At 72.8% G+C, this 56979-nt stretch carries 52 protein-coding genes (1 of these 52 only partly in view); 38 read left to right on the plus strand and 14 right to left on the minus strand.

Annotated elements, in window-relative coordinates; genetic code table 11:
- Positions 1 to 88: 88 nt before the first annotated feature.
- Positions 89 to 778 (minus strand): TIGR03089 family protein, encoded by a 690-nt coding sequence (locus ACIBTV_RS15755; protein WP_396705374.1) that lies wholly within the window; start codon positions 776 to 778, stop codon positions 89 to 91.
- A 155-nt stretch (positions 779 to 933) separates the two neighbouring features.
- On the opposite strand from ACIBTV_RS15755, the gene ACIBTV_RS15760 reads away from it, so the two are divergent.
- A complete protein-coding gene (locus ACIBTV_RS15760) occupies positions 934 to 2079 on the plus strand; it encodes a glycosyltransferase family 4 protein (RefSeq protein WP_396705376.1) in 1146 nt (381 codons plus the stop codon).
- 61 nt (positions 2080 to 2140) lie between these two features.
- A complete protein-coding gene (locus ACIBTV_RS15765; RefSeq protein WP_396705378.1) occupies positions 2141 to 3229 on the plus strand; it encodes a mannose-1-phosphate guanylyltransferase in 1089 nt (362 codons plus the stop codon).
- On the opposite strand, the gene ACIBTV_RS15770 is transcribed toward ACIBTV_RS15765, so the two are convergent.
- Positions 3198 to 3800 (minus strand): NUDIX hydrolase, encoded by a 603-nt coding sequence (locus tag ACIBTV_RS15770; RefSeq protein WP_396705380.1) that lies wholly within the window; start codon positions 3798 to 3800, stop codon positions 3198 to 3200. The genes ACIBTV_RS15765 and ACIBTV_RS15770 overlap by 32 nt on opposite strands.
- Before the next feature lie 39 nt (positions 3801 to 3839).
- On the opposite strand from ACIBTV_RS15770, the gene ACIBTV_RS15775 reads away from it, so the two are divergent.
- Entirely contained in the window at positions 3840 to 4886 is a 1047-nt protein-coding gene (locus tag ACIBTV_RS15775; RefSeq protein ID WP_396705382.1) for a hypothetical protein, read from the plus strand.
- 346 nt (positions 4887 to 5232) lie between these two features.
- Positions 5233 to 6237: an ArsR/SmtB family transcription factor gene (locus ACIBTV_RS15780; protein ID WP_396705384.1), complete on the plus strand. Its 1005-nt coding sequence runs from the start codon at positions 5233 to 5235 to the stop codon at positions 6235 to 6237.
- Between the two features lie 12 nt (positions 6238 to 6249).
- On the opposite strand, the gene ACIBTV_RS15785 is transcribed toward ACIBTV_RS15780, so the two are convergent.
- Together ACIBTV_RS15785 and cofD are read right to left on the minus strand one after the other, a co-directional pair.
- Positions 6250 to 7344 carry a coenzyme F420-0:L-glutamate ligase gene (locus ACIBTV_RS15785; RefSeq protein ID WP_396705386.1) on the minus strand — a complete coding sequence of 365 codons (1095 nt, stop codon included), beginning with the start codon at positions 7342 to 7344 and terminating at the stop codon, positions 6250 to 6252.
- Positions 7341 to 8288 carry a 2-phospho-L-lactate transferase gene (cofD, locus tag ACIBTV_RS15790; protein ID WP_396705388.1) on the minus strand — a complete coding sequence of 316 codons (948 nt, stop codon included), beginning with the start codon at positions 8286 to 8288 and terminating at the stop codon, positions 7341 to 7343. The genes ACIBTV_RS15785 and cofD overlap by 4 nt, the downstream gene beginning before the upstream one ends.
- 99 nt (positions 8289 to 8387) lie before the next feature.
- Between cofD and ACIBTV_RS15795 the strand changes: the two genes are divergently transcribed.
- From ACIBTV_RS15795 to ACIBTV_RS15805, 3 genes are all read left to right on the plus strand, one after another.
- Positions 8388 to 9371 carry a hypothetical protein gene (locus ACIBTV_RS15795; protein WP_396705390.1) on the plus strand — a complete coding sequence of 328 codons (984 nt, stop codon included), beginning with the start codon at positions 8388 to 8390 and terminating at the stop codon, positions 9369 to 9371.
- Between the two features lie 158 nt (positions 9372 to 9529).
- Complete coding sequence (locus tag ACIBTV_RS15800; protein ID WP_396705392.1) at positions 9530 to 12037, plus strand: bifunctional FO biosynthesis protein CofGH; 2508 nt, start codon at positions 9530 to 9532, stop codon at positions 12035 to 12037.
- A 697-nt stretch (positions 12038 to 12734) separates the two neighbouring features.
- Positions 12735 to 12992, plus strand: coding sequence for a WhiB family transcriptional regulator (locus ACIBTV_RS15805; RefSeq protein ID WP_007455784.1), 258 nt, complete (start codon positions 12735 to 12737; stop codon positions 12990 to 12992).
- A 138-nt stretch (positions 12993 to 13130) separates the two neighbouring features.
- Here ACIBTV_RS15805 and ACIBTV_RS15810 read toward each other — a convergent pair whose 3' ends face one another.
- Positions 13131 to 13580, minus strand: a complete 450-nt coding sequence (locus tag ACIBTV_RS15810) for a metallopeptidase family protein (RefSeq protein WP_074316962.1) — start codon at positions 13578 to 13580, stop codon at positions 13131 to 13133.
- 165 nt (positions 13581 to 13745) lie between these two features.
- On the opposite strand from ACIBTV_RS15810, the gene ACIBTV_RS15815 reads away from it, so the two are divergent.
- A complete protein-coding gene (locus ACIBTV_RS15815) occupies positions 13746 to 14108 on the plus strand; it encodes a DUF3499 domain-containing protein (protein ID WP_396705395.1) in 363 nt (120 codons plus the stop codon).
- A gap of 13 nt (positions 14109 to 14121) precedes the next feature.
- Here the strand turns inward: ACIBTV_RS15815 and ACIBTV_RS15820 are convergent, their stop codons facing one another.
- The 4 genes from ACIBTV_RS15820 to ACIBTV_RS15835 all read right to left on the minus strand — a co-directional run bounded on the left by ACIBTV_RS15820 (position 14122) and on the right by ACIBTV_RS15835 (position 18035).
- On the minus strand, positions 14122 to 14478 hold the full coding sequence (locus ACIBTV_RS15820; RefSeq protein ID WP_396705398.1) for a nitroreductase/quinone reductase family protein: 357 nt from the start codon (positions 14476 to 14478) through the stop codon (positions 14122 to 14124).
- Positions 14479 to 14590: 112 nt separating this feature from the next.
- Positions 14591 to 15967 carry an NAD(P)/FAD-dependent oxidoreductase gene (locus tag ACIBTV_RS15825; protein WP_396705774.1) on the minus strand — a complete coding sequence of 459 codons (1377 nt, stop codon included), beginning with the start codon at positions 15965 to 15967 and terminating at the stop codon, positions 14591 to 14593.
- Positions 15968 to 15972: 5 nt separating this feature from the next.
- Positions 15973 to 17319 (minus strand): aspartate aminotransferase family protein, encoded by a 1347-nt coding sequence (locus tag ACIBTV_RS15830; protein WP_396705400.1) that lies wholly within the window; start codon positions 17317 to 17319, stop codon positions 15973 to 15975.
- A gap of 203 nt (positions 17320 to 17522) precedes the next feature.
- Entirely contained in the window at positions 17523 to 18035 is a 513-nt protein-coding gene (locus ACIBTV_RS15835) for an Lrp/AsnC family transcriptional regulator (protein WP_396705403.1), read from the minus strand.
- A gap of 209 nt (positions 18036 to 18244) precedes the next feature.
- On the opposite strand from ACIBTV_RS15835, the gene ACIBTV_RS15840 reads away from it, so the two are divergent.
- From ACIBTV_RS15840 to ACIBTV_RS15870, 7 genes are all read left to right on the plus strand, one after another.
- Positions 18245 to 19429, plus strand: coding sequence for an extracellular solute-binding protein (locus tag ACIBTV_RS15840; protein WP_396705404.1), 1185 nt, complete (start codon positions 18245 to 18247; stop codon positions 19427 to 19429).
- A gap of 21 nt (positions 19430 to 19450) precedes the next feature.
- The gene (locus tag ACIBTV_RS15845; RefSeq protein WP_396705406.1) at positions 19451 to 20602 is read left to right on the plus strand and encodes an ABC transporter ATP-binding protein; all 1152 of its coding nucleotides are present in this window, start codon (positions 19451 to 19453) and stop codon (positions 20600 to 20602) included.
- Positions 20599 to 21510 carry an ABC transporter permease gene (locus ACIBTV_RS15850; RefSeq protein ID WP_396705408.1) on the plus strand — a complete coding sequence of 304 codons (912 nt, stop codon included), beginning with the start codon at positions 20599 to 20601 and terminating at the stop codon, positions 21508 to 21510. Before ACIBTV_RS15845 ends, ACIBTV_RS15850 begins: the two co-directional genes overlap by 4 nt.
- Positions 21507 to 22376: an ABC transporter permease gene (locus ACIBTV_RS15855; protein ID WP_396705410.1), complete on the plus strand. Its 870-nt coding sequence runs from the start codon at positions 21507 to 21509 to the stop codon at positions 22374 to 22376. Before ACIBTV_RS15850 ends, ACIBTV_RS15855 begins: the two co-directional genes overlap by 4 nt.
- An 85-nt stretch (positions 22377 to 22461) precedes the next feature.
- Positions 22462 to 23883: an NAD(P)/FAD-dependent oxidoreductase gene (locus tag ACIBTV_RS15860; RefSeq protein WP_396705412.1), complete on the plus strand. Its 1422-nt coding sequence runs from the start codon at positions 22462 to 22464 to the stop codon at positions 23881 to 23883.
- Positions 23883 to 25085, plus strand: a complete 1203-nt coding sequence (locus ACIBTV_RS15865) for a saccharopine dehydrogenase family protein (RefSeq protein ID WP_396705414.1) — start codon at positions 23883 to 23885, stop codon at positions 25083 to 25085. The genes ACIBTV_RS15860 and ACIBTV_RS15865 overlap by 1 nt, the downstream gene beginning before the upstream one ends.
- Positions 25082 to 25633 carry a hypothetical protein gene (locus ACIBTV_RS15870; protein WP_396705416.1) on the plus strand — a complete coding sequence of 184 codons (552 nt, stop codon included), beginning with the start codon at positions 25082 to 25084 and terminating at the stop codon, positions 25631 to 25633. Before ACIBTV_RS15865 ends, ACIBTV_RS15870 begins: the two co-directional genes overlap by 4 nt.
- A gap of 142 nt (positions 25634 to 25775) precedes the next feature.
- Here the strand turns inward: ACIBTV_RS15870 and ACIBTV_RS15875 are convergent, their stop codons facing one another.
- On the minus strand, positions 25776 to 26624 hold the full coding sequence (locus ACIBTV_RS15875; protein ID WP_396705418.1) for an endonuclease domain-containing protein: 849 nt from the start codon (positions 26622 to 26624) through the stop codon (positions 25776 to 25778).
- A gap of 387 nt (positions 26625 to 27011) precedes the next feature.
- On the opposite strand from ACIBTV_RS15875, the gene ACIBTV_RS15880 reads away from it, so the two are divergent.
- The 6 genes from ACIBTV_RS15880 (at position 27012) to ACIBTV_RS15905 (ending at position 32446) form a co-directional block, all read left to right on the plus strand.
- Entirely contained in the window at positions 27012 to 27677 is a 666-nt protein-coding gene (locus tag ACIBTV_RS15880) for a response regulator transcription factor (protein WP_396705420.1), read from the plus strand.
- On the plus strand, positions 27674 to 28732 hold the full coding sequence (locus tag ACIBTV_RS15885) for a sensor histidine kinase (RefSeq protein ID WP_396705422.1): 1059 nt from the start codon (positions 27674 to 27676) through the stop codon (positions 28730 to 28732). Before ACIBTV_RS15880 ends, ACIBTV_RS15885 begins: the two co-directional genes overlap by 4 nt.
- A gap of 120 nt (positions 28733 to 28852) precedes the next feature.
- A complete protein-coding gene (locus ACIBTV_RS15890; RefSeq protein ID WP_396705424.1) occupies positions 28853 to 29926 on the plus strand; it encodes a threonine/serine dehydratase in 1074 nt (357 codons plus the stop codon).
- Positions 29923 to 31056, plus strand: coding sequence for a D-alanine--D-alanine ligase family protein (locus tag ACIBTV_RS15895; protein WP_396705425.1), 1134 nt, complete (start codon positions 29923 to 29925; stop codon positions 31054 to 31056). Before ACIBTV_RS15890 ends, ACIBTV_RS15895 begins: the two co-directional genes overlap by 4 nt.
- Positions 31053 to 31688, plus strand: coding sequence for a M15 family metallopeptidase (locus tag ACIBTV_RS15900; protein WP_396705427.1), 636 nt, complete (start codon positions 31053 to 31055; stop codon positions 31686 to 31688). The genes ACIBTV_RS15895 and ACIBTV_RS15900 overlap by 4 nt, the downstream gene beginning before the upstream one ends.
- An 80-nt stretch (positions 31689 to 31768) precedes the next feature.
- A complete protein-coding gene (locus ACIBTV_RS15905; protein WP_396705428.1) occupies positions 31769 to 32446 on the plus strand; it encodes a hypothetical protein in 678 nt (225 codons plus the stop codon).
- 58 nt (positions 32447 to 32504) lie between these two features.
- Here ACIBTV_RS15905 and gabT read toward each other — a convergent pair whose 3' ends face one another.
- Positions 32505 to 33776, minus strand: coding sequence for a 4-aminobutyrate--2-oxoglutarate transaminase (gene gabT, locus ACIBTV_RS15910; RefSeq protein ID WP_396705430.1), 1272 nt, complete (start codon positions 33774 to 33776; stop codon positions 32505 to 32507).
- 3 nt (positions 33777 to 33779) lie between these two features.
- Positions 33780 to 35216, minus strand: coding sequence for a gamma-aminobutyraldehyde dehydrogenase (locus ACIBTV_RS15915; protein WP_396705432.1), 1437 nt, complete (start codon positions 35214 to 35216; stop codon positions 33780 to 33782).
- A 141-nt stretch (positions 35217 to 35357) separates the two neighbouring features.
- On the opposite strand from ACIBTV_RS15915, the gene ACIBTV_RS15920 reads away from it, so the two are divergent.
- The gene (locus ACIBTV_RS15920; RefSeq protein ID WP_396705434.1) at positions 35358 to 36797 is read left to right on the plus strand and encodes an aldehyde dehydrogenase family protein; all 1440 of its coding nucleotides are present in this window, start codon (positions 35358 to 35360) and stop codon (positions 36795 to 36797) included.
- 118 nt (positions 36798 to 36915) lie between these two features.
- Here the strand turns inward: ACIBTV_RS15920 and ACIBTV_RS15925 are convergent, their stop codons facing one another.
- Positions 36916 to 38148: an SUKH-3 domain-containing protein gene (locus tag ACIBTV_RS15925; RefSeq protein ID WP_396705436.1), complete on the minus strand. Its 1233-nt coding sequence runs from the start codon at positions 38146 to 38148 to the stop codon at positions 36916 to 36918.
- Between the two features lie 80 nt (positions 38149 to 38228).
- Here ACIBTV_RS15925 and ACIBTV_RS15930 point away from each other — a divergent pair, with 80 nt between their 5' ends.
- The 13 genes from ACIBTV_RS15930 (at position 38229) to ahcY (ending at position 54063) form a co-directional block, all read left to right on the plus strand.
- Positions 38229 to 38636, plus strand: a complete 408-nt coding sequence (locus tag ACIBTV_RS15930) for a YbaB/EbfC family nucleoid-associated protein (protein WP_396705438.1) — start codon at positions 38229 to 38231, stop codon at positions 38634 to 38636.
- Positions 38633 to 39004, plus strand: a complete 372-nt coding sequence (locus tag ACIBTV_RS15935) for a hypothetical protein (protein ID WP_396705440.1) — start codon at positions 38633 to 38635, stop codon at positions 39002 to 39004. The genes ACIBTV_RS15930 and ACIBTV_RS15935 overlap by 4 nt, the downstream gene beginning before the upstream one ends.
- Before the next feature lie 15 nt (positions 39005 to 39019).
- On the plus strand, positions 39020 to 43396 hold the full coding sequence (locus ACIBTV_RS15940) for a toxin glutamine deamidase domain-containing protein (RefSeq protein ID WP_396705442.1): 4377 nt from the start codon (positions 39020 to 39022) through the stop codon (positions 43394 to 43396).
- The gene (locus tag ACIBTV_RS15945) at positions 43396 to 43830 is read left to right on the plus strand and encodes a hypothetical protein (RefSeq protein WP_396705444.1); all 435 of its coding nucleotides are present in this window, start codon (positions 43396 to 43398) and stop codon (positions 43828 to 43830) included. Before ACIBTV_RS15940 ends, ACIBTV_RS15945 begins: the two co-directional genes overlap by 1 nt.
- A 92-nt stretch (positions 43831 to 43922) precedes the next feature.
- Entirely contained in the window at positions 43923 to 44525 is a 603-nt protein-coding gene (locus tag ACIBTV_RS15950; RefSeq protein WP_396705446.1) for a DinB family protein, read from the plus strand.
- A gap of 349 nt (positions 44526 to 44874) precedes the next feature.
- On the plus strand, positions 44875 to 45585 hold the full coding sequence (gene nfi / locus ACIBTV_RS15955; RefSeq protein ID WP_396705448.1) for a deoxyribonuclease V: 711 nt from the start codon (positions 44875 to 44877) through the stop codon (positions 45583 to 45585).
- 334 nt (positions 45586 to 45919) lie between these two features.
- Positions 45920 to 47047 carry a hypothetical protein gene (locus tag ACIBTV_RS15960; protein WP_396705450.1) on the plus strand — a complete coding sequence of 376 codons (1128 nt, stop codon included), beginning with the start codon at positions 45920 to 45922 and terminating at the stop codon, positions 47045 to 47047.
- A gap of 69 nt (positions 47048 to 47116) precedes the next feature.
- The gene (locus ACIBTV_RS15965; protein WP_396705452.1) at positions 47117 to 48502 is read left to right on the plus strand and encodes a phosphomannomutase/phosphoglucomutase; all 1386 of its coding nucleotides are present in this window, start codon (positions 47117 to 47119) and stop codon (positions 48500 to 48502) included.
- Positions 48503 to 48565: 63 nt separating this feature from the next.
- Positions 48566 to 48751 (plus strand): Trm112 family protein, encoded by a 186-nt coding sequence (locus ACIBTV_RS15970; protein ID WP_396705454.1) that lies wholly within the window; start codon positions 48566 to 48568, stop codon positions 48749 to 48751.
- Positions 48748 to 49944 (plus strand): SIS domain-containing protein, encoded by a 1197-nt coding sequence (locus tag ACIBTV_RS15975; protein WP_396705456.1) that lies wholly within the window; start codon positions 48748 to 48750, stop codon positions 49942 to 49944. Before ACIBTV_RS15970 ends, ACIBTV_RS15975 begins: the two co-directional genes overlap by 4 nt.
- 67 nt (positions 49945 to 50011) lie before the next feature.
- The gene (locus ACIBTV_RS15980; protein ID WP_396705458.1) at positions 50012 to 51010 is read left to right on the plus strand and encodes a cation diffusion facilitator family transporter; all 999 of its coding nucleotides are present in this window, start codon (positions 50012 to 50014) and stop codon (positions 51008 to 51010) included.
- Between the two features lie 3 nt (positions 51011 to 51013).
- A complete protein-coding gene (gene manA, locus ACIBTV_RS15985) occupies positions 51014 to 52177 on the plus strand; it encodes a mannose-6-phosphate isomerase, class I (RefSeq protein WP_396705460.1) in 1164 nt (387 codons plus the stop codon).
- Between the two features lie 389 nt (positions 52178 to 52566).
- Positions 52567 to 54063, plus strand: a complete 1497-nt coding sequence (ahcY, locus tag ACIBTV_RS15990) for an adenosylhomocysteinase (protein ID WP_396705461.1) — start codon at positions 52567 to 52569, stop codon at positions 54061 to 54063.
- A 131-nt stretch (positions 54064 to 54194) separates the two neighbouring features.
- On the opposite strand, the gene ACIBTV_RS15995 is transcribed toward ahcY, so the two are convergent.
- Complete coding sequence (locus ACIBTV_RS15995) at positions 54195 to 54347, minus strand: hypothetical protein (RefSeq protein ID WP_396705463.1); 153 nt, start codon at positions 54345 to 54347, stop codon at positions 54195 to 54197.
- A 222-nt stretch (positions 54348 to 54569) separates the two neighbouring features.
- Here ACIBTV_RS15995 and efeU point away from each other — a divergent pair, with 222 nt between their 5' ends.
- The 3 genes in view from efeU to efeB are tightly spaced (at most 22 nt apart) and all read left to right on the plus strand, a layout consistent with a single transcriptional unit that may run on beyond the window.
- Positions 54570 to 55466, plus strand: a complete 897-nt coding sequence (efeU, locus tag ACIBTV_RS16000) for an iron uptake transporter permease EfeU (RefSeq protein ID WP_396705465.1) — start codon at positions 54570 to 54572, stop codon at positions 55464 to 55466.
- 22 nt (positions 55467 to 55488) lie between these two features.
- Positions 55489 to 56622, plus strand: a complete 1134-nt coding sequence (gene efeO, locus ACIBTV_RS16005; RefSeq protein ID WP_396705467.1) for an iron uptake system protein EfeO — start codon at positions 55489 to 55491, stop codon at positions 56620 to 56622.
- A gap of 19 nt (positions 56623 to 56641) precedes the next feature.
- Positions 56642 to 56979, plus strand: partial view of an iron uptake transporter deferrochelatase/peroxidase subunit gene (gene efeB, locus ACIBTV_RS16010; RefSeq protein ID WP_396705469.1) — the start only. It continues 940 nt past the right edge of the window; only the first 338 of its 1278 coding nucleotides appear in the window; the start codon lies at positions 56642 to 56644; its stop codon lies beyond the right edge, outside the window.

The following is a 56979-nucleotide window of genomic DNA, read 5'->3' on the forward strand; positions in this document are numbered from 1 at the left end:
GGACTCACCGGTCCAAGGGGTGGGAGTGCTCACTCGCCCGCAGCTACCGGACATCGAGTCTGCCTCCCGACTGACCCGACACCTCCCATTAGGGGAGGGTCTTGGTGGTTTTTTCGGATTGTTGGCGGTTCTCGAGGCGGGACTCGTCGAGGTTGCCGCAGAGGACGACGGTGGCGTTGGCGGTCAGGGGAGCGAGCAGCCAGTCCACCGGGTCGGCGTAGCGGGCCGCATCGACCAGCACCCGGTCGCCGGCGTCGAGGCCGAACTCCGCCGCCCGCGTCCGGGCCCGCGTCAGCAGTTCCCGTTCGGCCGGCCCGCCGGTCGGGACCGGCGTGAAGTGGTCACCGTGGGTGCGTACCTCCACCACGTAGTCCACGAAGCCCGGCGGCACCTCCCGCAGCGGCATGGCGAACGGGGCCAGCGCGAGCGCGTACCGCTCGTTCGCCGGCCACGCGGGCGCCTCGTCGACGCGGTCCGCGGCGGCGAAGAGCACCTCGACCGGACCGGGGGCTTCGGCCACGGTGAGCCCGGCCGACCAGCAGCCCAGCAGCACCGCGGCGGTTTGCCAGTGCGGCGGCAGGAGCACCCCGGCGCGGTCGTCGGGCCCCACGGCCAGCTCGTCGACGAGCAGGTTGGCGGTTTTCGCCACCCAGTTCGCGAGAGTCGCGCCGGACAGTTCCGTGCGTTCGCCGGTGGCGTCGTCGTACCAGGTGAGCAGCGGTCGGGTCGGGTCGGTCGCCACCGCGTCGGCGAACACCCGGGCAATGTTCTCGGCCATCGGGGCGAACGATACGCCCCCGTGGCACGTACTCGATGACGATGACAAGTCGGCGTACGGTCGGGTCGCAGTCAACGTCCGGGGTCGGCTCCGGCGTAGGCTTACCCCCCGACGTGTTGTTCCCCACAGATCCATCAGCTTCAAGGAGTCGCCCCGTGACCGCCGGTCGCCCGCCCCGCGTGCTCATCGACGCCACGAGTGTCCCCGCCGACCGTGGCGGCGTCGGTAGATACGTCGACGGCCTGCTCGGCGCCCTCGGCAAGGTGTGCGGCACAGCCGTGGAGCTCGCGGTGGTGAGCCTGCGGACGGACCTGGAGCGTTACACGCGGATGCTGCCCGGGGCCGAGATCATTCCCGCGCCCGCCGCCGTCGCGCACCGACCCGCCCGGCTCGCCTGGGAGCAGACCGGGTTGCCGCTGCTGGCCCAGCAGGTCGGGGCCGAGGTGCTGCACTCGCCCTTCTACACCTGCCCGCTGCGGGCGGGTTGTCCGGTCACGGTGACGGTGCACGACGCGACCTTCTTCACCGAGCCGGAGCACTACGACAAGTCCCGCCGCACCTTCTTCCGCAGCGCCATCAAGACCTCGCTGCGCCGCGCCGACCGGGTGATCGTGCCGAGCAAGGCCACCCGTGACGAGCTGATCCGGCTGCTGGACGCCGACCCGACCCGGATCGACGTGGCCTACCACGGTGTCGACCACGCGGCCTTCCACGCCCCGACCGAGGAGGAGAAGGCCCGGGTGCGGGCGCGGCTCGGGCTGGGCAGCAGCAGCTACATCGCGTTCCTGGGCGCCAAGGAGCCGCGCAAGAACGTCCCCAATCTGATCCGCGGCTGGGCGCGGGCCGTGGCCGACCGGCCCAACCCGCCCGCGCTGGTCGTGGCCGGTGGCCAGGGGCACGACGACGACATCGACCGGGCGGTCGCCGAGGTGCCCTCGCACCTGCGCCTGCTGCGCCCGGGCTACCTCCGCTACGCGGACCTGCCCGGTTTTCTCGGTGGCGCGCTGGTCGCGGCCTACCCGTCCTACGGGGAGGGTTTCGGCCTGCCGATCCTGGAGGCGATGGCGTGCGCCGCGCCGGTGCTCACCACCCCGCGGCTCTCGCTGCCCGAGGTCGGCGGTGACGCGGTGGCGTACACGAGCGAGGACCCAGACCAGATCGCCACCGACCTGACCGTCCTGCTGGACGACGAGCCGCGCCGGTTGGCCCTGGCCAAGGCCGGTTTCGATCGGGCCAAGGAGTTCACCTGGGAGTCCAGCGCCGAGGTCCACATCGCGGCATGGAGCCGGGCGCGCGCCTGATGCCCCGGATGGGCCCGCTATCCGCCCATCCGGCCGTGCGCCGGTCGGGCATGATGTGCTGATGCTTTACGCGGTCATCCCGGCTGGCGGCAGCGGCACACGACTGTGGCCGTTGTCCCGGGCCGGGCACCCCAAGTTCCTGCACCCGCTCACCGGGTCCGCCGCCTCCCTGCTCCAAGCCACGGTGGAGCGGCTGGCGCCGCTGACCACACCGGAGCGGACGCTGGTGGTCACCGGGGCCGCGCACGTGGCGGCGGTGGCACGGCAGCTCACCGGCCTGCCCGAGGAGAACATCCTGGTGGAGCCGTCGCCGCGCGACTCCTGCGCGGCGATCGCGCTGGCCGCCGCGGTGATCGCGTTGCGTGACCCGGACGCGGTGATGGGTTCGTTCGCCGCCGACCACCTCATCGGTGACCCGCTGCGCTGGGCGGAGACGGTCCGCGAGGCGATGCGGGGCGCCGAGCGTGGGCTGCTCATGACGGTGGGCATCACCCCCACCCGACCGGAGACCGGTTACGGCTACCTCGAGTGCGGTGAGCTGCTCGGCGACGGTCAGCTGCGCATGGTCGCCGAGTTCAAGGAGAAGCCGGCGGCGGAGGTGGCCGAGGCGTACGTGCGCTCCGGCCGGCATCTCTGGAACGCCAGTATGTTCGTGTGGCGGGTGGATGTCTTCCTCGCCGAGCTGGCGCGCCAGCAGCCGGCCCTGCACGCCGGTGTCACCGCGATCGCGTCCGCCTGGGGCACCACCGAGCAGGACGACGTCCTCGGCGCGGTCTGGCCGACCCTGCCGAAGATCTCCGTCGACTACGCGGTGATGGAGGGCGCGGCGACAGCCGGCCGGGTGGCCACCGTGCCGGGCGACTTCGGCTGGAACGACGTCGGCGACTTCCACACCCTCGGCGACGTGCTGCCGGCCGACCCGGCCGGCAACGTGGTGCTCGGCGGGGCGAAGCCGGGTGTGCTGCTGCGGGACAGCAGCGGCCTGGTGGTGTTGCCGCACTCGGGCCGGCTGGTGGCGGCCATCGGGCTGCGCGACCTCATCGTGGTGGACACACCGGACGCGGTGCTGGTCTGCCCCCGCGACCGGGCCCAGGACGTGAAGGCCGTCGTCGACGAGCTCAAGGAGCGGGGCGAAGAGGACTACGTCTGAGGGCCGCGCGGGCCGGCGCGACGAGCCGTGCCGTCCCGCCCGCCAGCGGCTCGGGCAGGTGGTCCGGCGGGAACCAGCCGAGCGCGGCCGACTCGTCGCTGACCCGCTCCACCGCCCCGACCGGGGCGAGCACCGCGAACCGGACGTCGTAGTGCAGTGAGCCGCCCTGACAGCTGACCGGGTGGATGTCCACGTCGATCGGCACCGGGTCGATCAGCAGGCCGGGGATGCCGGACTCCTCGGTCGCCTCGCGTAGGGCGGCGTCAGCGAGCGTACGGTCGCCGGGCTCGCAGTGCCCGCCGAGCTGCACCCAGCGTCGCAGCTTGCCGTGCAGACAGAGCAGCACCCGGCTGCCGCCGGCGTCGAACACCAGCACGCTGGCGGTGACGTGCCCGGGGCGGTGGGCGCGGCTCATCGCCACCGGCCCGGCGTCGAGCAGCGCGCGGGTGCGGTCTGCGGCGACGCCGGCGCTGCGACTGGTCGGGGTCCACCGGTCGAGCAGCGCGATCGCGTCGGCGTGCAGGTCCGCGTACGTGTCGGCCGGTGCGGTCGCGGTCGAGGCGTCGGGCATGGCGACACTCTACGAGCCGGCCCCGCCTACGCTGGCCGGGTGACCCTGCGACTCGTGGAGTTCGTCGTCGGCGGCAACGAGGCGAGCGACCTGCTGCCCGTACGGTCGGCGGCGCTGCTGCGCGCCCACGACGCGCGCCGTGGCTTCTGGACGGTGTTGGACGAGGGGCCGGTCGAGCGGTGCCTCGCCCTGCTGCTGGAGCGCGCGGACGGCGTCTGGATGTCGCACCTCGTCGCCGCCGACGCCGGCGCGGAGAACGGCCGCACCGAGGACGGTGAGGCGCTCGCCCACCACGACGGCTGGGTTTATGTCTTCGGGTCGCACTTCGGCTCCAAGTCCGGACCGTTGCGGCCCCGCCGGGCGTTCGTCGCCCGCTTCCGGGAGGACGACGCCGCGACGGGCCCGGTGCCACTGCAGGTGGTGCGGAACCGGTTCCGCGTGCACCGGGCGGTCAACGACGCGCTCGCCGGCGCGGCGCTCACCCCGCTGCCGCCGGGCGAGCGGGTGCGTGCCCGCTTCATCGTGGAGACGCTGGCCCGGGGCACCGCCCGGGCGAAGAGTTGGGTGAGCCGGCTGACCCCGGACGACCTGCCGCTGAACGTGGAGGCGGCGGCGTTCACCCCGACCGGGACGGTGCTGCTCGGGCTGCGCTTCCCGGTCACCACGGACGGCGAGCCGATCCTGGTGGAGTTGGCCGGTGTGCCGGCCATGTTCGAGGGGCGGCCCGCGTGGCCGCGGGCGCTGCGGGCGTACGCCCTGACCGGGGTGACACCGCCCGGCGCGCTGACCGGCTTCCGGGCGATCGCGCCGACCGACGACGGCGGCTACGCGGCGGTGATCGGCTCGATCGACGCGCTGGGCAAGGGCTCGGTGCTGCTCGACGACCACCCCAAGGGCGGTGACGTCACGTCCCGGCACGTCCGCTTCCGGCTGCCCGCCGACCCGGCGGCGCAGGGGCACCTGCTGCCCGGGGAGGTGGTGGCCGACCTCGCGCCGTTCCACCACGTGGAGGGTCTGGCCGAGTTGTCCGGACAGTGCTTCTACGTCACGGACGAGGATCACCGGGTGGCGCTCTGGGTGGCCTGAGCGGGTCTCGCCCGGCGTGGCGACGGCGGCCGGTCGGGCGGTGCGCCGCCGGGCGTGCGATCGGTGGGTGGCCGATGTGCCGGCGGTGCGGCCGGGCGGCACCCCTGCGGAGCAAGGGCCGCAGACCCTCGTGGTGCCGCCCGGTCGCCGGCCCTCCCCGGCCCCGGTGCCCGGTGTCGATGCGCGTTGGACGCGCCCGACACCATTCGTGGGCAGTCGAAGCATGCCCAACCGGGCCCGGGGGCGTCGAGGTTTTTCAGCCCACGCTTAAAGATGGAGATAACTGCCGGCCGGTAGAGTGCGAAAGGTCGCCCGGTAGCCCTCGCCGGGTGAGCGGGAGCGCACCATGCTGAAGATCTACTTTTCTGGGGAGGACATCCTCCGGACCAGGGTGGCGCCGGCCGCCGACCCGGTCTGGGAGCTGGTCCTGAGCCTGCACCTGTTGCAGGGCCGGAGCCGGGATCCGCTCATGGCGACCTGGCGCCGGACGGTGGCCCGTGGGCTGCGCCAGGACGGCGCCTCGGACCAGCTGCGCCTCCTGTTCGCGCTGAACCCGCCGCGCGGCTACTTCCCCGACTTCCTCACCCCGTACGCGAGCGTCGGCGGCTTCGAGGCGGGGCTGGAGGCCGTCCGCAGGACACCCGTTCCGCTGCTGCATCGGGACCTGACCGTGCTCGCCGGGGAGAACCCGCTTCCGTCGTCGGCGGGAGCGCTGGCCCGGGGCGAGCCGGACGTGCTGCGGATGCTGACCGACTCGATGGAGCAGTACCGGTCGCTGGCGATCAGCCCGTACTGGACGCGGATCCAGGCGGCCGTCGAGGCGGACCGGAGCCGTCGGGCCCGCGCCCTGCTCGACGGCGGCGTGGAGGGGCTGCTCAACAGCCTGCGGCCCGCGATGCGCTGGGACGCCGGCCTGCTGGAGGTCCGCGACTATCCGCACAGTCGTGAGCTGCACCTCGACGGTCGAGGGCTGCTGCTGGTGCCGTCGTTCTTCTGCGCGCGTACGCCGGTGGCGCTGCTCGATCCGGCGTTGCCGCCGGTCCTGGTCTACCCGGTCGACCGGCTGGGTGGGCTGGTGCCCGCCGGGGGTGACGGCGGCGGGTCGACCGGGGCGATGCCGGGCCACGAGGCACTGGCGGCGCTGCTGGGTCGTACGCGGGCGGCGGTGCTGGAGGTCAGCGACGACGGCTGCACCACCGGCGAGATGGCCCGGCGGCTGAACATCTCGGCGGCGGCGGCGAGTCAGCACGCGACGGTGCTGCGCAACGCGGGGCTGCTGGTCAGCCACCGGGACCGCAACACCGTCCTGCACACCCTGACCCCCCTGGGCCGAGCCGTTCTCAAGGCCTGACCCCGTGGGGTGTCAGAGGGCCAGGGCGGCGCTCGCGGTGCTGCCGGCGGGCGGGGGCAGCAGGAGGGAAGGGACGCCCTCCACCGCCAGGGCGACGCGCAGCCGGTGCACGTCGGCGCCGAAGCGGACCAGGTCGGTCGTGTCCACCGGGGTCGGCGGCGAGCCGAGGACCAGGGTGGTGGCCCGGGCCGGCCAGCCGGGCACCGCGGCGACCAGACCCGCGCGTACGTCGTCGTCGTCGGCGACCAGGGTGAACACCGTGCCGGGCGCGACGACGGCGGCCACCGCGTCGATCGCCCGACGCACCGCGGCCGGGTCGGCGGGCGTGTCGCCGAGGCCGTCCGGCAGGGTCACGGCGGCGACGAGGCCGGCGGTCCGCGCCTCGGCCGTGCCGAGCGAGAACAGGTCCTGCGCGGCGTCCCGGACCAGGACGGCGGCGCCGGCCTCGTCCTCGTCGGGCCGGGTGCCGGTCAGGTAACCGCGCACCACGGCCACCGGCACCTGGTCGATCTTGCCCTTGATCAGCTCACCGGCGGCGGCCAGCTCGTCGACCACCGCCATCTGGGTCAGCTGGAGCTCGTTGCCGTACGGGTCGACCTCGCCCCGGTGATCGCGGAGGGCGGAGATGCCGGCCACGCCGAGCGCCACGTCGGTCAGCCCGTTGCGCCAGGGCCGACCCATGGTGTCGCTGATGACCACGGCGACGTCGAGGTCGTAGCGCTCGCGCAACGCCGCGCGCAACGCCCGGGCAGAGGCGTCCGGATCCTTCGGCAGCAGCACCAACCGGGTCTTGTCGACGTTCGACGCGTCGATCCCCGCCGAGGCCATCACGAAGCCGTGGTGGGTCTGCACGATCCGCGTCGCGCCCCGGGTGGCGACCACCCGGGCGGTCTCCGCCGCCAGCACCTCGTCCCGGACGGTCTGCCGCTCCGGCCCGTCCGCCGGGACGTCGACGAGCTGCCCCTCCGCCTTCGAGACGATCTTGCTGGTGACCACCAGCACGTCGCCGTCCCGCAGCCAGGGCGCGGCGGTGGCGATCAGCGCCGCCAGGTCGTCGCCCTCCGACACGTGGCCGATGCCCAGCACCGGCAGGATCTCCAGCCTCACCGCAACTCCACCGCGGCGCGGACCATCGCCGCCGTCGCCGCCTCGTCGGTCATCCGCAGCGGGACCGCGCGGACCGTCACCTCGGGCACCAGCGTGCCCTCGTCCTCCTCGGCGACCAGCCAGCCGTCCAGCAGGCCACCCGCCGACCGGGCGCCGTAGAGGCCGCCCACCCCGGCGGCGCTGCACTCGACGCCCAGCACCGCCAGGCAGCGGTCGGCCATCCCCCGCACCGGGGCCCCGCCGATGATCGGCGAGACGCCCACCACCGGTGCCGGACCGTCGATCACCGCCTCCCGCAGGCCGGGCACGGCCAGGATCGGCGCGATGCTCACCACCGGGTTGCTCGGTGCCACCAGCACCACGTCGGCCGAGGCGACGGCGTCCAGCACACCGGGCGCCGGCTTGGCGGTCTCCGCGCCGACGAAGACGAACCGGTGCGTCGGAACGTCCGCCCGGTACCGCACCCACCACTCCTGGAAGTGGATCGCCCGCTGGCCGCCGTCGAGGTCCACCACCGCGTGCGTCTCCAGGCGCTCGTCCGTCGCGGGCAGCAGGCGTACGCCGGGCTGCCAGCGGGTCGTCAGCGCCTCGGTCACGGCGGAGAGCGGGTAACCGCCGTTGAGCATGGTCGTGCGCACCAGGTGAGTGGCGATGTCCTTGTCGCCCAGCCCGAACCAGGACGGCTCCGCCCCGTACGCGGCCAGCTCCGACTTGACCGTCCAGCTCTCCCCGACGCGCCCCCAACCGCGCTCCGGGTCGGCGCCCCCGCCCAGGGTGTACATGACACTGTCCAGGTCCGGGCAGATCTTCAGGCCGTGCAGCCAGAGGTCGTCGCCGACGTTGACGACGGCGGTCACCTCGGCGCCCACCTGCCGGGCGTACGCCCGCACCCCGACCAGGAACCGGGCGCCTCCGATGCCGCCCGCGAGAACCACGATGCGCATACCGACCATCCTCGCGCACGCGACGCCTGCGGTCCGCCGCTGGTCGGGGAGACTAGGCTCACGTCGGCAACTGTCCGCTTTCGCCCCCAGGGAGAGCACGTGACCAGCCCCGCCGAGCCCGCGTCCAGGGACGCGTCGCAGGCCCGCCAGCTGACCAAGCCGCTACGCGAACTGGCCGCGCTCGTGCTGCTCGGCGCGAACGCCGTGCTGCTCTTCGTCGGCCTTCTCCGCCTGCTGACCCCGACCGACTACGGCACCTTCACCGGGCGGGCGGGGGACGCGTACTTCGCGTTCGTCGGCCTCCAGGCGGTGGCGCTGCCGGTGCTGGCCGTGCTGCTCGCCACCCACCTCCAGCCGGTGGTGCCGAAGGCGAAACTGATCACCCAGGTGGCGCTCGTCGAGTACGCGGCCAGCGCCGTGTTCGGCGCCCTCACGTTCCTGATCTGGATGGTCGGCCGGCTCGCCGAGGGTGAGCTGCTCGACGTCCTGTTCGGCCTGCTCACCCGGCTGGCGTGGTTCGCGATCTTCGCCGTCGCCGCGTACGTGGTCGTCACGATCTGGCGGGCCTGGTACTACGTGCCGAAGCCCAAGTCGGAGCCCGGCGTGTACGGGTCGCCGCAGCCCGGCTGGCCGCAGCAGCCCGGCGGCTGGCCCGGCGTCGGCCAGCCCGGGGGTCCCGTTCCGGGCCAGCCCGGTGCCGGCCAGCCCCACGGGTACCCGGCCCCGAACCAGCCCGGCGGTTGGGCGGCGCCGAGCCAGCCCGGCGGCTACCCGGTGACGCCGCACACCGGCCAGCCCGGGGCGTACGGCCAGCCGGTCCCGCCGTTCGGCGCGACCCCGCAGTCGGCGCCGCCGTTCAATCCCACGCCGCAGTCGGCGCCGCCGGCCAACCCGGCGCCGCCGTTCGGGCAGCCGCCGTCGGCCGACCCGACCCAGGCCATCCCGCGCCAGCCGGCCGAGCCCACCCAGGCCATCCCGCGCGAGCCGGCCGAGCCCACCCAGGCCATTCCGCGTCCCACGGACGGCGAGAGCGACCGCACCCAGCGCATCAACCCGGGCGACGACCCCGAGACCCCACGCTGACGCGCGCCCGCTGACCCGCGAAGAGTGGCCGCACCGGGTCCGGCCACTCTTCGCGGACACGGGCCCTCGACAGCGACGGGCGGCCCTCGTACCTGTGAACGGGGCCGCTCAACGTGGGGGCGGCGCGTGCCGCTCCGATCAACGCCTAGGCTGAGCGGATGGTTGATCGCACCGATTCCGGCCCGACCGAGGCGACTGTCCGCCGGGCATTGCGCCGGGCCGAGACCGGTCGGGCACTGGACGTCGACGAGGCGACCGCGCTGCTCGGCGCCCGCGGCGAGAGCCTGGACGAACTCCTCGCCGTCGCCGGCGGGATCCGCGACGCCGGGCTGCGCGAGGCCGGGCGGCCGGGCGTCGTCACGTACTCCAAGAAGGTCTTCATCCCGCTGACCCGGCTGTGCCGGGATCGCTGCCACTACTGCACCTTCGCCACCGTGCCGCACCGGCTGCCGGCTGCCTACCTGGAGAAGGACGAGGTCCTGGCGATCGCCCGGGAGGGCGCGGCGCAGGGCTGCAAGGAGGCGCTGTTCACCCTCGGTGACCGGCCGGAGGAGCGCTGGCCGGCGGCCCGGCAGTGGCTCGACGAGCGGGGCTACGACTCCACCCTGGACTACCTGCGGGCCTGCGCGGTGGCGGTGCTGGAGGAGACGGGGCTGCTGCCGCACCTCAACCCGGGCGTGCTCTCCTGGTCGGAGCTGCAGCGGTTGAAGCCGGTGGCGCCGAGCATGGGCATGATGCTGGAGACCACGGCGACGCGGCTGTGGTCGGAGCCGGGTGGCCCGCACTTCGGTTCGCCGGACAAGGAGCCGGCGGTGCGGCTGCGCGTGCTCGACGACGCGGGCCGCGTCGGCGTGCCGTTCACCACCGGCATCCTGATCGGCATCGGCGAGACCCACGCGGAGCGGGTCGACGCGATCTTCGCGATGCGCCGCGCGCAGCGGGAGTACGGCCACCTCCAGGAGGTGATCGTGCAGAACTTCCGCGCCAAGCCGGACACGGCGATGCGCGGCATGCCGGACGCGGAGTTGCACGATCTGGCCGCCACGGTGGCGGTGGCCCGGGTGCTGCTCGGCCCGCGGGCGCGCATCCAGGCCCCGCCGAACCTCATCGAGGGCGAGTACGACCTGCTTCTGCGCGCCGGCATCGATGACTGGGGTGGGGTGTCACCGCTGACCCCCGACCACGTGAACCCGGAGCGCCCCTGGCCGCACCTGGACGACCTGGCCCGGCGTACGGCGGAGGCCGGTTTCACCCTGCGGGAGCGGCTGACCGTCTACCCGGAGTACGTCCGGGCCGGCGACCCGTGGCTCGACCCGCGGCTGCTCGCGCACGTCACCGCGCTGGCCGACCCGGAGACGGGCCTGGCGGTCGAGGACGCCCGTCCGGTCGGCCGTCCGTGGCAGGAGCCGGACGAGGTGTTCGGCGGGCGTACCGACCTGCACGTCACCATCGACACCGCCGGTCGCACGACGGATCGCCGGGGCGACTTCGACAGCGTCTACGGCGACTGGGCGGAGGTGGCCACGAAGGTGACCGCCGCGCCGGCCGGTGCCGGCGACCACGATCTGCGGGCCGCGCTGCGGCTGGCCGCCGACGACCCGGCCGCGTTGCTGGAGCGCCGGCACACCGACGCCGCGCTGGCCCTGTTCGGCGCGGACGGGCCGGCGCTGGACGAGCTCTGCCGGCTCGCCGACGACGTGCGGCGGGCGACCGTCGGCGACGACGTGACGTACGTGGTCAACCGCAACATCAACTTCAGCAACGTCTGCTATGTGGGCTGCCGGTTCTGCGCCTTCGCCCAGCGGGAGCGGGACGCGGACGCGTACCGGCTCTCGGTGGACCAGGTGGCCGACCGGGCCGAGGAGGCGTGGGCGGCCGGCGCGACGGAGGTGTGCCTGCAGGGCGGCATCGACCCGAAGATGCCGGTCACCGGCTACGCCGACATCGTGCGGGCGATCAAGGCGCGCGTGCCGGGGATGCACGTGCACGCGTTCTCGCCGATGGAGATCGTCACCGCGGCGGCGAAGGCCGGCGTGCCGGTGCGGGAGTGGCTGACGCAGCTGCGCGAGGCCGGCCTGGACACCATCCCGGGGACCGCCGCCGAGATCCTCGACGACGACGTCCGCTGGGTGCTGACCAAGGGCAAGCTGCCGGCCGCCGCCTGGGTCGACGTGGTCAGCACGGCCCACGAGCTGGGCATCCGCTCCAGCTCCACGATGATGTACGGCCACGTCGACCACCCGGGGCAGTGGCTGGCGCACTTCCGCGTCCTGGCCGACGTGCAGGACCGCACGGGGGGCTTCACCGAGTTCGTGGCGCTGCCGTTCGTGCACACCAACGCCCCGATCTACCTGGCCGGCATCGCTCGCCCGGGGCCGACGTGGCGGGAGAACCGGGCGGTGCACGCCATGGCCCGGCTGCTGCTGCACGGGCGGATCGACAACATCCAGTGCTCGTGGGTGAAGCTCGGCGACGCCGGCACGGTGGCGATGCTCCAGGGTGGCTGCAACGACCTGGGCGGCACGCTGATGGAGGAGACCATCTCCCGGATGGCCGGGTCCGCGAACGGGTCGGCGCGTACGGAGGAGCAGTTGCGGGCGATCGCCGAGGCGGCCGGGCGACCGGCGCGTCGGCGTACCACCGCGTACGGTCACGTGCACGGCTGAGATCGAACCTTTCCGTTGCGGCGGCCGTACCCCCGGTCGACGCACGCGACGGTGCGGGATCGTCGGGTGCGGGGCGGCACCTTCCACAGTGCCGTCTGTCCGGACCTGCCCGCCGGTCGCTATACCGTCTGGTGGGACGAGCGCACACCCGCCGGGACGGTCTCCGTCGATGAGGGAGCGATCGCCGAGTTCACCTGGCCGGGCGGCATCCGGGGGAGTTCCGGCTGACTCGGGAACGCCGTCCGTGCGCCGCGTCCTGTCCACATGGTGGGCGGGGCGTGGTCGCTGTTTCCCGCTCGACGGGCGGTCTCGCCCGACTCGCGTTAACCTGTGCCACCAAGATCAGCATTGCGGTCGTGACCGTCCCCCGTGGCGGGTCGAAGGCTGCTCGACACGGGTCCGGACGGGGGCGCCACGGGAGAAAACTCCGGCAACTCGCCGGAGAGGGCGTTACTCGGCCGGGGTCTGAATCGATAGGGCAGGTTGCGAGGGCCGGGTGGTCAGGTGGCCGTCCGGGGCGTGTCGGGAGGGCGACTCCATTATCAAGTTTGGCTTGACGGCGCACGCATTACACGCGTGTAATTTGAATGGGGTTGTTCGCACGGAACGCATCAAAACGGGACCGGACGGACAGGCACGCCTTTCGCGTGGGGGGTTGCAGCGGCGATGACGCCGGTGCGCGACAAGGAGGCATTTGATGGACGGCCAGCTTGAGGTGGCCGACCTGCTCGGAAACGCGCCGGAGTGGCAGGAGCGAGCGCTGTGCTCGCAGACCGACCCCGAGGCGTTCTTTCCCGAGAAGGGCGGTTCGACCCGCGAGGCGAAGCGGATCTGCTCGCGGTGTGAGGTCAAGACGGAGTGCCTGGAATACGCTCTCGGCCACGATGAGCGGTTCGGGATTTGGGGTGGGCTCTCCGAGCGGGAACGGCGGAAGCTGAAGCGGCGGGCCGCCTGACCGACGGTCGGGCCGGGGCGGTGGGGGCCGCCCGGGTTCAGACCGGTCGCCGGCGTCGAGCCGGCACGACGGCGTTCAGCGGCCCGGTGGGGGCCGGGCCGCTCACGCCAGCCGGACAGCGCAGGCCAGCCACGGTGTTCACGCCAGCTCGTCCGGGTCGACCCCGAGCAGGTTCGCCACCTGCTCGATGATCACGTCGTGCACCAGGTCGGCGAGGTCCTCGCGGTCCATCGCCCGGAACTCCAACGGCCGGCGGTAGAGCACGATCCGGGGCGGCACCTCCTGCCGGCCCGGCCGGCCGGGCAGGAGCCGGGCCAGCGGCACCTCGCCGTCCTCCAGCACGTCGGAGTCGTACACGTTCAGGTCGGGCGGGACGTCCTCCACCGCGAACTCGACCCCGGCCAACTCCTTGGCGAACCGGCGCTCCAACGTCTCGACCGTGTCCAGGACCAGGTCGTCGAAGACCTCGGCCTTCGTCCGGGCCAGCGGCACGGTCGCCGGTACCAGCCGTCCGCGCAGGCCGCGGCCGTGCCGGTCGCGGTGCGCGCGCCGGCCGGAGCCGGGGCGGCGGTGTTCCGGGCTCGTCATGAGGCAAAGGGTAGCCCCCGCGCCGGCCTGGCCTGCGGCAGCGCCGCCGGTCGGGCGCGCCGGAGTCGGGACGGCCCGCCGGGCGCCGCAACTGTGATCACCATGACGGGCGTGTCGCAACGCGAAGCGGTGCGCTGGAGCCGGTAATGGAGATACCCTGCCGCCGTGAGGTCACCACGGCGCTGCTCCCGTAACGGCTGCCCCCGGCAAGCGGTCGCCACATTGACCTATGTCTACAACGAGTCGACCGCCGTGGTCGGGCCGCTGGCCGCCTTCGCCGAGCCCCACACCTACGACCTCTGCGAGCCGCACGCCCGCAGCCTGACCGCCCCCCGGGGCTGGGACGTGGTGCGTCACGAGGGCGAGTTCGAGCCGCCGCCGCCCACCACCGACGACCTGGTCGCCCTGGCCGAGGCGGTCCGTGAGGCGGCCCGGCCGACTCCCCGTCCGCCGGAGGACGACCAGGACCCGCAGGCGCACTCGACGGGCCGTCGCGGCCACCTGCGGGTCATCCCCCCGAACGTCTGACCGGGGGCCGGTCTCAGCCGAGCGGCACCTGCACGGCGACGTCGTGCTTCGGGTAGTAGCTCGCCACCTGGTCCGCGCCGTACTTGTCGCGGAACATCGCCACCACGTGGTCGACCTGGTCCGGTTCGGTGATCGGGGTCGCGGGCGCGCTCACCGAGGTCCCGTTCGCGGCCACCTGGACCATCGGCGTCCGGCGGACGTTCTTGTACCAGTGGCTGTCCGAGCCGGTCACCGGCACGAGGAACATGCTCTGCTCCTCCTGCACGAACCACACCGGCCGGCTGATCTGCCGGCCGCTCTTGCGTCCCGTCACCGTCAGCTCGATCTCCTGCTGGCCGTCGAACGCGGCCATGACCGCCTCCGTGCTCATGCTGGCCTCCCTCCGGATGCTCCTGCCTGTCAGGCTAGGGAGCCGACGGCCGCGGGGGTGCCGGTTCCGGAAAGGGACGTCGGGGTGGCCCCGGGGCGCCGGCGGCCCGGGATCAGTGGCCGAGGAAGCGGCCGAAGACCGCCGCGCGGCGGGCAGGACGGCCGGTGCGAGCCTCCGCCGCGTCCGCCGAGGCCATGACCCGCAGGCCGGCGTTCACCGCGAGCCAGCGCAGCGGCTCCGGCTCCCAACGTGGGGACCGGTGCCCCACCCAGGGCAGCGCGGTCAGGTCACTCGCCACGCCCCGGATCAGGTCGGCCAGCGTACGGCCGGCGAGGTTCGTGGTCGAGACGCCGTCGCCGACGTACCCGCCCGCCCAGGCGAGACCGGTCGTCCGGTCCAGCCTCACCGAGGCCGTCCAGTCCCGGGCCACCCCGAGCGGCCCGCCCCACCGGTGGGTCACCGGCACGTCCGGCCCGAGCACCGGGAAGAGTTCGCCGAGCGTACGACGCAGCGCGTCGAAGACCGCCGGCTCCCGGTCGTAGCCGGGCCGGACCCGTGACCCGAAGTGGTAGGGGGCGCCCCGGCCGCCGAAGGCCAGCCGACCGTCCGCCGTGCGCTGCCCGTAGATGATCACGTGCCGATGGTCGGAGAACGTCTCCCGGGCGGCCAGCCCGATCCGCGCCCAGGTCTGCGGGGGCAGCGGCTCGGTGGCCACCATCAGCGAGTAGACCGGCGCCACGGCACGCCGCAGCCCCGGCAGCCCCGCCGTCCAGCCCTCGGTGGCCCGCACCACCACGGGCGCGCGAACCACCCCCGCGGGGGTGACGGCGGCGCCCGGCCGGAGCTCGCGGACCGGGGTGCGCTCGTGGATGGTCACCCCGAGCCGCTCGACCGTCCGGGCCAGCCCCCGCACCAGCTTCGCCGGGTGCACGGCCGCGCAGTGCGGCGTGTACGTCCCGCCGCGTACGCCCTCGGCGCCGCAGCGGGCCGCGGCCTCGCCGGCGTCGAGCAGCGCGAGATCGTCGGGGCCGAAGCCGAAGGCCCGCGACTCCTCGACCCCGGCGCGGGCGCGGCCGAGCTGGGCGTCGGTGCGGGCGAGCACGACCGTTCCGCCCGACGCCCAGTCGCAGTCGATGCCCTCGGCCGCGACGACCCGACCGACCTCACGCACGGTCTCCCGCATCGCCCGCCGCATCGCGATCGCCGCGTCCCGGCCGTGCCGACGGGCCAGGCCGGTCAGCGAGGTGGGGAAGAGCGCGGAGCACCAGCCGCCGTTGCGGCCGGACGCCCCGTAACCCGCGATCTCCCGCTCCAGTACGACGACGCGCAGGGTGGGGTCGGCGGACGCCAGGTAGTAGGCCGTCCACAGCCCGGTGTAGCCGGCGCCCACGATCGCCACGTCCGCGTCGGTGTCGCCGGGCAGCGCCGGGCGCGGTGTCAGCGGCTCGTCCACGGTGGACAGCCAGTACGACAGCTCCTGGTAGGACACGGCGGTCAGAGACGCTGCCACGCCTCGGTGAGCACGGCCCGGAGGATCTGCTCGATCTCGTCGAACTGCTGCTGGTCGGCGATCAGCGGCGGGGCGAGCTGCACCACCGGGTCGCCGCGGTCGTCGGCGCGGCAGTAGAGCCCGGCCTGGAACAGCGCGGTGGAGAGGAAGCCGCGCAACAGGCGCTCCGACTCGGCCTCGTCGAACGTCGCCCGGGTGGTCTTGTCCTTCACCAGCTCGATGCCGTAGAAGTAGCCGTCGCCCCGGACGTCCCCGACGATCGGCAGGTCGTTGAGCTTCTCCAGGGTGGCGCGGAACGCCCCCTCGTTGGCGCGGACGTGCCCGACCAGATCCTCCCGGGCGAAGACCTCCAGGTTGGCCAGGGCCACCGCGCAGGAGACCGGGTGACCGCCGAACGTCACCCCGTGGGCGAACATGCCGGTCTCGGTGAGGAAGGGCTCCATCAGCCGGTCGCTGGCGATCATCGCGCCGAGCGGGGCGTAGCCGGAGGTGATGCCCTTCGCGGTGGTGATGATGTCGGGCTGGTAGCCGTAGCGGACGGCGCCGAAGTACTCGCCGAGCCGACCCCAGGAGCAGATCACCTCGTCGGAGACGAGCAGCACGTCGTACGCGTCGCAGATCTCGCGAACCCTCTCGAAGTAGCCGGGTGGCGGCGGGAAACAGCCGCCGGAGTTCTGCACCGGCTCCAAGAAGACCGCGGCGACGGTGTCCGGTCCTTCCCGCTCGATCGCGCGCCCGATCTCGTCGGCGGCCCACCGGCTGAACGCCTCGGGGGAGTCGCCGTGCTCCGGCGCCCGGTAGAAGTTGGTGTTCGGCACCTTGATGCCGCCGGGCACCAGCGGCTCGAAGTCGCTCTTGATGCCGGGCAGGCCGGTGATGGACAGGGCGCCCATGGAGGTGCCGTGGTAGGCGATGTAGCGGCTGACCACCTTGTGCTTGTTGGGCAGCCCGGTGCGCTTGAAGTAGGCGCGGGCGAGCTTCCAGGCCGCCTCGACCGCCTCCGAGCCGCCGGTGGTGAAGAAGACCCGGTTGAGGTCGCCCGGGGTGAGCGTGGAGATCTTCTCGGCCAGCTCGACGGCCTTGGGGTGGGCGTACGACCAGAGCGGGAAGTAGGCCAGCTCGGCCGCCTGCTTGGCGGCGGCGTCGGCGAGCTCGGTGCGCCCGTGGCCGGCGTTGACGACGAACAGGCCGGCCAGCCCGTCCAGGTAGCGGCGGCCCTGCGAGTCCCAGACGTACGCTCCCTCGCCGCGCACGATCGTCGGCACCTCGGCGGCGGAGTAGCTCGCCATCCGGGTGAAGTGCATCCAGAGGTGGTCGGTGGCGTTGGCCATGTCAGCCCCATCGGTCTCGGGCCGGTCAGGGGGACGTACCGGCCGCTCTGCCAACGGTTATCGCACAGCCCAGCCGCTCCTGGCAAGTGGGATCGGTGGCGTGTGACTGATATGGCAACGGATTCAGCGAGTGGTTCCCCTGGCCGCAACGAATTCCGTACCACCCGTTTGCGGCCGTCGGGAGCCCTCGCCGCCGCCCCGCGTCAGGCGGTGCCCCAGGTGTAGGTCTGCTTGCGGAGCTTGAGGTAGACGAACGCCTCGGTGGAGAGCACGCCCTCGACGGCCCGCAGTCGTTGCAGGATCTCCAGCAGGTGGTCGTCGTTGCGGCAGACCACCTCGGTGAGCAGGTCGAACGAGCCGGCGGTGATCACCACATAGTCGACCTCCTCCAGCTCGGCGAGGCGGTCGGCCACCGCCTCGAGGTCGCCGTCGGTGCGCAGGCCGATCATCGCCTGGCGCGGAAAGCCGAGCTGGAGCGGGTCGGTGACCGCGACGATCTGCATGACGCCGGCGTCGAGGAGTCGCTGCACCCGCTGCCGCACGGCCGCCTCGGAGAGCCCGACCGCCTTGCCGATGGTCGCGTACGGGCGGCGGCCGTCCTCCTGGAGCTGCTCGATGATCTGCTTGGCCACGTCGTCGAGCAGAGCGTGACTGGCGCCGTCGCGCACGGCGAGCCGCCGTCCGCCGTTGCCGCTCTCCTGCTGCCGGTTGGTCATCGACCGCTCCCCATGTCCGTTGCCGCGCGGTTAGCCTAGTGCCTCGCGCAGTCTGGCGTATTTCGTCGTCAAGAGCTAATCCCGCAACGGAATCCCTTGTAAGGAGGGTCACCCCATGTCAGGATCAGTCCTCCATCGCACTCGACCCTCCCGCCGGCTGCGTCACCCCCGTCCCCGCCGCCGACGATGACCCCTAAAGGAGTCGTCACATGCGTAGTCCCCTCCGGCCCCTCTCCCGGCGTGGTCTGCTCACCGGCACCCTCGGCTCGGCCGCGCTGCTCGCCGCCGGCGGCTCGCTGGCCGGCTGCGGCACGAAGGGCGCACAGCAGACCGAGGCCGGCTGCGTGAGCGAAGACCTCTCCGGCACCGAGAAGAAGCTCGCCTTCTCCAACTGGCCGCAGTACATGGACGTGGACGACAAGGACGAGTCGAAGCGGCCCACGCTCGACGAGTTCATCGCCAAGTCCGGCATCGAGGTCACGTACACCGAGGACGTCAACGACAACAACGAGTTCTTCGGCAAGGTGCAGAACCAGCTCGCCGGCTGTCAGTCCACCGGGCGGGACATCATGGTGCTCACCGACTGGATGGCCGCCCGCATGATCCGGCTCGGCTGGATCCAGAAGCTCGACAAATCCAAGATCCCGAACGTCGAGGCCAACCTGCTGCCGTCGCTGAAGGGCCGCTCGTTCGACAAGGACAACCAGCTCGCCGTCCCCTGGCAGTCGGGCCTGGCCGGCCTCGCCTACAACGGCAAGGTCACCAAGGAGCTGCGCACCGTCGACGAGCTGCTCACCCGCCCCGACCTCAAGGGCAAGGTGACCGCGCTGTCCGAGATGCGCGACACGATGGGGCTGCTGCTCCAGTCCAACGGCCACGACCCGGCCAACTTCACCGCCGCCCAGTTCGACGACGCGCTCAACAAGCTCAAGAAGGCCGTCGACTCCGGGCAGATCCGCAAGTTCACCGGCAACGACTACGCGCCCGACCTGGCCAAGGGCGACATCGCCGCGTGCGTCGGCTGGTCCGGCGACGTCATCCAGCTCGGCTTCGATGACGAGTCGGTCAAGTTCGTGGTGCCGGAGTCCGGGGTGATGCTCTGGTCGGACAACATGGTGGTCCCCAACAAGGCCACCCACAAGGGCAACGCCGAGCAGCTCGCCAACTACTACTACGAGCCGGCGGTGGCCGCGCGGCTGGCCGCGTACGTGAACTACATCTGCCCCGTCCAGGGTGCCCAGGCCGAGATGGAGAAGCTCGATCCCGAGCTGGCCGCCAACCCGCTGATCTTCCCCGACGAGGCGATGCTCGCGAAGTCCAAGGTGTTCATGGCCCTGGACGAGAAGCAGGAGCGCGAGTACGAAGGCAAGTTCCAGCAGGTCATCGGGGCCTGACGACGGATTGGGCGGACGACAGTGGGACGCGAGACACCGGCCGGCGACCTGCGCCTGGCCAACCTCACGAAGCGGTTCGGCATCTTCACCGCGGTGGACGACCTCAGCCTGACCATCCCGCAGGGCTCCTTCTTCGCCCTGCTCGGCGCGTCCGGGTGCGGCAAGACCACCACCCTGCGCATGATCGCCGGCCTGGAGGAGCCGACCAGCGGCCAGGTGCTCCTCGGTGACCGGGACATCGCCCGGCTGCGGCCCTACAAGCGGCCGGTCAACACGGTGTTCCAGAGCTACGCCCTCTTCCCGCACCTGGACATCGCCGAGAACGTCGCCTTCGGGCTGCGCCGGCGCGGCATCCGCAAGGTCGACGACCAGGTCGAGCGGATGCTCGCCCTGGTGCAGCTCGACGGCTACGGCCGGCGCCGCCCCGCCCAGCTCTCCGGCGGCCAGCAGCAGCGGGTCGCGCTGGCCCGCGCGCTCATCAACCACCCGCAGGTGCTGCTCCTGGACGAGCCGCTCGGCGCGCTCGACCTGAAGCTGCGCCGGCAGATGCAGATCGAGCTGAAGCGCATCCAGACCGAGGTCGGCATCACCTTCGTGCACGTCACCCACGACCAGGAGGAGGCCATGACGATGGCCGACACGGTCGCGGTGATGAACGCCGGCCGGATCGAGCAGTTGGGCGCCCCCGCCGACCTCTACGAGTATCCGGCCACCGCCTTCGTGGCGAACTTCCTCGGCCAGTCCAACCTGCTCGCCGGCGAGGCCGCCGGACCCACCGGCGACGACGTGCCGGTCACCGCGCACGGCACCCGCTACTCGGTGCCCGCCGACCGGGCACGCACCGACCGGGGTCCGGTCCACCTGGGCGTACGCCCGGAGAAGCTGCATCTGGTCGGCTCCGCCGACCAGATCCCCGCCGGCCACCAGCACGTCGCCGGGGTGGTCACCGACGCCTCGTACGTGGGCGTCAGCACCCAGTACCTGCTGCGCACCGCCTGGGGCAGTGAGGTGTCGGTCTTCTCCGCCAACAGCGGCGCGACCGAGCGGCTGCCGGTCGGCACCGAGGCGCTGGCGCACTGGGACCCGCGCCACGCGTTCCTGCTGCCCCGGGAGCCGGGCGAGGCGGACCGGACCACGCCGGTCGTCGACGAACCGGTGGGACTTCCGTCGTGAGCGCCCTGGCGCACGTGCCGACCGGACAGTCGGCGGCGAACCCACCGCCGCCCGCCCGGCGCGGACGCTACCGGTTCCTGCCCTACCTGCTGCTGCTCCCCGGTGCGGCCTGGCTGTTCGTCTTCTTCGCCCTGCCACTGCTGCAACTCGCCGCCGCCAGCCTCTACGACCCCAGCGGCTCACTCTCCACCGGGTACGCGCTGACCTGGGCGTTCGGCAACTACCCGGACGCGCTGTCGGCGTACTGGCCGCAGTTCACCCGATCGTTCCTCTACGCCGGGCTGGCCCTGGTGCTCGCCCTGCTGATGGGCTACCCGCTGGCGTACGCGATCGCCCAGAAGGCCGGGCGGTGGAAGAACCTGCTGCTGGTGTGCGTGGTCGCGCCGATGTTCACCAGCTTCCTGGTGCGCACGTTGGCCTGGAAGACGATCCTGTCCGACAATGGCTGGCTCGTCGGGCTGCTGCGCGACGTCCACCTGCTCGGCCCGGACGGCCGCCTGCTCGCCACCCCGTTCGCGGTGGTGCTCGGCCTCACGTACAACTTCCTGCCGTTCCTGGTGCTGCCGCTGTACGCGAGCCTGGAGCGGCTCGACCACCGGCTGCTGGAGGCGGCGAGCGACCTGTACGCGAGCCCCGTCCACGCGTTCCGGCGGGTGACGCTGCCGCTGTCCATGCCCGGCCTGGTCGCCGGGACGCTGCTCTTCTTCATTCCGGCCAGCGGCGACTACATCAACGCGGAACTGCTCGGCACGCCCAACGAATACATGATCGGCAACGTCATCGACTCGGCGTTCCTGGTCCGGCTCGACTACCCGCAGGGCGCGGCCCTGTCGTTCCTGCTGATGGCGGCGATCCTCGCGGTCGTCTTCGGCTACCTGCGCCGCGCCGGCACGGAGGAGGTGTTGTGACGCACCGCGTCTCCCGGTGGCTCGCCGACCGGTGGGTCCTGCTCGTGGCGCTGCTGGTGCTCGGCTACCTGTCGCTGCCGATCCTGGTGGTGGCCGGCCTGTCGTTCAACCGGCCGTCGAGCCGCCTCTCGTACGACTTCCACGAGTTCACCCTCGACAACTGGCGCAACCCGTGCGCCACCTCCGACATGTGCGACGCGGTCGTGCGCAGCGTCCAGATCGGCTTCCTCGCCACGGTCGTGGCCACCGTCCTCGGGACGCTCATGGCGTTCGCCCTGGCGCGGCACCGGTTCCGCGGCCGGTCCGGCATCAACGTGCTGATCTTCCTGCCGATGGCGACGCCGGAGCTGGTGATGGGCACGTCGCTGCTGGCCCTCTTCGTCGCCGCCGGGGTGCCGCAGGGCTTCTGGACCATCGTCATCGCGCACGTCATGTTCTGCGTCTCGTTCGTGGTGGTGACGGTGAAGGCGCGGCTCGCCGGCATGGACTCGCGGCTGGAGGAGGCCGCGATGGACCTCTACGCCAACGAGTGGCAGACGTTCCGGCGGATCACCCTGCCGCTGGTGCTGCCCGGCATCGTGGCCGCCGCGCTGCTCTCCTTCTCGCTGAGCTTCGACGACTTCATCATCACGAACTTCAACGCGGGCACCACCGTCACGTTCCCGATGTACGTCTGGGGCGCCGCCCAGCGCGGCATCCCACCGCAGGTCAACGTCATCGGCACCGCGATGTTCGCGATCGCGCTGCTGCTCGTGCTCGCCAGCACGCTGCCCGGCCGGCGACGCCAACGCGCCGCCCTGCGGGTGAACCCGGCGGCGGGCGGCAGCGGATCAGGTTCGGCCGGCGAGGCGGAGGCCGTCCGGTGAGCGGCGCGGCGGCAGGCGGTCCGGAGCGCGGCGGCGCGGTGGCCGCCCGTCCGGTGTGCGGTGGCGCGATGGCGCGGCGCGCGTCATGACCGGCCCGCACGCCAGCCGGGCGCTGGCCGACGCGGCGCCCACGCCGTACTGGCTGGACCGCCCGGAGCGCCCCGACCCGCTGCCGCCGCTGCACGGTGGGCACACGGCCGACCTGCTGGTGGTCGGCGGCGGCTACAGCGGGCTGTGGGCCGCGCTGCTGGCCAAGCGGGACGACCCGGGCCGGGACGTGCTGCTGGTCGAGGCGGGCACCTGCGGCTGGGCGGCGTCCGGACGCAACGGCGGCTTCTGCGCCGCCTCGCTCACCCACGGGCTCGCCAACGGCGCCGACCGGTTCCCCGGCGAGATCGGCGAGTTGGAGCGGCTCGGCCGGCAGAACCTGACCGCGATCGCCGCGACCCTCGACGAACACGGCATCGACTGCGACTTCGAACGCACGGGCGAGTTGGCGGTCGCCGTCGAGCCGTACCAGCTCGCCGGGCTCGCCGCCGACGCCGACCTGGCCCGCCGGCACGGACACGACGTGCGGCTGCTCGACCGCGACGAGGTCCGCGCCGAGGTGGACTCGCCGACGTACCTCGGCGGAATGTGGGACCGCGACCGGGTGGCCCTGCTCGACCCGGCCAGACTGGCCTGGGGACTGCGCCGGGCCTGCCTGGACGTCGGGGTGCGGATCGCCGAGCACACCCGGGTGACCGGGCTGCGCCGCGACGGCGGCGCGTTGCGGGCGGCCACCGCCGGCGGCCGGGACGCGGCCCCCGGCAGCGTACGGGCCGGGCGGATGGTGCTCGCCACGAACGCGTTCCCGCCGCTGCTGCGCCGGCTGCGGGCCTGGCTGGTGCCGGTGTACGACTACGCGCTCACCACCGAGCCGCTGACCGCCGCCCAGCGCGCCTCGATCGGCTGGGCCAACCGCCAGGGCATCGCCGACACCGGCAACCAGTTCCACTACTACCGGATCACCGCCGACGGCCGGATCCTCTTCGGCGGGTACGACGCCGTCTACCACTACGGCAACCGGCTGGCCCCGGCGTTGGAGCAGCGTCCGGCGACCTTCGCCACCCTCGCCGACCACTTCTTCACCACGTTTCCGCAGCTGAACGGGGTGCGGTTCAGTCACCGCTGGGGCGGGGTGATCGACACCTGCACCCGGTTCTGCCCGTTCTTCGGCACCGCCTACGAGGGCCGGCTGGCGTACGCGGCGGGCTACACCGGCCTCGGCGTCGGCGCCACCCGGTTCGGCGCGCGGGTGATGCTCGACCTGCTGGCCGGCGACGACACCCCGCTGACCCGGCTCGCCCTCGTGCGCAGCACACCCCTGCCGTTCCCGCCGGAACCGTTCCGCGCGGTCGGCATCAACCTCACCCGCTGGTCGCTCGCCCGTGCCGACGCGCACGAGGGGCGGCGCAACCTCTGGCTCCGTACGCTCGACCGTCTCGGTTTGGGGTTCGATTCCTGATGCGTATCCTGCTCGTCGGCGCCGGTGGCGTCGGCTCCGCCGCCGTATCCATCGCCGCCCGCCGCTCCTTCTTCGACACCATGGTGGTCGCCGATCACGATCTCGACCGGGCGAGCCGCGCGGTCGCCGGCCACGACGCCCGGTTCGTCGCCGCCCGGGTCGACGCGTCGTCGGCCGGCGAGGTCGCCGCGCTCTGCCGGGAGCACCGGATCACCCACGTGCTGAACGCGGTCGACCCACGCTTCGTGCTGCCGATCTTCGAGGGGGCGTACGCGGCCGCCGCGGACTACCTGGACATGGCGATGTCGCTGTCCCGACCGCACCCACGCAACCCCTACGCGGAGACCGGCGTGAAGCTCGGCGACGCCCAGTTCGCCGCCGCCGAGCGGTGGAGCGAAGCCGGCCGCCTCGCCCTCTGCGGCATCGGCGTCGAACCGGGCCTGTCCGACATCTTCGCCCGGTACGCCGCCGACGAACTGTTCACCGAGATCGACGAGATCGGCATCCGCGACGGTGCCAACCTGACCGTCGAGGGCCACGACTTCGCGCCGTCGTTCTCCATCTGGACGACCATCGAGGAGTGCCTCAACCCGCCGGTGGTGTGGGAGGCCGACCGCGGCTGGTACACGACGCCGCCGTTCTCCGAGCCCGAGGTCTTCGAGTTCCCCGAGGGGATCGGCCCGGTCGAGTGCGTCAACGTCGAGCACGAGGAGGTGCTGCTCATCCCGCGCTGGGTCGGCGCCCGGCGGGTCACCTTCAAGTACGGCCTCGGCGACGAGTTCATCGGCGTGCTCAAGACGCTGCACAAGCTCGGCCTGGACTCGACCGCGCCGGTGCGCGTCGGCGGTGTGCAGGTCACCCCGCGCGACGTGGTGGCCGCCTGCCTGCCCGACCCCGCCACCCTCGGCCCGGCGATGCGCGGCAAGACCTGCGCCGGCACGTACGTCACCGGCACCGGCGTCGATGGCCGCCCCCGCCGCGTCTACCTGTACCACGTCGTCGACAACGAGTGGTCCATGACCGAGTACGGCCACCAGGCCGTCGTCTGGCAGACCGCGGTCAACCCGATCGTGGCCCTGGAACTGCTCGCGAACGGCGCGTGGACCGGCGCCGGTGTGCTCGGACCGGAGGCGCTGCCACCCCGACCCTTCCTCGACCTGCTCACCGCCTACGGCTCGCCGTGGGGGATGGAGGAGCGATGAGCCGCTACGGGGCCATGTACGGGCCGGACCTGACCTTCCTCGGCGTACCCGCCTGCGACCTCGGCGACCCCGCCTCCCACGCCGACGCGGACGTGGTCATCGTCGGAGCGCCCTTCGACGGCGGCACCTCGCACCGGCCGGGCACCCGGTGTCCGGCCGGGTTCGTGGGGCGGTGGCGGGGCGGTCATAATCGGCGAATGGCTGCGACTCCCGTCGATCCCCGCCGGACTGATCCGCGCGCAACGATCCTGGTCACCCTGGCCTGGTACGCGACCGCGGTCGTGGCCTTCGCGGCCGGGTCGGCGCTGTTCCCCGGCGCCGTGGCGGAGGGCTGCGGCGAGGAGTGCACCTCGGATCGGGACCGGTGGCTGCTCTTCGGCCTCTACACCCTGACCCCGGCGCTGTTCGTGGCGCTGCTGATCAGCCTCCTGCTGCTCTGGCTGACCGTGAAGCGCGGCCGCCCCCGGTCCGCGTCGGCGGCCGGCACCCTCTCCGCCCTCCCCGTGCTCCTACTGACCACCGCCCTCACCACCCTGGTCCTGCGCTAACCCCCGCCGCTTCCCGCCGCGGCCCGACCCTTCCGCGCGCCCCGCCTTCTCCGGTCGATCATGCAGTTGTGGTGCCAGGTATCGTGCTGATTCGCGCCTTTTGCGAGGCACCACAACTGCATGATCGCCGGCGGAAGAGGGGTCAGCTGCGGAGGAAGAGCGGTTTGAGGGTGGTCAGGATGTGGTCGGGACGGCGGTAGAGGTCCAGGTCGGTGAAGTAGCGCATGCGCCACCCGTTGGCGGCGAGCCAGTTCATCCGCGCCCGGTCGCTCCGCAGGCGGTCACGGGCGAGGTGGGTCCTGCCGTCGTACTCGATCCCGATGAGGCGCTCCCGGTAGCCCAGGTCGAGCCGGTACAGCGGAATGCCGTTCCTGTCCCGCACCCAGACCTGCGGCTCCGGCGCGGGCAGGCCGCCGTCGATCAGTAGGAGCCGCAACTGGCTCTCCTGCCGGCACTCGGAGCGCGGGTCCGCGAGCCGGACCAGCTGCCGCGCCTGGCACACGCCACGCAACCCGCCGTGGAGCGCCACCTCGGCCAGCAGCTCTTCGGGCCGGCACGCGCCCGCCCGCAGGCACAGATCCAGCACCGGCAGTGCGTCCATCCGGCGCAGCGCACGAGTGAGGTCGACCGCGCACCGGGCGGCCGGCGCGCAGGGTAACCCCGCGATCCGGACAGGTGCGCGCACCGGCAGGACGGCCTGGTGTACGACCACGCCCTTGATCCTCGGCACGACCACGCCCGCTGGCACGATCACGTGCACGATGTCATGGGGGTCCCCGAAGCCGTGCAGCCAAGCCCCGGTGGAGTGCCCGAGGACCGTGTCGGCGGGAAGCCGGCGGATGAGTGCCGCGAGGTGATGGCGAGCGTCGGCACCGACGCCGTAGACGCCCCGCGACAGCCGGTCGAACGCTCCGGCGTCGAGACGCTGTCGCACCTGTTCCCTGGTGAGGCCGGCACTGAGAAGGTCCGCGTAGCGGTGCAGCTCTGCCATAACCCGGCACCCTGCCGCGCCAAATCCGCCAAGCAGCCCCCCAGACCCCACCTGTGGACAACAAAAGCCCCTGTGGATAACCCCCCATCCACGCCGCACCCTGCTAGCCCTCACCCAAGCCCCGGTCGATCATGCAGTTGTGGTGCCTCGCAAAAGACGTGAACCAGCACGAATCCTGGCACCACAACTGCAAGATCGCCGGGGTGGCGGGCGGGGTGTTGTGCGGTCTTCGGCGTGACGCGGGTCACGTCCGATAGCTGGCACATCTTGGGGCGATTTGTCCGCTCGGTTGGCGCGTGGAAGATGGCTCGGGCGGGTGCTTACAGAACCCTTAACTGGGACTTGAAACCGTGGGCGGGCAACGACGGACCAGGGGGAGCGGAGAGCGTGCGGGTGCTGGTGGCGGACGACGAGCGTTTGCTGGCGGACATGGTCGCCGAGGGGCTGCGACGCTTCTCGATGGCGGTCGACGTCTGCTACGACGGCGACGGGGCGCTCGAGCGGATCGGCGTGAACCGGTACGACGTGGCCGTGCTCGACCGGGACATGCCCGGTCACACCGGTGACGAGGTGTGCCGGAGCCTCGCCGGCTCCGGTGCCGGGACCCGCGTCCTGATGCTCACCGCGGCGGCCGGCATCCGGGACCGGGTCGAGGGGCTCGGCCTCGGCGCCGACGACTACCTGACCAAGCCGTTCGCGTTCGCCGAGCTGGTCGCTCGCGTACAGGCCCTCGGGCGGCGGTCGGCGCCGGCGGTGCCGCCGGTGCTGGAGCAGAACGGGCTCGCGCTGGACGTGGCCCGGCACGTGGTGACCCGGGACGGGCGGCCGGTCAACCTGAGCCCGAAGGAGTTCGCCGTGCTGCACGTGCTGATGCGTGCGGAGGGCCGGGTGGTGAGCGCCGAGGAGCTGCTGGAGCAGGCCTGGGACGAGTTCGCCGACCCGTTCACCAACGCCGTACGGGTCACCGTGATGACCCTGCGAAAGAAGATCGGCCAGCCGGCCGTCATCCACACCGTGCCCCGCGCCGGCTACCGGATCGGCGACCCCGAGTGACCCCGCGCCGCCGCGTCCTGCTCGTCGGGGTGCTCGCCCTGCTCGTCGGCTGCTCGATGACCGGCCTGGAGAAGTACGTCATCGGCATGCTGTGGGCCCCCGGCTACGAGCTCTGCAACCTGCCGGTGCCCGGCTCGCGCCTGGTGTGCGAACCGGCACGCCAGCTCGACGCATTGCTGCCGCTGGCGGCCATGCTCGTCCTCCTCGCTCTCGCGATCGTCGCGATCTGGGGTGCCGCCCTGTGGTGCCTGCGGCCGGTACGGGACCTCGCCGGGCCGATCGCGCACGTCGGGCCGCAGAACCTCGGGCACCGGATCCGGCCGCGTGGACGCGACGAACTGGCCGCGTTGGCCCGGGCGATCGACGAGATGATGGAACGCGTCGCGGCCGGCTACGAGGGGCAGCGGCGGTTCGCCGCGAACGCCTCGCACGAGCTGCGTACGCCGCTCGCGGTCCAGCGGACGCTCATCGAGGTCGGCATGTCCCGGTCGCTCAACGGGGACCAGTTGGAGCTGGTGACCGCCCAGCTGCTGGAGACCAACGAACGCAACGAGCGCCTCATCGAAGGGCTGCTCACGCTCAGCGAGAGCGACCAGGGGCTCCGGTCGAGCACACCGCAGCGGCTCGACGAGATCGCGTACGGGGTGCTGGCCGCGTACCAGGAGCGGGCCACGGCGGCCGGGGTGACGGTGGAGAGCCACCTGAGCCCGAGGATCGTCCCGGGCGAGCGGGTGCTGCTGGAGCGGCTGGTGACCAACCTGGTGGAGAACGCGATCAAGTACAACTGCCCCGGCGGCACGCTCACCGTGGTGGTCGGCGACTCACCGGCGCTGACCGTGGTCAACACCGGTCAGGTGGTGCCGGCCGAGGCGGTAGCCGGTCTCTTCGAGCCGTTCCGGCGCCTGGCCCGGGACCGGACGAACCACGGTCGCGGAGCCGGGCTCGGCCTGGCCATCGCGCGCTCGATCACGCAGGCGCACGGCGGCCTGATCGTGGCCCGTCCCGCCGAGTACGGCGGCCTGCGGGTCGACGTCCAGCTACCCGTCCGACGCTGAGCCGATCCGGCCGGCCGAGAACCCACATCCAGAGCAGCGGGACCGCGTACGCGGCACCCCGACCGTCGGCATGCCCGAAGCGCGCCGTCCCGCACCGCGTCCCACACCGAAGGAGAGGTCATGTCCCGCACCGACACGACGCCCCGCGCGCCGGCCCTGCCGGACCGGGTCCGCGTCGAGGAGGCCGCCTGGTGGCTGTCGGACCGGGTGGTCCGCACGCCGGTGCTGAACTCGCCGGCGATCGACCGGCTGGCCGGCGTCCGCGTCCTGCTGAAGGCGGAGAACCTCCAGACCGGCGGCTCCTACAAGATGCGCGGGGCGATGCTGGCGGTGGGCCGGCTCGCCGCCGCCGGGCACACCGGGGTGGTCGCGCAGAGCACCGGCAACCACGCGGTCGCGGTGGCGTTGGCCGCAGCCCGGCACGGGCTGAGCGCCACGGTCGTGCTGCCCGTCGACGCGGCGTCGACGAAGGTCGCCCGGGCGCGGGCGGCCGGGGCGCGCGTCGTCCTGGCCGGGACGACCCTCGACGAGCGGCTCGCGGCCGCCCGCCAGGTGGGCGATGCCGAGGGTCTGCCGCTCATCGACGCGTACGACCACCCGGACGTGGTGGCCGGGCAGGGCACCGCGAGCCTGGAGCTGATCGAGGAGGCGGAGCGCCTCGGCACCCCGCTGGACGCGCTGGTGGTGCCGGTCGGCGGTGGCGGTGGCGTGGCGGGCGCCTGCCTGGCCGCGGAGGGTCGACCCGTCGACGTGTACGGCGTCGAGCCGGTGGGCTGCGACTCCCTGGCCCGCAGCCTGGCGGTGGGCCGGCCGACGCCGGTGGCCCCGGCGCCCACGATCGCCGACGGCCTGCGCCCCACCTGCGTGGGCGAGCTGCCGTTCGCCGTCCTGCGGGACCGCGTCCGGGGGGTGGTCCGGGTCGACGACGACCAGATCGCCGAGGCGTTCCGGCTGCTCCTGATGGACCTGAAGGTGCTCACCGAGCCGTCCGGCGCGACTGGGCTGGCCGGTGCGCTGCGCCTCGCGGGTGAGCCGGACGTGGAGGTGGTGGGGCGGCCCGGCGCCGGCGCGGTCGGGCGGTCGGGCCGGCGGCGGACGGACTACCGGACGGTCGGCGTGGTGCTGACCGGCGGAAACGTGGAAGCGGACCTGGTCGCCCGACTGGCGACCCGGCAGTGGGAAGGGGTGGCATGAGCACGCCGGTTCGGATCGGAATCCTGTTCGGCGGCCCGTCGGCGGAGCACGAGGTCTCCTGCGCGTCCGCCCTGGGCGTGGCTCGGGCGCTGGCGGGCGGCGGCTACCGCACGGTCGCCATCGGGGTCACCCGGACCGGCGGTTACCGGCTGGTGCCCGACGCGGTCCTCGCCGACCTGGTGGCCGGCACCGGGGCGGAGCGGGCGATCGACGACCGGTTGACGGTGACCGGGCCGGCCGTGGAGCTGCGGCCCGGCCCTCGGCCCGGGACGGCCGTGGTGACCGCCGTCGACGGGGCGGGCGCGGTCCACGCCGAGCTGGACGTGGTGTTCCCGGTGCTGCACGGGCCGTTCGGCGAGGACGGTGTGGTGCAGGGGGTGCTGGAGTCGCTGGGCGTGCCGTACGTGGGGTGCGGCATCCTCGCCTCCGCGGTGGGGATGGACAAGGTGGCGATGAAGCGGGCGTTGCGCGCCGAGGGGGTGCCGATCACCCCGCACGTCTCGTTCGACGCGGAGACCTACCGGGCCGCCGACGACCCGGAGAAGCTGGTGGTGGGGTTGCGCCGGCCGCTGTTCGTCAAGCCGGCCCGGATGGGCTCGTCGATCGGGATCTCCCGCGTCGCCGACGGTGACGACCTGGCGGCGGCGATCGACGAGGCGCTGCGGTACGACAGCGTCGTGGTGGTCGAGCAGGGCGTCACCGGCCGTGAGCTGGAGTGCGGCGTCCTCGGCGGGAGCCGTCCGGAGGCGTCGGCGGTCGGCGAGGTGCGCGTCACCGGCGGGTGGTTCGACTACCGGCAGAAGTACTTCGGCGACGCCGACCCGATGGTCGTGCCGGCGGCGCTGCCCGAGGACGTGGCGGAGCGGATCCGGGACCTGTCGGTACGCGCGTTCGCGGCGATCGGCGGCTGGGGGCTGGCCCGCGTCGACTTCCTCTACGAGGAGGCGACCGGGGACCTCTACGTCAACGAGCTGAACACCATGCCGGGCTTCACCGCACACTCCATGTACCCGAAGGTGTGGGCCGCCGCCGGCGTGGGCTACCGGGATCTCGTGGACCGGCTCGTCGCGCTGGCGTTCGCCCGGCACGCCGCGCGTCCCCGTCCCGCCGGACCGGAGGCTACCCGGTGATCCTGCTCTCCGACCCCCGGGTCGCGGCGGTGCCCGCCACCGACGACGGCGACCCCCTCGTCGACCTGCGGGACGTGCCTGACCTGCGGCTGGACGCCCGCGCGGCCGATCCCGCCGGGGCGTACGCCCGGGTGCGTCTCGGTGTCGCCGAGCGGTTGCTGGCCGCGCAGCGCGCGCTGCCCGACGGCCTGTGCCTGCTGGTCATCGAGGGCTACCGGCCGTACCAGGCGCAGTTGGAGATCTTCACCGGATACCGGGAGGAGCTGCGCGGGCTGCACCCGGACTGGTCGGCCGAGCGGCTGCACCGGGAGACGACCAAGTTCGTGTCGCCGGTGGAGGTGGCGCCGCACAGCACCGGCGGGGCGGTGGACCTGACGCTCTGCACGGACGACGGCCTGGAGCTGGACATGGGCACCGCCGTCGACGCCACGCCGGAGGCGAGCCGCAACGCCTGCTTCACGGCCGCGCCGTCGATCGGCGACACCGCCCGACGGCACCGCCGGATCCTGGTGTCGGCGTTGAGCGGCGCCGGTCTGGTGAACTATCCGACGGAGTGGTGGCACTGGTCCTACGGCGACCGGTACTGGGCGCTGATGACCGGTGCGCCACACACCCGTTACGGTCCGTTGTGATCGCCCACCCCCACTGAACGTTGTGGCCCGCCCGTCCGTACCAGGCGTCGTACGACATCACGGACGACGGGAGAACAAGGGTGAAGGTGCAGCGCAAGCACGCGCTGGCGGCGGGTGTGGCGGTGGTCGCGGCGGTGGTCGTGTCGGTCGGCACCGGGCTCGGGTTCGCGGACACCGCCCCGGCGCGGGCCTCCGTGTGCCCGGGCTCGGTGACGTTCTCCGCCGAGGGCGGGACGCCGGCGGCGACCAGCGACCGGTTCCCGGTGGGTACCCGGCTGCGGGTGACCAACCTGGACAACGGCAGGGCCGCCACGGTGACGGTGACCGGGCCGTCCGGCAGTTGCGTCCTCCTCAACGCGACGGCGATGGAGCTGGTCCGGGAGCCGGGCAAGAACGTGATCCGTCGCAACGTGGTGGAGCGCGTCGACGGTGACGTCGCGCTGCCGCCGCCGCCGGCCCAGCCCGGCAGCACCAGGCCCGGCGCGGCGTCGCCCGGAGCCCCCGGAGCGGCGCCGGGCGCGGCCTGCACCGGCGCGATCACGTTCTTCGCCGAGGGCGGGGCGCCGGCGGCGACGAGCGACAGGTTCCCGGTGGGCACCCGGCTGCGGGTGACCAACCTGGACAACGGCAGGGCCACCACGGTGACGGTGACCGGGCCGTCCGGCAGCTGCGTGCTGCTCAACACGGCGGCCATGGACCAGATCCGGGAGCCGGGCAAGAACCTGGTGCGCCGCAACACCGTCGAGCTGCTGCGCTGACGAGGCCCCTCGCCCGCCGTCGCCCGACGGCGGGCGACGGGCCGCTCAGCCCGGGCCCTCAGCCGAAGGCGGCGTCCAGGATGTCGAGGCCGCGGGCCAGTTCCGCGTCGGAGACGACCAGCGGGGGCAGGAACCGCAACACGTTGCCGTACGTGCCGCAGGTCAGCGTGAGCAGGCCGGCCGCGTGGCAGGCGGCCGACACCGCGGCCGTGGCGACCGGATCCGGGGTGAGCGTGCCGGGCCGCACCAGCTCCACGGCGAGCATCGCGCCCCGACCGCGTACCTCGGCGATCCGCGGGTCCCGCTCGGCGATCGCGTGCAGCCGGGGCAGCATCACCGACCCGATCCGCCGGGCCGCCCCCGCCAGGTCCCGTTCGTGCATCGTCTCGATGCCGGCGAGCGCGGCGGCGCAGGCGATCGGGTTGCCTCCGTACGTGCCGCCGAGGCCGCCGACGTGGACCGCGTCCATCAGGTCGGCCCGGCCGGTCACCGCGGCCAGCGGCAGCCCGCCGGCGATGCCCTTGGCCAGGGTGACCAGGTCCGGCTCGACGCTCTCGTGTTCGCAGGCGAACCAGTCACCGGTCCGGCAGAAGCCGGTCTGGATCTCGTCGGCGACGAAGAGCGCCCCGGCCGCCGTCGCCCACTCGCGCAGCGCCGGCAGGAACTTCTCCGCCGGTACGACGAAACCGCCCTCACCCTGGATCGGCTCGATGAGTAGCGCGGCCACGTTCTCCGCGCCGACCTGCTTCTCGACCGTCTCGATGGCTCGGGCGGCGGCGGTGGCGCCGTCGAGGCCGCCGTCGCGCAGCGGGTACGACATGGGCACCCGGTAGACCTCGCCGGCGAACGGCCCGAACCGGTGCTTGTACGGCATGTTCTTCGCGGTCAACGCCATGGTCAGGTTGGTCCGGCCGTGGTACGCGTGGTCGAAGACCACCACCGCCGGCCGTCCGGTGGCGTGCCGGGCGATCTTCACCGCGTTCTCCACCGCCTCGGCACCGGAGTTGAACAGCGCCGACCGCTTCTCGAACCCGCCGGGCGTGAGCAGGTTGAGCTGCTCGCAGACCGCCACGTACGACTCGTAGGGCGCGACCATGAAGCAGGTGTGGGTGAAGCGCTCGACCTGCGCGCGGACCGCCTCGACCACCCGCGGCGCTGAGTTGCCCACGTTGGTGACCGCGATGCCGGCGGCGAAGTCGATCCACTCCCGCCCGTCGACGTCGGTGATCGTCCCACCCGACGCGTGGTCCACGTAGGACGGGACGACGCTGCCGACCCCGCGCGCGACCGCCGCCTGGCGGCGCTTGTGCAGGTCCTCGGAGGAAGCCACGGGTCAGCCCTCGATGTGGTGCATGACGTGCTTGACCCGGGTGTAGTCCTCCAGACTGTAGACCGAGAGGTCCTTGCCGTGGCCGGAGTGCTTGAAGCCGCCGTGCGGCATCTCGGAGACGAACGGGATGTGCGTGTTGACCCAGACGCAGCCGAAGTCCAGCCGTCGGGTCATCCGCATCGCGCGGCCGTGGTCCCTCGTCCAGACCGACGCCGAGAGGCCGTACTCGACGCCGTTCGCCCAGCGCACCGCCTCGTCCTCGTCGGTGAAGCGCTGCACGGTGATGACCGGCCCGAAGACCTCGTCCTGAATGATCTCGTCCTGCTGGCGCAGACCGGAGACGACGGTCGGGGCGTAGAAGAAGCCGCGCTCGCCGACCCGGGAGCCGCCGGTCCGGATCGCGGCGTGGTCGGGCAGGCGGTCCACGAAGCCGCTGACCCGGCTGAGCTGGTTGGCGTTGTTCAGCGGGCCGTAGAGTACGTCCTCGTCGTCCGGCGCGCCGGTCTTCGTGTTGCGGGCCTGCTCGGTCAGCGCGGCCACGAAGTCGTCGTGGATGCCGGGCCCGGCCAGCACCCGGGTCGCCGCCGTGCAGTCCTGCCCCGCGTTGAAGTAGCCGCCCACCGCGATCGCCTCCGCAGCCGCCGCGACGTCCGCGTCGTCGAAGAGCACCACCGGCGCCTTGCCGCCCAGCTCCAGGTGGGTGCGCTTCAGGTCCGGGGCCGCCGCCGCGGCGACCTCCATCCCGGCGCGGGTCGAGCCGGTGATCGACACCAGCTGCGGGGTGGGGTGGGAGACCAGGGACCGCCCGGTGTCCCGGTCACCGCAGACCACGTTGAACACGCCCGGCGGGAAGAACTCGGCCGCGATCTCGGCCAGCAGCAGCGTCGACACCGGTGTCGTGTCCGACGGCTTGAGCACCACCGTGTTGCCGGCGGCCAGCGCCGGGGCGATCTTCCAGACCGCCATCATCAGCGGGTAGTTCCAGGGCGTGACCTGGGCGCAGACGCCGATCGGCTCACGCCGCACGTACGACGTGTGCCCGGCGAGGTACTCGCCGGCCGAGCGGCCCTCCAGGAGGCGGGCCGCGCCGGCGAAGAAGCGCAGTTCGTCGACGGCCGGCGGCAGCTCCTCGTCGGCGGTGAGCTGGCGGGGCTTGCCCGTGTTGCGTACCTCCGCGTCGACCAGCTCGGCCGCCCGGGACTCCACCGCGTCGGCGAGCTTCAGCAACGCCTTCTGCCGCTCGGCGGGGGTGGCGTCCCGCCAGCCCTCGAACGCGCCGGCGGCGGCTGTCATCGCCGCGTCCACGTCCGCCGGGCCCGACACGGGGGTCTGGGCGAACACCTCGCCCGTGCACGGGTCGACCAGGTCCGCGTATCCGCCGTCCACCGGGTCGACGTACTGGCCGTTGACGAAGTTGCGCAGCTGCTGCTGGTCACTCATGAGGAGTCTCCGAGGGGTGGCCGGGGGCGGGATCAGCGGAGGTTATCGCAATCTGACTGCCATCTTGGCTACTGAATTCGCGGCAGACAAGGGCTGCGGCGACCGTTTCCGTGAACCTGCGGGGTCGTCTACGCTGCGGTCGTGGAGTCGAGAGCCTTCTACGTCGCCGGTCGCCCCACCCACGGCGACGGTGACCTGACCGTCCACCACCCGTACGACGGCCGGGCGGTGGGGCGTACCACCCTCGCCACGCCGGACCAGGTCGAGGCGGCCGTCGCGGCCGCCGCCGCGGTGGCCAGGGAGGCCGCGGCCCTGCCCGCGCACGCGCGCGCCGCCGCGCTCGACCACGTCTCCCGGCGGCTCGCCGAGCGGGCCGACGAGGTCGCGCACCTGATCACCGCCGAGAACGGCAAGCCGCTGAAGTGGGCCCGCGCCGAGGCGGGTCGCGCGGTCTCCACCTTCCGGTGGGCCGCCGAGGAGGCGCGGCGCTTCTCCGGAGAGCTGCAACGGCTCGACACCGACCCGGCGGCCACCGGCCGGATCGCCCTGGTGCGCCGGGTGCCGCGCGGCCCCGTGCTGGGCATCGCCCCGTTCAACTTCCCGCTCAACCTGGTCGCGCACAAGGTGGCCCCGGCCATCGCGGTCGGCGCGCCGATCGTGCTCAAGCCGGCGCCCGCGACGCCGCTCTCCGCGCTGCTCCTGGGCGAGCTGCTCGCCGAGACCGACCTGCCGGCGGGCATGTTCTCGGTGCTGCCGCTGCCCAACGAGCGCGCCGCCGACCTGGTCACCGACCCGCGCCTGCCGGTGGTGTCGTTCACCGGCTCCGGACCGGTCGGCGCGGCCATCCGCCGCTCGGTGCCCGACAAGCACGTCACGCTGGAACTCGGGGGCAACGCGGCGACGGTGATCTGCGCGGACTGGGCCTCCGACGAGGACCTGACCTTCGCCGCGCACCGGATCGCCACCTTCGCCAACTACCAGGCCGGGCAGTCCTGCATCGCCGTGCAGCGGGTCTACGTCCACGAGTGGCTCTACGACGGCTTCCTGCCCAGGCTGGTCGCCGCCGTGCAGGAGCTGCGCACCGGCGACCCGACCGACGAGCGGACCGACGTCGGGCCGCTGATCTCCGAGGCCGCCGCGCGCCGCGTCGAGGAGTGGGTGGACGAGGCGGTGCGGGCCGGCGGCGCCATCGAGGTCGGCGGCCGGCGCGAGGGCGCCACCTACCCGCCGACGGTGCTCACCGGGGTGCCCGCCGACGCCAAGGTCGTCGCCGAGGAGGTCTTCGGGCCGGTGCTGGTGGTCGCCCCCGTCACCGATGACGAGGCCGCGTTCGCCGCGGTCAACGACTCGGCGTACGGGCTGCAGGCCGGCGTCTTCACCCACGATCTCCAGACGGCGTTCCTCGCCGCCCGCGTCCTGGACGTGGGCGGGGTGATCGTCGGCGACGTGCCGTCGTACCGTGCCGACCAGATGCCCTACGGCGGCGTCAAGGGCAGCGGCGTCGGACGCGAGGGGCTGCGCAGCGCCATGGACGATTACACCGAACCGCGCGTCATGGTGCTCACCGGCCTGCGCCTCTAGCGCCGGTCGCTTGGTCGCCCGGCCTGCTGGCCGACTCCCGGGCCTGCTGGCCGCCTTTCGCCTCGTGGTGTGGTGGGCGCCGGCCGGGGCGGGCACCGCCGGCCGCGGCGGCACGCGGTCACCAGGTGCCGTCGTCACGCACCCGGGCCGGTGCCCGACCGAGCAGCAGGGTGGTCAGCGCCTCGTCGACGTCCGCGCCGAGGAACCACTCGCCGGCCTGATCCAGCGCGAACACCCGCCCCCGCTCGTCGATGGCGAAGAGGCTGTCGCCGTGGTCGGCGCCGAGCGGGAAGAGTCGTACGCCCAGCACCGCGCCGAAGTCGGCCAGGATGTCGGCGCTGTGCGCGCCCCGGAGCGGGTTGGTGGTGAACCGGCTGATCCACACCTCCTCACCCGGGCCTCGCCGCCGGGTGAGGATCGCGGGGAACCTGTTGATCGCCCGGATCGCCGCCGGGAACGGGTGATGCCGATGCTGCCGGCCGGCGATGCCCACGGTCTCCTCGATCACACCCTCGGCGAGTGTCGCGTGGAACGTCGTCTCCTCCCAACCGCCGTCGACCAGCGCGTCGGCGACCTCCGGTGGGAACCGCCCCGGTTGGTGCGGGGTGCGGGAGTCGGGCTGCCACTCGGTGGTGAAGGCCAGCTCCGACCAGGGGAGCACGTTGACGTGCACGAGGAAGTTGAGGCAGGAGTCGCAGGGCCGCTCGGCCGGGCCACCGGCCGGGTCGCCCTGCTCCCGCACCCGGAACACCTCGAAGCGGGCCGCGGCGAGCAGCGACTCGACGTCGCCGAGGCTCATCGGCGCGATGCCCTCGGCGGCCCGGCGGTGGTCGTACTCGTGCAGGACGTCGGAGACGACGATCAGCTCCGCGTGCCGGTCACCGCCCCGGGTGAGATGCCCGGGCGGCAGCTCGTCCAGGTAGCGCTGGACCACCGGATGGTGCCGCAGCACGACGTCACCCTTCGCGCCCGCGGCGCGGAAGACCCGGCCGTCGATGGTCAGGTGGGCGGTGGCGGACGGGGCGGGAAGCCGCCGGATCTCCCGCAGCAGCTGACTCGCCGGATCGACCGTACGTGGCGCGGACGGCCCGTCCGGACGGCTGCGCCGGTAGAGCTCCTCGATCACGGTCGGCGCCACCCTCGGCCACGTGGTCACCTCGCCGGTCTCCTTGTCGATCACCGTGCTCGGGAGGTCACCGGGGAGCGCCCGGGCTTGAGTGGACACAGTGGACGAAATCACGTAACCCAGGTCGAACTCGTCGACCGTCGGCGTGCACTCGTAGCCGAGGCGCTGGGAGTCGCGACGCGCCCAGACGGCGGCGAGTTGTTCAGCCTGTTGTCGGTCGATCACGCATCGAAGTTACCCGACCCCCACGGATCCGTCGCGCCCGGTATGGTTCGGCCTACCGACGGTGACGGGGAGGCTCGGCGGTGGGCGAAAACGTGGACCGCGACGTCAATCACGCGCTACGGGCGCGCTTCGACGAGGTGTACGGGCAGTACCAGCAGCTTCGGTCCGGTCTGGCCGAACTGCGCACGAAGCTGGAGCAGCTGCGGGTGACCGAACGCTCCGCCGACGGGCGGGTCACCGTGACCGTCGGCGCGCGCGGGGACCTCGTCTCGGTGGAGCTGGACCCGGCCGTCTACCAGGACCGCGACGCGACGAAGCTGGGGCGTACGGTCACCGACACCGTCCGGCGGGCCAGCGCCAGGGCCGTGGCGTCCACTCAGGAACTGGCGGCCGGCTACCTGCCCGCCGGCTCCGGCTCACTGGAGTTCCTGCGTACCGGAGACTTCGGCGCGCTGCTCGCCCGGGCCGACGCGGCCCCGCGCCCGTGACCGGCGTGGGCGGCGGGCACCTGTGGCTCGACCCCGGGCGGGCCCGCCGCGCGGGTGACGACCTCTCCCTCGCCGGTGAGGCGGTGACCGCCCGGCGCGCCCGGATCGGCGGGGACATCGCCGCCGCCAGCGCCCAGCGGCCGTGGGGCCGCGACGACATCGGGGCGGCCTTCGACCGCGCCTACCGCGACGCCGAGGCGACCGTGCTGCGCGCGTGGGAGGGCGTCGGTCGGTGCCTGACCGGGCTCGGCGCCGACGTGGTGCGCTCGGTCGACGCCAACCTCCAGACGGACGCCGCCGCCGGTGCCCGGCTCGACGGGGTGCGCGCCACGGGTCCCGAGGGCCCGGCCCGGCTCGGCCCGCGCTGACCGGGAGTCCTGCTGATGAGCCTGTTGCCGAGCCCAGTCCCGCACCCGCTCGACTACTCACCGTGGCAGCTTCCCGACTGGGTGTACGAGGCCCTCGACTGGGTGATCGGCGTGGAGTGGCCGGACGGGAACGAGCGTGCCGTCTGGGACCTCGCCGACCAGTGGTACGCCGTGGCCACCGCCCTGGTCGGCCCGCAGACCGACGCGCACGCCGCCGCCGACGAGACCCGCGCGGCGTACGGCGGAGTCGGCGCGGTCGCCGAGGCGTTCGACGCGGCCTGGCGGGCGCTCGCCGAGGGCGACGAGGCGCCGCTGCCCGTTCTGCTGACGGTGAGCACCGACCTGGGTCGTCTGGTCGAGGAGTGCGGCTGCGACCTGGAAGCCGCGAAGATCGAGGTCTGGATCGAGCTGGGCATCCTCGTCGTCGAGCTGCTCTCCCTCGCCGTCGCCACCGCCCTCACCGCCGGGGCCGCCTCGCCCGCGGCCGGTGCGGCGATGACCGCGAGCCGGCTGATCGTGCAGCAGATCTTCAAGCGGCTCACCGCGCAGCTCGCCCGCAAGTCCCTCCGGCACGGGCTGCGGGAGGCCGGCGAACGGGCCGCCAAGCAGGTCGTCGAGGGCGGCGTACGCGGGCTGGCCCGTCGATCCGCACTCGGCGGGCTGGCCGAGGCGGGGGAGGAGGCCGGGGTCAGCCTCGCCACGCAGGCGTACCAGAACACCACCGGCCGCCGGCAAGGGCTGGACCTGACCGACCTCGGGACCTCTGCGGTCGGTGGCCTGGCGGGCGGAGCGGTCGCCCCGCTGGCCGGGCTGGGACGGCACGCCACCGGCCGCGCCGCCCGCGTCGGAGAGCACCTCGGCCGGGAGATGGCCGGCGAGACGATCGCGGAGAACGCCGCCAGTCTCGCCACCGGTCAGGGTCTCACCTCCCTGGAGGACGCCGCCCGAGCGGCCGTCTCCGGCGCCACCGGATCGGCGACCACACAAGCGGACACCGCGCTCCGGGCGCGACTCGACGGTCGACTGTCCACGCTGGAAGCGTCCGGGCTGGTGGGTCCGCCCCTCGCGCCGCCTTTCGGAGCTGGGCTGCCACCCCTGTCGGAGACGCCGCTGGGCCCTGCGGAGTCGATATCGCTCGTTGGTTCGGGTGCGGCGGGTTCGGCTGCCGAGGGTGTCTCGTCGGCGGGTGCGGTCCTGGCGGCTGCGGCTGCCCAGCCGGCCGCTGCCTCGGTGGTGGAGTCTGCTGCTGCTCCCCTGCCCGGTCCGGTAGCGGCCGGTGTGGCGGTCCCGCCGGGTCCGCTCGCTGCCGGCAGCGTCGCGCCGCCCGGCCCCGACCTGGTCGGCCTCCCGACGGCTCCGCTCGCCGGGGTGGCCCCACCCGCACCGGTGGCCGACGTATCGGCTGCGGCAGACGGTCGCTCGCCCGGCGTGCCCGCCGCCCCGCAGTCCCCCGTGCTCGGACCGCCGCCCAGCGGCTTGTCGGTCGCCGGATCGGCGCAGATGTCCGGCCCAACCGCGCCCATCGCATCTGCTCGTCCGGTCGTCCCGCCCGTCACGTGGTCTGCTCACGCGCCCACGCCGACCGTCGGCCCGCTGTCCCCGCCGTCCGTTGGTCCGCCGCAGCCGGTGGCGCCGGTCGCGTCGCCGCCTCCTCGCGCGTCGGCCGCGACGGCGCCCGTCACGTCGCCATCAGCCGACGCGCCGGTCGCGCCTGATCGGCCGATCCCGCCGGTTGGGCCTGAGCGGGCGGTCCCACCGGTTGGGCCTGAGCGGGCGGTCCCACCGGTGCCGCCCGAGCGGCCGGTGCCGCCGGTGCCGCCCGAGCAGGGACCGCGGCGTCCGACGACCCCCGCGAACGAACCCCCGTACTCGGCGGCCCGGGGTCCCGACGGGCTGCGGCCCCGGACGCCCGAGTGGTATGCGGCGGTCTGGGCGGCCGACCGCGACGCGTTCGAGCGACGCCGTTACCGGGGCCACTTCGAACACCAGCGCAGAAGGCACGACGAGATCCGCCGCCGCGAGGAGGCTTCTGACCTGCGGATGTTCGCCGACCGCAGCAAGGACGAGGCGCGTTGGCTGCACTCGAAGGGCCGCGTCCTGGCGTCCGCCGGGCGGCACGCCGAGGCGGATCGGCTCTTCCAGGAGAGCCTCGAGCGGGAACGCCGGCACCACGAGCAGCGGGACCGGGCCCAGGCGATCCTGGCGGGCGCGGCGACCTCGGACATGACCGTCAGCGATTTCGACTTCTCCCACGTCAACGACGACGTTGGTGATCTCGCCCGGGGTGCCGTGGAGACGGGCGACCGCTCGGCGCTGACCGACGACGACCACCCGCCGCCGATAGACCGCTCCCGCAGGTACGGAAAGCCGGGCGGCCTACGTCCACCGCTGGCCCTGCACCAGACGGACGTCGAGCGGCGGGTTCCCCGCGAGCCGGACGGCCGGGTCGCGCGTACGCCCGATCCGCGTCGAGGTGACTGGTTCCGGCTGATGAACGACGGGGGACCCGCCGCTGATCCGACCCGGGGCATCAACTGCCTCGACTGCACGCTGTCGCTCCTCGACACCTGGATGCACGGCCGACCCCGGGTCGCGGCACCACGCACGTTCGACGCGTACGCCGCCGGTGACATCAACCGACCGTTGGGCGGCGAATGGAGCGGCCCTCGCCGAATCGAGGAAGTCACCGGGGGTCGGTTCCAGCGGCTCTGCGAACCAACCGCCCGCAGTACGCCCCCGGAGCGTCGCCACGCGGTCGACCGGGGATACCGCAACCTGCACGACCAACTGCTGCTCGGCGGGCACGGCACCTTCGCATTCGTGATCAACACCTGGGAGGGTGGAGGCTCACACGTCTCGGTGGCGCTCAACCAGAACGGGACCGTGCTCTACCTCGACCCGCAGACCGGTCGGATCGCGCCGCGACCGCTCTACCGGCACAGTGGAGCACCCCACCGGTACAACGCGGTGGACCTCGACATCCTCGTGCTCGCCCCGGACGGCCGGCCGATGCCCATGGCCGGTCTGCGGCGAGGCCAGTTCAGCGCCCTCCCTGACCTGCCCGAGTACCCGCCGGCCCTCCATCACGAGGGGTACGGCGACCCGTACATCAACCGCTTCCACCTCATCGACGGCCCAGGGTTACCGGTTGCGGACAACAGCCCGGCAGGAGCCGTGTCCGAGAATGAGCCGTCTCCGCCCGATCCTCTCGATGCGGAAGCTGAGCGCCTTCCGTCCCGCCCGACGGCGAGCCGAGTCCCGGTCGCCTCGATCCTGGAGCGCGGGGCCGGCCTGAAACAGGTCTTCTCGACCGGGGTCACGCCGCCGGAATTGGCGGCGGAGCTGACGCCCGCACAGATCAGGCGGCTGGTGCCGCAGCTCGACGACGCCGCCGCGAACGACGTGGCGATGGTCCTGGCTGACGAGCAGGTCCAGGAGATGCTGCGGCGCCTTCAGCGTGAGCCGGCAAGCGACGTCGGCGTGCAGGGCGAGACGCTCGTGACGCAGTTGATGCACCGGCCGGACCTGGCGCGGCTGATGTTGGCCTCGCCCGTCCTGATGAGGTCGCTGACCGCGCGCCCGCTCACCCTGCGTAACCTGGCCACCCACCAGGAGGCAATAGACGCTCTCACCGACGTACTCGACGACATCGCGGGGCGTGGCGCTGAGGTGGTGGCCGCGGAGGGCGTGCCCGACCCCAAGCCCACGCCGTTGACCCACGAACAACGGCAAATCAGTCGGCGCATGTCCGTGGGGAAGAACATCGTCGCGCAACCGGGCTTCGACTGGCGTCGGCGTGGTGACCCGTCCTACCTGAAGCGCTATCTGGACGACCTGTATGGGCAGGCTGCCGCAGCCCAGGCGGAGCTGAATAGACTCGCGATGACTCTAGTCTCCGTCGATGGAGAAAGGCTCGGCGAGCCAGGCTGGCGCACGGAGCCTAAATCTCGACAACGAGTATTGGACAAGCTGTCGAGGTATCGAGGCGATGCCTCGAGGCTCATCGACCTCGCGGCGGCCAAGATTGAGTTCTCGTCGCTCGACGACCTCTACACCGCGCTTGTACGGATCGGCGATGAGCCCAGCGTCACCGTCGTGCGATTTGAGGATCGGTTCGTGGATCCCCAGGACAGTGGATACCGGGACGTTCAAATGATCTTGAGAATGCGAGGAGGTCACCTCGCCGAGTTCCGGCTGCATCTGGCATGTCTCGATGAGATCGCGGTGTGGGAGCACGCGTTGTTCGAAGTGCGACGTGATCTAGACTCTCTCGCGCGTGCGGACGGTCGTGAGATGACCTCTCCTGAACGTGCGATTGCCGACGGCATTCTCCGTAGGGAGCAGGATCTGTTTTGGAACGCGCTGCTGGCGACGTATGAGGAGAGCCCCTGATGACCAGAATGCCGGGCTTGGTCTTGCCCTCCTACTACCTCTATTACAACTCGCCGGTGAAGATCCTCCCGACACCGGCGGGCGGCGCGCGCGTCTGGCGTATCTCTATAGATACCGGCGGGTGGGTGGAAGAGAACCAGCTGTTCAGCGAGATAGTTTTCGCGATCGGTGGTGAGATCTTCACGCGTAACGCTGAGGATTTCGTCCAGGAGGTAGAGGCGTTCCGTGCCCACTACCTCACCGGTGAGGGGGCGGTCTTCGCCCTCTACGAGACGGTCGACGCGATCATTGCTGCGGCTGACAAGGAGGAGCGCCGGCTGACGGTCGAGGAGCTCGCCCTGATACGAGGTATCCGGCGGAAGACCTTCGTCATGTTCGAGGAGGAGCTTCAACGCGCGGGACAGCCGGGCGCTGACCCCGGTATCGGCGCCTGATCGGCCGCCTGCTCACCACCTGGTCGGGGCCCAGTTGGAGCGCTTGCGCCAAATCGGTTGCCACCCCCGGCGACCTCGGCCAGGGTCGCCGTATGACTGATTCTGCCGCTGTCCCCTCCGCCGACGAGCTCGCCGACGGTAAGCCCGCCGGCGGATTCGCCTGGTCGAACATGTTCGTCCATCCCGAGGACGACCCGCGCTCCGAGGGTGGCTTCGATGACGAGCGGACGGTGCTCGTCGAGTACCTGCGCGACCAGCGACTCACTCTGCAGCTGAAATGCGCCGACCTGAACGCTGAGCAGTTGGCCCGTCGGGCCGTACCGCCGTCGACGATGTCGTTGATCGGTCTGGTGCGGCACCTGGCCGAGGTGGAACGGGGTTGGTTCCGGCGGACGATGGCCGGGGAGGACGCGCCGAGGCTCTACCGGACGGAGGCCGACCCGGACGAGGACTTCAACGGGGCGGTGGCCGATCCGGATGTGGTCGCCGAGGCGTGGCGGACCTGGCGCGCGGAGGTGGAGTTCGCCGAGCGGCTGGTCGACGCCATACCCGACCTCGGCACCACGGGGACCATGGGCGACGGCGAGACGATCTCGCTGCGTGAGCTGCTGGTGCACATGATCGAGGAGTACGCCCGCCACAACGGCCACGCCGATCTGCTCCGCGAACTCATCGACGGCCGCGTCGGGCAGTAGCGCGGTGACTCGGCGTTCGGCACCGTCGGGAGTGGGTGCGTTTGTTGTCGCCCCGGCAACAACAAACGCACCCACGGCGATGGACGCCGACCGCCGGCCGGTGTGGGCGGCCCGGATCCGGTAACTCTGGCGGTCCGCGACCCTGAACGAACATCGAATCCCGCCGCGACCCTGAACGAACATCGAATCCCGCCCGGCCCGGCGGCCCGGCGAGCGGGGAACCCGGGCAGGGCGACCCGTGCCGGGGTATGACCGGGGGTGGCCCGACTGGGGCGTGGCGTGATCCACTCGAGTTCCTGGCTGTCGGGGTGTCGCGGGCGCGGGGTCGGCCCGCCTTGAGGGACGCCGAGTGGATCAAGAGCGGGGTCGGGTGGATCGAGGCAGCGGCACGCCGCGCACCATCGCGGAGGCGGTGGCCGTGCAGGAGGAGCTGCGGTCGCGGGTCGACCTGGTCGGGCCCGGTCCCGCCGAGCCGGCGACGGTGGCCGGCCTCGATGTGGCGTACGCCGAAAGTGGTGATCTTCTCGCGGCGGCCGTCACGGTGCTCGACGCACGGACCCTGACGGTGGTGGACGAGGCGGTCAGCGTCGGGCGGCCCGCCTTCGGGTATGTGCCGGGGCTCTTCGCGTTCCGTGAGCTGCCCGCTCTGCTCGCCGCCCTCGATCGGCTGAGCACCCGGCCCGACCTGCTGGTCTGCGACGGGCACGGGCTGGCGCACCCGCGCCGGTTCGGGCTCGCCTGTCACCTCGGGGTGGTGACCGGCCTGCCGGCGATCGGGGTGGGGAAGACCCCGCTGATCGGGGAGTGGACGCCGCCCGATGAGCGGCGGGGCGCCTGGTCGGAGCTGCGGGACGGCGACGAGGTGGTGGGTCGGGTGGTGCGTACCCGAGACGGGGTGAAGCCGGTCTTCGTCAGCGTCGGTCACCGGATGAGCCTGGACAACGCCACCGCCCAGGTGCTGGCGCTGACGCCACGTCACCGGCTGCCGGAAACCACCCGCGCCGCCGACCGCCGCTCCCGGGACGCGTTGGCCCGCGCTGCTGCGAGCCACGACGGTTAGGTGCCACGCCGGCTCGGACCGCGACGGGTTCGGCTCGCGACGGTCGCGCCGCGCTGGTTCGGCCCACAGGGCGTCGGGCCCGCGCGGGGTCGGGCCCGCGCGGGGTCAGGCCCACGCCGACGGTTCGTGCCGGTTCGGGCCGGCCCGACCTGGGCGCGGACCGGGGCCGGGGACGGGCTGGCGGGCGGTGCCGAGGGCCTGTGGAACTGCGAGGCCAGCAACGCGCGGGGCGTAATGCACCACACATCCGGGGCGCTCTATGACCGGCGGGGCCGGTGGGGCGGTAGTAGCCTGACCGCCGACCCCGAACCCGGGGAGATGCGGCGAGGTGATCATGACAGTACGTCGGCAAGCGGCACGGCTCGCGACCGTCTGCGCGCTGCTGGGCGGCCTGGTCGCGCTCGGCGCGTCGCCCGCGCAGGCCGATGACGACTCGGTGCGGGTGCGTGCGGCCAGCACCTTCGACGCCGGTGGGTCGCCGGAGGGCGTCAACGTCGAGGTACGCAAGCGCAGCGACGGCTGCGTGCAGCTGCGTACGACGCTGGGGCTGCGCCTGTCGGGTCTGCGCGCTGATCAGGTGACCGTGCAGGTCAGCTACGGCCGGCAGTGGTTCCCCGTCCCGCTGGGCGGTGGCGACGGCGCCCTGGTCACGTCGCCGACCTCGCCGGCGAAGCCGAACCTCTGCAAGGGCAAGGGCATCACCGTGCGCTACCGGGTGGCCTTCGCGCCCGAGGCGCCGAACGGCCGGCTGACCGTGGTCGGGGCGGCCACGGACGCGCTCGACCATTTGCTCGGTCGGGGAAGCGACGCCTCCCGGGTGGTCGGTGGGCGCGCGTCCGCGTCCCCGACGCCCTCGGAGACGCCCTCGCCCACACCCACCGTCGTGGAGACCGAGGTCGCCACCGCCGCCGAGACCGACCAGACGCCGACGGCCCCGGTCGCGCCGAGCGACGTGGCCGCCGCCGCCACCGAATCGTCCGGGCTGTCGCCCATCATGTTCGTCGGCCTCGGTCTGGTGGCACTCGGAGCGCTGCTGATCGGGCTGCTCATCCGTCGGTCCCGGGCGGACAAGGCAACCGGCGGCGAGCCCGTCGGGCCGCTGCCGGGCAACGCCGGTGGCACCACCTACCGCTCCGCCGGCGGACCGCCCGCGGCCCCTGGTCAGATGTACGGCCAGCCGCCGGCCGGTGGCACGTACGGCGCGCCGCAGCAGCGGCCGGCCGGCGGTGTCTACGGGGCGCGCCCCGCGGCGCCCGCGCCGGACCAGACCCGCCCCCTGCCGCCGTCGGGACAGTGGGCCGCCCCGGCCAACTCCGCCCCGGCCACGCCCGGCCCGGACGAGACTCGGCCCCTGCCGCCGGGACAGTGGACGGCCCCGGCCGCGCCCGGCTCCACGACGCCCGGGCAGCCGGACGTGCCGCCGGGGGAGCACACGGTGATCATGCCGCGGCTCCCCGAGTGAGCGAGGAGCGCCGGGAACCCTCCGATACGCTCAGGGTGCGTGACGACCTGCTGCCAAGGAGTGGATCCGGTGTCTGATCTGTCCCAGATCGTGAAGGCCTACGACGTCCGAGGGACGGTGCCGGACCAGTGGGACGAGCGGGTCGCCGAGGCGCTCGGTGCCGCTCTCACCCAGTTCCTGAACGCCACCGACGAGCCGGGTGACGCGGTCGTCGTCGCGTACGACATGCGGCCCACCTCGCCCGCCCTGGCCGCCGCCTTCGCCGCCGGGGTGCGCGCCGAGGGCCGCTCGGTCATCGAGATCGGGCTCGCCTCCACCGACATGCTCTACTTCGCCTCCGGCTCGCTCGACCTGCCCGGGGCGATGTTCACGGCCAGCCACAACCCGGCCCAGTACAACGGGATCAAGATGTGCCGGGCCGGCGCTCGCCCCATCGGGCAGGACAGCGGGCTCGCCGAGATCCGTGACCGGGCGCAGGCGCTGCTGGACAAGGGTGAGTCCCGGCCCGCGGGTCAGCCGACCGAGCCGGCGCAGCAGCGGGACATGCTGGCCGACTACGCGGCGTACCTGCGGAAGCTGGTCGACCTGTCGGACATCCGCCCGCTGCGCGTGGTGGTGGACGCCGGCAACGGGATGGCCGGTCACACGGTGCCGACCGTGCTCGGTGATGCCGCGCTGTCGCCGCTGCCGCTGGAGATCGTGCCGCTCTACTTCGAACTGGACGGCACCTTCCCCAACCACGAGGCCAACCCGCTGGACCCGGCCAACCTGGTGGACCTCCAGCGGGCGGTGGTCGAGCACGGCGCCGAGATCGGGCTGGCCTTCGACGGCGACGCGGACCGCTGCTTCGTGGTGGACGAGCGGGGCGAGCCCGTCTCGCCCTCGGCGATCACCGCGCTGGTCGCCGCCCGGGAGTTGGCCAAGCACCCCGGCTCCACGGTCATCCACGGCATCATCACCTCGCACGCGGTTCCGGAGATCATCCGCGAGCACGGCGGGGAGCCGGTGGTCGCCCGCGTGGGGCACTCGTTCATCAAGGCGGAGATGGCGCGCACCAACGCGATCTTCGGCGGCGAGCACTCCGCGCACTACTACTTCCGTGACTTCTGGTTCGCCGACACCGGCATGCTCGCCGCGATGCACACCCTGGCCGCGCTCGGCGAGCAGTCGCAGCCGCTGTCGGTGCTGGCCGCCGAGTACGAGCGGTACGTCGCATCCGGCGAGATCAACTCGACGGTCGCCGACCAGCGGGGCGCCATGCTCGACGTGCGGGCGGCCTATCCGGACGCCGAGGCCGACGAGCTGGACGGGCTGACCCTGAGCTTCCCCGACGGCGCCTGGTTCAACCTGCGCGCGTCGAACACCGAGCCGTTGCTGCGTCTCAACGTCGAGGCACCCACCCGCGCGCGAATGATCTCGCTGCGCGACGAGGTGCTCGACCGCGTTCGCCGATAAGATCGCCTGCGCCGGTCGGCACCGCCGACCCGGTGAAGCCGCACACGTGGAAGGAGCCACGCCGTGGCCCTGGACCCGCAGTTGCTCGAGATCCTGGCCTGCCCGGACACACACCACGCGCCGCTCGACTACGACGCGCAGGAGCAGACGCTGACCTGCACGGAGTGCGGCCGGATCTTCGAGGTCCGCGACGACGTGCCGGTGCTGCTGCTGGACGAGGCGCGCGGCGGTCCGGAGCGCCAGTCGTGATCGACGGAACGGCCGGCGTCAGCGGTCACCGCGACGCCGACGAGGCGCTGCTCGACAACCCCGACGCGCTCGCCGAGCGCGACCCGGGGGGCATGCTGCGGCACACCGCCTCCGCCGGTGCGCAGGTCCGCGAGTCGGCCGCGCTCGCCGCCGAGGCGAACCTGTCCGTGCTCGCCGACGACGGGCGGCCGCGGGCCGTCGTGATCGCCGGCATCGGCACCGCCGGGCGTACGGGTGACGTGCTCGCCACGGTCGCCGGTCCGCGTTGCCCGGTGCCGGTCATCCCGCACCGCAGCGCGGGTGTGCCGGGCTGGGTGGGGGCCGCCGACGTGGTCATCGCGGTCAGCGCGTCCGGCCGAAGCCCGGAGGCGTTGGGCGCCGCCGAGGCCGCGCACCGCCGTGGTGCCCGGCTGGTGGCGGTCGGTGCGCCCGACTCGCAGCTCCAGTCGGTCGCCGAGCGGGCCCGGGCGCCGTTCATCCCGGTGCCGCGGCGCGCCCCGGCCCGCGCCAGTCTCTGGGCGCTCACCGTGCCGGTGCTGCTCGCCGCCCGTACGCTCGGGCTCGTGAAGGTCAACGAGGCGGACCTGGCCGAGACCGCGGCCCGGCTCGACGCGGACGCCGACCGCAGCCGGCCCACCGCCGAGTCCTTCGTCAACCCGGCGAAGTCGCTGGCGCTGGGCCTGGCCGGCTCGATCCCGATCGTCTGGGGTTCGTCGCCGCTGGCGACCGTCGCCGCGCGTCGCTTCGGCGACACCCTGTCGGCCAACGCCCGCTATCCCGTCGTGACGGGTGCCCTGGGTGAGGCCGGCCGGGGTCGGGTGGGCCTGCTCGACGGCGTCTTCGGTGGCCTCGCGGAGGGAGAGCGGGACATCTTCGCCGACCCGGACGACGCGGACGTCGACTCGACCCGGCTGCGGCTGGTGCTGCTGCGCGACGGCGGCCTGAACCCGGAGGACGACGCCGACGAGCCGCTCGCCGTCGAGGAGCGCCGCGCGGACGCCGTGCAGACGCTGGCTGAGCGTCGGGGGGTGCGCTGCGACGTGGTGACCGCCGAGGGTGGCTCCGCGCTGGAGCGGCTCGCCTCGCTGGTCGCGGTCCCCGACTTCGCCTCGATCTACCTTGCGCTGGCCCACGGTCTGGACCCGATGGCGGTGCCCGCCATCACCGAGATGAAGGAGCTGTCGAACCAGTGAACGGACGTAGCCGGCGGGGCGCGCTGCCCGGACGGGGCCGTGGCGTGCGGCGGAGCGGAGCGCGGGCGTGAGCGCCAACGGTGGTACCCGGGCGATCATCGCCGCACTGCTGGCCAACGTCGGCATCGCCATCACCAAGTTCGTCGCGTTCCTGCTGACGGGCTCGTCGTCGATGCTCGCCGAGTCGATCCACTCGGTCGCCGACTCCGGCAACCAGGGGCTGCTGCTGCTCGGCGGCAGGCGGGCCAAGCGGGCCGCGACGCCGGAGCACCCCTTCGGCTACGGCCGGGAGCGCTACATCTACGCGTTCATCGTCTCCATCGTGCTCTTCTCCCTGGGTGGCTTGTTCGCGCTCTACGAGGCGTACCACAAGTGGCACGACAAGGAGGGCATCAACGACCACCAGTGGGTGCCGGTGACCGTGCTGGTGATCGCCATCCTCCTGGAGTCGTTCTCGTTCCGGACGGCCATCAAGGAGTCCAACCAGATCCGCGGCAATCAGTCCTGGGTGCGCTTCATCCGCCGGGCCAAGGCCCCCGAGCTGCCGGTGGTGCTGCTGGAGGACTTCGGTGCCCTGCTCGGTCTGATCTTCGCGCTCTTCGGCGTCGGCATGACGCTGGCGACCGGCAACGGTGAGTGGGACGCCCTCGGCACCGCGATGATCGGCATCCTGCTGGTGACCATCGCCGTCGTCCTCGCGATCGAGACCAAGAGCCTGCTGCTCGGCGAGGGCGCCGAGGCGGCGGACCTGGCCGCCATCGAGCGGGCCGTGACCAGCGGTCCCGAGGTCGAGCGGATCATCCACATGAAGACGCTCTACCTCGGCCCGGAGGAGCTGATGGTGGCCGCGAAGGTCGGCGTGCCGGCCTGCGAGAGCGCCGAGGAGCTGGCCCGCGGCATCAACGCGGTCGAGGCGCGCATCCGCGCAGCGGTGCCGATCGCCCGGGTCATCTACATCGAGCCCGACATCTACAGCGTCGCCGCCGCGACGGCGGGCACCGGGGCCGCCGCGCCCACCGCCGCCCCGCAAGCCGACGACGAGGCCGCCGAGCGGCCCGGGAGCTGACGAATGGAACCGCTGTACGGGCCGATCCGGGACTACGCCTGGGGCTCCCGCTCCGCCATCGCGGCGTTGCAGGGGCGGCCGGTGCCGAGCGCCGGCGCGGAGGCGGAGCTGTGGCTCGGGGCGCACCCGGCCGCGCCGGCCATGGTCGAGCGCGACGGCACGCGCGTACGCCTCACCGACGTGCTGGCCGCCGAGCCGGAGCCGTGGCTCGGCCGGCCGGTCGTCAACCGGTTCGGCTCGCGGCTGCCGTTCCTGCTCAAGGTGCTGGCCGCCGACGCGCCGTTGAGCCTGCAGGCCCACCCGGACGCGAAGCAGGCCCGGGCCGGGTACGCGAGCGACGCGGAGCGTCCGGCGGAGCAGCGCAACTACGTCGACCCGTACCACAAGCCCGAACTGCTGGTCGCGCTCTCACCGTTCGAGGCGCTGTGCGGATTCCGGGACCCGGCGCAGTCGGCCGCGGCCCTCGCCGCGTTCGGCCTGCCCGAGCTGGAGCCGGTGGTCGGCGCGTTGGCGAGCGGGGTGTCGGGTCTGCGTACGGCCGTGCGGACCCTGTTGACCTGGCCGCAGGACGAGCGGGCCGAACTGGTGACGGCCGTGGTGAAGGCGCCCGCCGAGGGCCCGGACGCCGCTCTCGCCCGCGACCTGGCCGGCACCTACCCGGCCGATCCGGGGGTGCTGGTCGCGCTGCTGCTGCACCACGTGCGGCTGGAGCCCGGTGACGCGATCTGGATGCCGGCCGGCAACCTGCACGCCTACCTGCGCGGCACCGGTGTGGAGATCATGGCGGCGAGCGACAACGTGTTGCGCGGCGGCCTGACCCCGAAGCGGGTGGACGTCGACGAGTTGCTGCGGGTGTTGCGCTTCGAGGTGCTCGACGAGCCGGTGTGGTCGGCGCAGCGACTGGGCCCGGGGGTGGACCGCTGGCAGGTGCCGGTCGACGATTTCGTGCTGCACCGGGTCACGGTGGGCGCCGAGCTGCCCACGGCGGAGCTGTCGGTCGACGGTCCGCGGGTGGCGCTCTGCGTGACGGGCTCGGTCAGCGTGGATGACGGGACCGGCCCGCTGTCCCTGGCCGCCGGTCAGGCCGCGATCGGCCGGGCCGACGCCGGGCCGCTGCGGATCGGCGGGTCGGGCACGGCGTACGTCGCCTCCTGCGCCGTCGCCTGATCCCGCTGCGGCGGGCCGGGCGGCGAAAGGGGGGCCGGGCAGCGAAGGGTGGGCCGGGCAGCGGCGGGCGGGTTTCCGTTCGAGCGCGGGTGCCGGCCCACTCCCGCAGCTGGAGCAAGTCCGACTTTCCCGAAATAGCTTGACGCGGGGCTCGCCCAGTGTGACCCTATGAGTACGCAGCGTTATCGCGACGACGGTCCGAGAACGCGCGGGGAACCAAACCGGGGGGATGCACGGGGCGGCCGAGTGGTGAGCGGAAAGTCCGTTCGCGACCGACCGCCCCGTGCGCTGTCCGCCTCCGGTTCCCGCATCGACGGCCGGCCGGTCGCCGCCGCCGAGCGCGCGTAAGGTGGAGGGTCGCGCAGCACAATCGTCCGACAGGAGCTTTCATGACCAGCACCCTCCCGGCGTCCAGCGGTACGCCGTCCGAGGTCCGGCCGAGCACCGTCGCCGAGGGCGACTTCAAGGTGGCGGATCTGTCGCTCGCCGAGTTCGGGCGCAAGGAGATCACGCTCGCCGAGCACGAGATGCCCGGCCTGATGGCGATCCGTCGCGAGTTCGCCCAGGCGCAGCCGCTGGCGGGGGCCCGGATCACCGGCTCGCTGCACATGACCATCCAGACGGCCGTCCTGATCGAGACCCTGGTCGCGCTCGGCGCGCAGGTCCGCTGGGCGTCCTGCAACATCTTCTCCACCCAGGACCACGCGGCCGCGGCGATCGTCGTCGGCCCGGAGGGCACCCCCGAGGCTCCGGCCGGCGTGCCGGTCTACGCCTGGAAGGGCGAGAGCCTGGAGGAGTACTGGTGGTGCACCGAGCAGGTGCTCACCTGGCCCGACGGGCACGGCCCGAACATGATCCTCGACGACGGCGGCGACGCCACGCTGCTCGTGCACAAGGGTGCCGAGTTCGAGAAGGCCGGTGTCGTGCCGCCGGTCGAGTCCGCCGACTCCGAGGAGTACGCGGTCATCCTCGGCCTGCTGCACCGCTCGCTCGCCGAGGACGCGCAGCGGTGGACCCGGATCGCCGCCGACATCAAGGGCGTCACCGAGGAGACCACCACCGGCGTGCACCGGCTCTATGAGATGCAGCGGGAGGGCACCCTGCTCTTCCCGGCCATCAACGTCAACGACTCGGTGACGAAGAGCAAGTTCGACAACAAGTACGGGTGCCGCCACTCGCTCATCGACGGCATCAACCGGGCCACCGACGTCCTGATCGGCGGCAAGATGGCCGTGGTCATGGGCTACGGCGACGTGGGCAAGGGCTGCGCCGAGTCGCTGCGCGGGCAGGGCGCCCGGGTCGTGGTGACCGAGGTGGACCCGATCTGCGCCCTCCAGGCGGCGATGGACGGCTACCAGGTGGCCACCCTGGACGACGTGGTCGAGCAGGCCGACATCTTCGTGACCGCGACCGGCTGCTTCAACGTCATCACCCACGAGCACATGGCCCGGATGAAGCACCAGGCCATCGTCGGCAACATCGGCCACTTCGACAACGAGATCGACATGGCCGGTCTGGCGAAGCGTTCGGACGTGACCCGGGAGAACATCAAGCCGCAGGTCGACCTGTGGCGCTTCGACGACGGGCACGCGATCATCGTGCTCTCCGAGGGTCGTCTGCTGAACCTGGGCAACGCCACCGGGCACCCGAGCTTCGTGATGTCGAACTCGTTCTCCAACCAGACCATCGCCCAGATCGAGCTCTTCACGAAGACCGAGGAGTACCCGATCGGCGTCTACGTGCTGCCCAAGCACCTGGACGAGAAGGTCGCTCGGCTGCACCTGGGCGCCCTCGGCGCCAAGCTGTCGACGCTCAGCAAGGAGCAGGCCGCCTACCTGGGCGTGCCGGTGGAGGGGCCGTTCAAGCCCGAGCACTATCGCTACTGATCACGAGCAGGGAAACGGGCCGGCCGCGCATCGCGGCCGGCCCGTTCTCGTTCTGGGCCCGCCCGGCCGTGCTCGTCACGGCCGGCGTCGTAGCCCGGCCGGCGTCTCCGTCGCGGCGGGGCGCCGGTGCCTCAGTCGCGGCGGGGCCGCCTGGGCCGTACCCAGGTCCAGACGCACCAGGCCAGCCAGGCGAGGGAGACGGCCGTCGCCAGGGGGCGCAGCCGCAGCGCGCTCAGCAGGAGCACCAGGGCCAGCACCGCCAGCCAGGGCCCGAAGCCCTTCACGGTCGCGGTCCGGGCGCGCGCTGGGGGTTGGCGGGGGTGAACAGGTGATCGGGCACCGGTCGTCCTGTCTGCCGTGGGGATGTGCCGGATCCTGCCACAGCCGCCGTGGGCAGGGACGCGTCGGTGTGGTGTTGCCCTGAACAACTTGACGGGCCCACGGAACAGGAGCAAGGTATGCCTGCCCTAAGTAAGCTGAGGCGTGCCTAACCACCCGGAGCCCGGATGTTCGCCACCTATCTGATCGGCCTGCGCGAGGGCCTGGAAGCGACCCTCGTGGTCAGCATCCTGGTCGCGTTCCTCGTGAAGTCGCAGCGCCGGGACCGGCTGCCCCAGGTGTGGGCGGGTGTCGCGCTCGCGGTGGCGCTGTCGGTGCTCTTCGGCTGGCTGATCGAGTACACCTCGACCACTCTGCTGGCCCGCTCCGAGGACCGTGAACTGTTCGAGGCGGTGACGTCCGTCGCGGCGGTGGTCTTCGTGACCTGGATGATCTTCTGGATGCGTCGGGCGGCGCGGACCATCGCCAAGGAGTTGCGCGGCAGGCTGACCGAGGCGCTGGCCGTCGGTTCCCTCGCGGTGGCCGGCATGGCCTTCCTCGCGGTGATCCGCGAAGGGCTGGAGACCGCCCTCATCTTCTACTCGGCGGCCCAGGGCGCCGCGGGCGACACCGGCCCGCTGCTGGCACTCATCGGTGGTGTCGTCACCTCCGTGGTCATCGGCGCGCTGCTCTACGCCAGCGCGTTGAAGATCAACCTGACCCGCTTCTTCACCTGGACCGGCGCCCTGCTGATCCTCGTCGCCGCCGGCATCCTCAAGTACGGCGTGCACGACTTCCAGGAGGCGGGCGTCCTGCCCGGCCTGAACAACCTGGCCTTCGACATCACCGGGACGCTCGACCCCAGCACCTGGTACGCCGCCCTGCTCGCCGGGATGTTCAACATCACCCCCGCGCCGACGGTGCTGGAGATGATCGCCTGGGTCGCGTACGCCGTGCCCGTCCTGGTGCTCTTCCTGCTCCCCGCGCGTCGCACCGCGACGCCGACCACCGCCGAGAAGGCCGCGCCCGAGGCGGGCCGGACCGAGGTCGGCACCGACCCGACGGCCGCGCCGCAGCGTGCCTGAACCGACGAGGAGACCTGCTCAGATGCGTACCACCGGTTACCTGGCGCTGGCCGCCGCCGGCGTGCTGGCCGCGGCCGGCGTGGCCGGGTGCTCCGACCCCGATGCGAAGGACGCGGCGACCGCCGGCGGACCGATCGTGGTCGAGGCCAACGACACCGCCTGCGAGGTGGCCGACACCGACCTGAACGCGGGTACGGCCACTTTCAAGATCACCAACTCCGGCGCGAAGGTGACCGAGTTCTACGTCTACGCCAGCGGCGACCGGGTGATGGGCGAGGTCGAGAACATCGCCCCCGGGCTCAGCCGTGAGCTGCGCGTCGAGCTGCCCGCCGGCACGTACGAGACGGCCTGCAAGCCGGGAATGAGCGGGAAGGGCATCCGGGGCGCGCTGAAGGTCAGCGGGTCGGCCGCACCGCTGACCGACGACGCCGCGCTCGCCGGCGCCACCGAGAACTACCAGCGCTACGTGCAGAGCCAGACGGCGGCGCTGCTGGAGAAGACCGAGGAGTTCGTCACCGCCGTCAAGGGCGGGGACGTGACGAAGGCCAAGGCCCTCTACCCGGTCGCCCGCACCTACTGGGAGCGGATCGAACCGGTCGCGGAGATCTTCGGCGACCTCGACCCCAAGATCGACGGCCGCGAGGAGGTCATCGAGGAGGGGATGGAGTTCACCGGCTTCCACCGCATCGAGAAGGACCTGTGGACGACCGGCGACCTCAGCAAGGACGGTCCGATCGCCGACCGGCTGCTGACCGACGTCAAGGAGATCGTGGCCAAGGCCAACGCCGAGAAGCTCTCCCCGCTCCAGCTCGCCAACGGCGCCAAGGAGCTGCTCGACGAGGTCGCCAGCGGGAAGATCACCGGTGAGGAGGACCGCTACTCCCACACCGACCTCTGGGACTTCAGCGCCAACCTGGAGGGCTCGAAGGCCGCCGTCGCCGCGCTCCGCCCCGCGCTGGAGCAGCGCTCACCCGACCTGGTGAAGCAGCTCGACACCGAGTTCGCCAACGTCGAGGCGCTGCTCGGCAAGCACCGTGACGGTGACGGCTGGAAGCTGCACACCGCGCTGAGCAAGACGGAGCTCAAGGAGCTGTCCGATGGCATCAACGCGCTCGCCGAGCCGATCAGCAAGGTCGCCGCGGTCGTCGCCCGATGAACCGGGTCAGGGGGAGCCGATGAGCGGAAGCGGGGTTTCCCGGCGCCGAGCGATCACGCTCGCCGGCGCCGGGGTGGCCGGCGCCGCCGGAGTGGCCGTCGGTGCGGGGGCGCTGCTGCGCGGCTCCGGGGACCACGCCGCGGCGAGCGACCACGCCGCCGGGGCCGTGCCGTTCCACGGCGAACACCAGGCCGGGATCGTCACACCCGCCCAGGACCGACTGCACTTCGTCGCGTTCGACGTGATCACCAAGGACCGGGCCCGGCTGGTCGAGCTGCTCCAGGAGTGGACGGCCGCCGCCGCGCGGATGACCGCCGGCCGGGACGCCGGGGTCCTCGGCGCCGTCGGCGGCATGCC

It is taken from the genome of Micromonospora sp. NPDC049366 (assembly GCF_044466625.1).
Classification (GTDB): Bacteria; Actinomycetota; Actinomycetes; order Mycobacteriales; family Micromonosporaceae; genus Micromonospora.

What these genes read in the sequence shown, in the direction of transcription:
- ACIBTV_RS15755 (WP_396705374.1), bottom strand. Translation starts at nt 778, where the DNA reads ATGGCCGAGAACATTGCCCGGGTGTTCGCCGACGCGGTGGCGACCGAC.
- ACIBTV_RS15765 (WP_396705378.1), top strand. Translation starts at nt 2,141, where the DNA reads ATGCTTTACGCGGTCATCCCGGCTGGCGGCAGCGGCACACGACTGTGG.
- ACIBTV_RS15770 (WP_396705380.1), bottom strand. Translation starts at nt 3,800, where the DNA reads ATGCCCGACGCCTCGACCGCGACCGCACCGGCCGACACGTACGCGGAC.
- ACIBTV_RS15780 (WP_396705384.1), top strand. Translation starts at nt 5,233, where the DNA reads ATGCTGAAGATCTACTTTTCTGGGGAGGACATCCTCCGGACCAGGGTG.
- cofD (WP_396705388.1), bottom strand. Translation starts at nt 8,288, where the DNA reads ATGCGCATCGTGGTTCTCGCGGGCGGCATCGGAGGCGCCCGGTTCCTG.
- ACIBTV_RS15800 (WP_396705392.1), top strand. Translation starts at nt 9,530, where the DNA reads ATGGTTGATCGCACCGATTCCGGCCCGACCGAGGCGACTGTCCGCCGG.
- ACIBTV_RS15805 (WP_007455784.1), top strand. Translation starts at nt 12,735, where the DNA reads ATGGACGGCCAGCTTGAGGTGGCCGACCTGCTCGGAAACGCGCCGGAG.
- ACIBTV_RS15810 (WP_074316962.1), bottom strand. Translation starts at nt 13,580, where the DNA reads ATGACGAGCCCGGAACACCGCCGCCCCGGCTCCGGCCGGCGCGCGCAC.
- ACIBTV_RS15820 (WP_396705398.1), bottom strand. Translation starts at nt 14,478, where the DNA reads ATGAGCACGGAGGCGGTCATGGCCGCGTTCGACGGCCAGCAGGAGATC.
- ACIBTV_RS15830 (WP_396705400.1), bottom strand. Translation starts at nt 17,319, where the DNA reads ATGGCCAACGCCACCGACCACCTCTGGATGCACTTCACCCGGATGGCG.
- ACIBTV_RS15835 (WP_396705403.1), bottom strand. Translation starts at nt 18,035, where the DNA reads ATGACCAACCGGCAGCAGGAGAGCGGCAACGGCGGACGGCGGCTCGCC.
- ACIBTV_RS15840 (WP_396705404.1), top strand. Translation starts at nt 18,245, where the DNA reads ATGCGTAGTCCCCTCCGGCCCCTCTCCCGGCGTGGTCTGCTCACCGGC.
- ACIBTV_RS15860 (WP_396705412.1), top strand. Translation starts at nt 22,462, where the DNA reads ATGACCGGCCCGCACGCCAGCCGGGCGCTGGCCGACGCGGCGCCCACG.
- ACIBTV_RS15865 (WP_396705414.1), top strand. Translation starts at nt 23,883, where the DNA reads ATGCGTATCCTGCTCGTCGGCGCCGGTGGCGTCGGCTCCGCCGCCGTA.
- ACIBTV_RS15870 (WP_396705416.1), top strand. Translation starts at nt 25,082, where the DNA reads ATGAGCCGCTACGGGGCCATGTACGGGCCGGACCTGACCTTCCTCGGC.
- ACIBTV_RS15875 (WP_396705418.1), bottom strand. Translation starts at nt 26,624, where the DNA reads ATGGCAGAGCTGCACCGCTACGCGGACCTTCTCAGTGCCGGCCTCACC.
- ACIBTV_RS15890 (WP_396705424.1), top strand. Translation starts at nt 28,853, where the DNA reads ATGTCCCGCACCGACACGACGCCCCGCGCGCCGGCCCTGCCGGACCGG.
- ACIBTV_RS15895 (WP_396705425.1), top strand. Translation starts at nt 29,923, where the DNA reads ATGAGCACGCCGGTTCGGATCGGAATCCTGTTCGGCGGCCCGTCGGCG.
- ACIBTV_RS15915 (WP_396705432.1), bottom strand. Translation starts at nt 35,216, where the DNA reads ATGAGTGACCAGCAGCAGCTGCGCAACTTCGTCAACGGCCAGTACGTC.
- ACIBTV_RS15940 (WP_396705442.1), top strand. Translation starts at nt 39,020, where the DNA reads ATGAGCCTGTTGCCGAGCCCAGTCCCGCACCCGCTCGACTACTCACCG.
- ACIBTV_RS15945 (WP_396705444.1), top strand. Translation starts at nt 43,396, where the DNA reads ATGACCAGAATGCCGGGCTTGGTCTTGCCCTCCTACTACCTCTATTAC.
- ACIBTV_RS15950 (WP_396705446.1), top strand. Translation starts at nt 43,923, where the DNA reads ATGACTGATTCTGCCGCTGTCCCCTCCGCCGACGAGCTCGCCGACGGT.
- ACIBTV_RS15960 (WP_396705450.1), top strand. Translation starts at nt 45,920, where the DNA reads ATGACAGTACGTCGGCAAGCGGCACGGCTCGCGACCGTCTGCGCGCTG.
- manA (WP_396705460.1), top strand. Translation starts at nt 51,014, where the DNA reads ATGGAACCGCTGTACGGGCCGATCCGGGACTACGCCTGGGGCTCCCGC.
- ahcY (WP_396705461.1), top strand. Translation starts at nt 52,567, where the DNA reads ATGACCAGCACCCTCCCGGCGTCCAGCGGTACGCCGTCCGAGGTCCGG.
- efeU (WP_396705465.1), top strand. Translation starts at nt 54,570, where the DNA reads ATGTTCGCCACCTATCTGATCGGCCTGCGCGAGGGCCTGGAAGCGACC.
- efeO (WP_396705467.1), top strand. Translation starts at nt 55,489, where the DNA reads ATGCGTACCACCGGTTACCTGGCGCTGGCCGCCGCCGGCGTGCTGGCC.